Raw genomic sequence first — 41,796 nt, 5'->3', positions numbered from 1 at the left:
CTTGCTGCGCACCATCGGCACCGGGTTCGAAACCAGATGCTCGCCAGCCTGCAACGGCGCCACCGGCACCGCCTTGACCGGCGTCGCCGCACTGCCCAGCAGCAACGGCTTTGCCGTCTCCACATGCGGCCCCAACCCAGGCCCAGGCACCTGCCTGGCCAGCAACTCCAGTAACGCCCGCGCCCGGCCGGATTTAATAGAACTCAACACCTGAGCCCCCAACCGAAGCTGCACCCCCATCCCCCGCGTAGCCCATAGCAGCAGCAGGTTGATCAAGACTTCGCCGGTGATCTCACCCAACAGTTCGTACATCTCGGGCGGCGGCAGCAGGCGTATCCAGCTGACCATCGCCGACAAATAGATAAACAACAGCGGCTCATCACTGAGCACCAGCAAGCCCTGGGCGAGTGTGTCCTTGCCCAGTTTCAGCAGTTCATCGAGTTCGGCTTGGGAGAGGTACTGCAGCAGCTTCTCGCTGTTGGACTTGAGGTTCGCCAACAGGTCGTACAGCTCGGTGATGTTGTCCCACAGGTTGTAAAACGCCTGGCCAATCCCGCTTGCAAAGGCCGCGCCCTGTTTCGCGCTGCGCTTGAAGGGTAGGGCTTTGGCAAAGTCTGCCCATTGAGGCTCGAAGCGCTCGTGCCATTGCTTGCGCAGGTCCGCTTCCAGCCCGGCAATCACCGACTGGTAGGACGCATACAGCGCCTTGACGTGATCTTTGGAGACATTGGGGTAGAAAGTGACTCGGTACTGCTGGTCGCGAGTACATTCGGGCACTTCAAGCATGCCGCTGGGGCCGATGGTGCGGTGCAGCGGCGCGCCAATGGGCGTGCCGTCCTGGGCGATGGCTTGCAGCGTCACCGGCGTGTTGCCGATGGGGACGAAGCGGGTGCTCTCGAACAGGTGCACCAGGGTCAGCCCACCCTGGGCCTTGCATTGAGCGACTGTGCGACTGGGCGTGTCGGAAGAGATCGGCGCCACCAGTGCGACGTCATCCCCGACCTTGAACACCTGCTCGACTTCCAGAGCCGAGCCACTGAAAAAGCTGTCGGCCCACGCGTCGAAGGTGTTCAGGCAATTGCGCAAATCCCCAAGCACACGTTCAACGTCCGGCGCTGTGGGGTCCATGGGCGCCAGGACGAAGCTGGCTATCACCGGAATCAAAAGACGGCCCCGACAACCGGAGCCCTAACGAAAAAAACCATCTGCACTCCTTCGCACTGACTAATCAGGCGAGGGACTTTGCAGCGGTTTGCGGGGCGGGGGAGTAGAGCTTATCTGGCAGTTACGTAGGAAGTTTCGTTTTGACCTCAAGTACTCTGAAACATGGCTGTAGGAGTCGGATTACGGGCTGATCGGTCCTACAGCTTCAACTGCCCAATCGCCTTACTCAGCTCTCCCGCCAGTGTCGCCAGTTCGTTGCTGGTGGTCGCTGAGTCGACGGTCTGCTGCACGGTATTCTCGGTCACATCACGAATGCTCACCACGGCGCGGTTCATCTCTTCGGCGACATGGCTCTGCTGTTCGGCGGCCACCGCAATCTGGGTGTTGCTCTCGCGCATCTGCGCCACGGCGCCGGTGATTTCGGCGAGCGCGGCGCCGGCTTCCTGGGCCTGCTGCACGCAGTCATCGGCCTTGAACGAGCTTTCCTGCATGAAGTCCACCGCGTCGCGGGTGCCGGCTTGCAGCGCCGAGACCATGCGGGTGATTTCGTCGGTGGAGCTCTGCACGCGTTTGGCCAGGTTGCGCACTTCGTCGGCGACTACCGCAAAGCCACGGCCCATTTCGCCAGCGCGGGCAGCTTCGATGGCGGCGTTGAGGGCGAGCAAATTGGTCTGTTCGGCGATGCTGTGGATCACCCCGACCACACCGTTGATTTTCTGGCTGTCTTCGGCGAGTTTCTGGATCATCTCAGCGGTCTGTTGCACACCGCTGGACAGCCCGGCGATTGAACGTTGCACGCGTGTGACCACTTCCTGGCCGCTGCCGGCGAGGGTATCGGCGGTTTGCGAGAGGTCGCGGGTGGCCCCGGCGTGCTGGGCAATATGGTGGACGGTGGCGGTCATTTCGTTGATCGCCGTGGCGGCCTGGTCGGTCTCGCTCTGCTGGCCGAGCATGCCGTGCTGCACCTCGTTCATGCTGCTGGCCAGGCGTGCGGCGCCCTCGTCCAATTGCCTGGCGGTCCGCGCCACGGTGTTGACCACCCGTTGGTAGCCGGCTTGCATGGCATTGAAGGCGCTGGCCATCTGCCCGACTTCATCCTTGCAAGCCAGGGGCACGCGGGCGGACAGGTCGCCGCTCTTTTCTACATGCAGCATCACGTCCTTGAGGGTGTTGAGCTGGCTGAGCAGGAAGCGGATCAGCAGTTGCGAGGCGCCGAGCATCGCGAGCATCAGGATCGCAACCGCCACCGCATAGTTGACGAAGCGTTCGCCGAACACTTGGCGCAGGCTTGGCGCGTAAGCAAGTACGGCGACCTGTTGTCCGTCGGCACGGCGGATGACCTCTGCGCCTATCAGCGGGTTTACGCCGAACAACGGCAGGTGACTGAGTTCGACCCAGCCGCTGGCGCCTTGCAAGATGGACAGATCCTGGCCTGCCCGTTGTGGCGCTTGGTCGCCGGTAAAGGTCAGCCAGTTCTCGCCAGTGGGGAGTGTCTTGTCGGTCGGCCAGGCGTTGAGCACCTGCGCCTGGGCCCTGGCCGAAACCTGGGACGCCTGGCTGCGGGCCTGTTGTTCGAGCTGCACGGCATACAGCACCAGCAGCAGGGTGGTGATGAAAGCCACCGCGTTGACGGCCCAGAATTTGTACTTCAGCGAGATATTGCTAAGCCAGGCACCCATGGAGGTTTTCTCTGATAGCGGAAACAGCATTGGCAAGGTGCCATTATTGTGCCGCTGCTCAGGAAAGGCTTTTTGACATGGGTCAATGCGCCGCATCACTCCACGGCAGGTAAGCCGAAGAAAGCGCGGGCACAGGCGGTACTGTGCGTCGCCAGGTCTTCCAGCGTTTCATGGCGATGCAGGGCAACTTCGCGCAGTACTTCGGTGAGGAAGGCGGGCTCATTGCGGCCGTTCTTCGGCTTGGGGCGCAGCGTGCGTGGCAGCAGGTAGGGCGCATCACTTTCCAGCATCAGACGGCCGCGGGGAATCTCTCTGACTAATGGGTGCAGATGCGTCCCACGCCGCTCATCGCAGATCCAGCCGGTGATACCAATGTGCAGATCAAGGTCGAGGTAGCTGAAAAGCGCCTGTTGTTCGCCAGTAAAGCAATGCACCACGGCGGCGGGCACGTGGTCACGGTAATCCTTGAGGATCTCCAACAGGCGCTGGTTGGCGTCGCGCTCGTGAAGGAATACCGGCAGTTTCAGTTCGACAGCCAGGGCCAGGTGTTCCTCGAGGACTTTTTCTTGCTGCGGACGCGGCGAAAAGTCCCGGTTGAAATCCAGTCCGCACTCGCCGACGGCACGCACACGCGCTTGGTTGAGCAAGTCGCGTAGACGCTGGGCGCTGTCGCTGCTCCAGGTGCTGGCGGAGTGGGGGTGGATGCCGGCGGTGCTGAACAGGCGTTGCCCACTTCCATCGAGGCTTGTGCACAGCGCCATGGCCTGCTCGCTGCCTTCGACACTGGTGCCGGTGAGCACCAATTGTTGCACGCCGGCGGCGTAGGCCCGCTCGAGAACGGCCGAGTGCCTCTCGTCGAAACTGGGGTTGGTCAGGTTGACGCCGATATCAATGAGTTGCATGGTGCTACCTCCGCCTGCGGCCGGAAAGCATATCAGAGCTGTAGATTTATAAGAAAAACGAAGAACTACAACGCGTTATAGCTGTCTTTGAACGTCGCCAGCGACATTGTGGCGGGCCCTTTGCCTCTCACCCTGTCGCCGTTGCACGCCTTGCCAGCGCATAAAGCGCTCTGTTTCTGACGCCCAACACCTGGTTTTTGACGAAGGCGTTGGCCAGTATTCTTTCCGGAGAGCGGATGATCCGACCCTCGGCGTTGCTTATGATGTGCGTGACGTTACTGCTGCCCATGGCGGCGGTCGCGCGTCTGGATGGGCCGCTGGAAGTGACCAAGCCCGGCAAGGTCCGTGACCTGGCAGAAATTCGCTCCAGTCGTACCCTGCGTGTGTTGGTCAACCAGAGCCGTAACAGCTCAGGTGAAGTGCAGGGCCAGGCCATCGGTGTCGAATACCATCGCCTGCGTGCTTTCGAGCAATACCTCAATGGCCGTGCCCGCGATGGGCAGGCGATCAACCTCAAGATCATTCCCAGGGCCAAGGACCAGTTGCTTGGCGCGCTGGCTCGTGGCGAAGGCGACCTGGTGGCCCCCGGCGAACTGCTGGACGTGAAGGCCGCGCACAAGATCAGCAGCAGTGACCCGATCGCCAGCGACGTGCCGTTGTGGCTGGTCGGCGTCAAGGGTGAGCGGCGGTTTACCAGGTTGGAGCAGTTGTCGGGCCGTACCCTGGCATTGACCACCGGCAGTGCGGCGGCCGATGCGATCAGCCAGGTCAACCAGAAACTGGCCCTGCACAAGCGCCCGCCGATCAAGGTGGAATGGGTCGACCCGAGCCTGGCGGTGGAAGACGTGCTGGAGATGGTGCAGGCCGGGATCTTTCACCTGACCATCGTTGAAAAACCGATTGCCGAGCGCTGGTCGAAAATCCTGCCCAAGTTGCGTTTTGACAAGCAGGTGGTCATCAGCGAGCCGGGCGACGAGTACTGGTTCGTGCGCCAGGATGCTTCGATGCTGCGAGCGAGCATCGATCGTTTCCTCAAGACTTACCACACCCCTTCCGATCAGGATGTGGCGTTCCAGCGTATCTATCGACGTCTTTACCAGGTGCGCAACCCGTTGGCCCGCGCCGACCGTCAACGCCTGGAAAAACTGCGCCCGGTCCTGCAAAAGCATGCGCGCGAGCAGGGCATGGACTGGTTGAACCTGGCCGCGCTGGCCTTCAAGGAGTCTGCGCTGGACCCTGGCGCACGCAACAGCGGTGGCCCTACCGGTTTGATGCAGATCACGCCCTCGGCGGCGCAACGGGTGGGCGTGAACAATATCGAGAATCTGGACAGTAATGTGCAGGCAGGCGCGCGCTACCTGGCCATGATCCGTCGCAAGTTCTTCGCCAGCCCCAAGCTCAATGAGCGTGAACGCATGGCCTTTGTGCTGGCGGCGTATAACATGGGCCCGGAGCGGGTGCAGGGCATGCGCACCGAAGCCAGGCGCCGGGGGCTCAACCCCAATCAGTGGTTCTTTCAGGTTGAACGCATTGCCATGGAGCAGGTAGGGATGGGCGGCGTCAGCTATGTTAATAGCGTCAACAAGTACTATCTGGCGTTCGACCGGGAGCGAGAGTCCCTGGAGCCGTCTGTGCCGAAAGTCGCGTCGCGTAAATAATCGAATTTACCGATGTTGATAACGCATTTTTTCGGCTTTTATCATTGTTTAAACTGATTAATATGGCGGCCAACCAACCCCTACCTGAAAAAGGATTTACCCTCATGAGCCCATTGATTACTCGTGTCCTGTCCACTCGCGCAGGTTTCGGCCTGACTGTTCTGCGCATCTTCGTCGGTATCATCTTTGCTGCCCACGGCTCGCAAAAACTCTTCGGCTGGTTCGGCGGTGGTGGTCTGGCTGGCACTGCCCAATGGATGGAAAGCATCGGTCTGGCGCCGGGCACCCTGATGGCAGTGTTGTCCGGCGGCACCGAGTTCTTTGCCGGCCTGGCGCTGATCATTGGCCTGCTCGCACGTCCTGCGGCACTGGGCCTGACCTTCCTGTCGCTGGTGGCGATCTTTTCGGTGCACATTCATAACGGGCTGTTCATGGCCAACAATGGCTATGAGTTTGCACTGGCGCTGCTTGGCGGCTCGCTGGCGGTACTGTTCGAAGGTGCCGGCAGACTGTCGGCTGACCGCGCCATCGCCAACTGACCGTTTCGCCAGGCACCAGGGCCCGCCACGTGCGGGCCTTTTCGTTGCTCGGGATTCTTGACACTGCCCCGCCAGCTTCTCTAGGATGCTGCTCATGCGCCGATTTAAACAGCTAATTGCGGGGCGCCACTGGGCTCGATGCAGTCCGACAGAACCATGCACTGATCAGCAGGCACGGGTCGAAATACCGCTAAAGCGCTGGTTCGGTGTTGCCTCTCACCTGCCCGCAGACTTTTGAGGCAGAGACACGACACGATGAATGCACTACGCCCCCTGATACGCCTGGCCCCGATCACTGCGGACCTGACTCAGCGCAACCCGAAAATCCTCTTGGGCGGCAAGCACCAGCCGACGCTGCTGCGCTACCTCGATGGCTGGCCGCGTCGCACCGGGCGGCCTTCGGCGTTTCTGATCCAGTTCGTGGAAGACGGCGACTCCCTGACGCGTTTCGCCAGTAACAGCTTTGATCTCGCGGTGATCCAGGCACCGAGTGCAGGCAATGCCGAAGAGGTGATTCGCCAACTGACCCGGATTGCCCGGCAAGGGTTGATTGCCCGTCGCTGATTCCCGCCGCAAAGTGATCAGCTATAGGCCACTGGCGAACATCGGCGTCGACGCAGGCAGCGATACCGTAGCCAGGCTATCAGGCACAGCATCAGTGGTACCGTCGCGATCATCAGCAGCTTTATGTTGCGTTCGAAGCGGTTCAACGGCGCATACGCCTGCGCCTTGAGGGCGTGCAGTTCCATGGGCAGGCGCAGGCGCTCCTTGTTGAGCGCCTGCAATTGGGTATTGGTGTCCACAACCTGGGTGGCCAGGCCTGTGGCCTTTGGATTCAACCGTTGCCACGCTTGTTCGGTACGCTCAAGGCGACGTTCCAGTTCCGCTGCCTTTTCCCGATAGGCCTGTGCAGCAGCTTCGCGCATGGGTTCCAGGGTGGTGAACGAACGCGACGTGATGTGCGGGCGTATATTGGCAAGTGATGCGGGAGCCGCCAGGTTATCCAGCGTATTCAGTACGAACTGTATGTTGTTGTTGGCCGTTGCCTGGCTGACAGCGTCGGCGAGTAAATCGGTATCGGCAACCACCACGACTTCGATCCGGGCAGCTTTTTGCAGGCCCGGCGGCTGTCCGCTGAAACCGTCAGGAAATGTCGAATAGGCCGGCCCCTCGAGACGCGCGGCGATCACCTGGCGCTGGCCTGAAGTGGAGGCTTCGTCAATCAGCGCATCGAACTGCGTCGCTGAAGCGAAACGCTCGGCGTCCAGCAGCGCAGACTGCCGAGAGCTTTGCAGCAGCGGGGTGAACGTCGTCCGGTTTTTTCGGGTACGCAAGAGCGCGCCACTGCTTGATACGCTCAGGCTATTGAGTTTCCAGGTGCTGATATCGTGAGCATTCATCGCTTGTCGTGGCAGTTTCAACCTGGCTGGGTGCAATACGGTGGGCATGCCTGGGCCGAGCGTTGCCGACGAGGCGTACAGGCTGTCAACCAGCAGCTTGTTGGCGGGTATGCGTATGCCCCAGGCGGTCAACATGTCATCGAGCTTGGAATCGACCGATACGGCTTCAGACCCCATCTCGCTGACCGGGTCGATGAAGATCATCAGCTTGCCGCCCCTGAAGACAAACTGTTCGATGGCGTAAAGCGCTTGTTCGGCCAGCGCCCTTGGTTGCACGACCATCAAGCTACCTATCGAGGCAGGCACCCGGGAGATGTTGGAGGCCAACTCTGTCAGGTTGAAATGCCCGCGCATCTGCTCCATCAGTTGGCTGGCGGACTCATTCAACGGCAGCCCGGACAGCAGGGCGACGCTGGACGGTTGAGGGTGCATCAACCTATAGATCAGTTGGCTGATTTGATACTCAAGCAGCGGTTCGTCGACAGGGTTGAACGCATCGATGCGTTGCATACCTTGGCCGGCACGCGTGCCTATAAGGCCAAGGAATCCGTGTGTGTCATCCAGGCCGAACAAGCTGGCTTTGTAGGCATCTTCGGAAAAGGGGGCCGGATCAATAATGTGCAGATTGATCATGCCGTTGGCGGCTGCTTCGAACTCCTGGAGCAAATCCTCTACGCGTTGGCCGAAGCGTTTGACGCTTCGGCTTTTTTTCGGGGCTGTGAGCGAGTTGAAGTAATACAAGTCCAGTGGGCTTTCAAGCGTCGCGAGCAGCTGCTGCGTCGAAGGTGACAACGTATGAATTTTCTGTTGTGAAAAGTCCCAGCGGATATCGGGTAGTTTGTTTAGCCAGACCAGATTGAATGCCAGGAACAGTAATGATATGACGGTCAACGTCATACCCATACGAAGAGCGGATCGCATCAGCGACTTTCCTTAGCTGTTTTTATAGTTGAGTGTCACGATGGTTGCAGAAAGGAAGGCAACGATCATGCTGACAAAATATAAACCGTCATGCAGTGTTATTTTGCCGTTGTCCATTGAACCGAAGCGGGAGATCGGGTCAAGTTTCATGAGGCTGTCAACTATCCAGATCGGCGCTTGATGTTCAAGTGCATCCAGGATTGAAGAAAGCCCGCTGATGGTCAGCAGCAAACCCATCGTGAGTAGGAAAATAATAATCCGCTGGTGCGTGAGTGCACATATAAAGCAACCGACAGACAGGTAACTTCCCGCCAGTAGCCAACTTGCCAGAAATTGTGATGCGATCACCCCGTTGTCGGGTGTTCCAAGATAATGGGCGGCCACCACGATAGGAAAATTCAACAACAGAGCCACACTGCATACAACCCAGGCTGCGAGGAATTTTCCGATCACGCGTTCTGCCGAGGTGAGGGGCAGGGTTTTCATCATGTCGGAAAAGCCGATGTTGCGTTCATCACACCACAGTTGCATCGATAAGCTGGGTATCAACAGCAGGTAGAGCCAGGGGTGCAGTTCGAAAAAAGCCTGCAAGTCATTGCTGTCGCGCTCCATCCAGCGATGGGTATGCAACCCCAGCGCCGTACATAGCACCAGGAAAAACGCCACGCTCAGGTAGGTGTGGGGGGTACAGGCATAGCTGGCGAGTTGGCGTTTGAATATCAGGGGCAGCAGTTTCAAGAGGATACCTCGTGGCTCAGATGGTGAACGACATCGTTCAGGCGACCAGGCTCCAGATGCAGTGACGTGATGTTCCAGCCGCGATGGGTGATGAGTGAATTGATGGCGGGGAAGATGGCGTGCCCGGGCATGGCCAGAACCGTCACTTTTCCTGGGCTTTGACGGTCTTCTTCGATGCCGGCAACTCCGGGCAATACGGCAAGGGCGAGTAAATCCAGGGGCGGATCCGCTGCGAGCGTCACCGCTTGGAAGTGCCGGGAGCTGCGCTGCAAGTCCGCCAGCGAAGAGTCGGCAATCAGCCGCCCGCCTGCGATTACCAAGGCACGGGTGCAAATCTCGGACAGCGCGTCGTAATGGCGGGAGGCGATGATGATGCTCATTTCTTCGGCCAGGGACTGAACAAGCACCCTGAATTTGAGCCGTTGCTCGGCGTTCAGCCCTTCGGTGGGCTCGTCCAGCAGGAGGACGCTGGGGGAGTGCAAAATGGCTTGTGCAATTGCGACTCTGCGCTTCAAGTCAAGGCTGAGCCTATCGATAGGGCAGTTGAGTACGGGGTGTAGCTCCAGTCGCGTGGCGACCCGGTCCACCTGCCGGCGTTTTTCGGCACCCCTGAACCCTCGAGCGGCGGCAACAAAGTTGAGGATATTTTTGACCGACAGCGTGTGATGGGTTATGCCCCCCTGGAGCTGGTAACCGACGGCTTGCCTGGCGAGAATTGAATGGGTTTGGGTACTCAGACTCTGAATGCTGATGTGCCCACTGGTGGGCCTGGTCATGCCGGAAATCAAATTCAGCAACATTGTTTTACCGGCGCCATGCTCTCCAAGCAATCCCACGCATTCATGGCGTTGGGCACAGAACGAAAAGTCGCTTATCACGCTTTTTTTGCCCAGGTACTTTGTCAGGTTGCTGACTTCTATCATAGGTTTACCGAATCAATTGGGCGGTGCCTGAAGAAGGTTTCGTTGGTGGTGTCGGTGCGTTAAAAAGATTACGTTCAATACCTGCTCTTGGGAACGCTGGGTTCACTTAATAAGTAAAGTCCTACGTTTGAATTGATAATGCGCTGAAACAATTGTGTTGTTCTGAGTACTTAATAATGGTCGGATATTTGTCTGATATTTATATAAGGTTTTCTTTTTGCAATGAGGCCTGACTGCCATGATGCTTCTACGTACCCTTGTTCTTGAGCGCAGCGGGGAGGATGCTCCCGTCAACGGCGCACTGTTGTGTGGCTTTGCGGTCGAACAGACATCCTCCAACTTCCTGGTGTATAGCCTGGATGAAGAAGCCGAACCTGGTCATTCCAGGGTGTATATCGCCGCCTTGCGCAAAAAGCTCGAACGGTACTTTCTTGGCGGGATTGAGTCCAAAGAGGACTTGCAAGTAGCGATGCAAGTCTTTAAGCAAATTCTGATGATGGCGGCGGCATCCGGCAATAAGGAAAATGCCGTCACCGAGTCTCAGATCCCGTTTCACTTCATTGATCTGAAAGGCTGCAGATTGCCGCCTGCCAGGCCCGAAGATCATCACTCAGTGATCGTCAAAAAAGCGCTGGTGATGAAGGTGATTACATTGGGTATGTCCGCCCCCGCTGCGCCTGCCATCGAAAGCAGCGCGGTCATCGTGCCGTCGATCCGCTTCTCATCGCAAATGGTTGCACCGCCGCGGGGCAAGAGTCAGCCGGAGCCCGTGCCGACGCCTGTGGATGAAGTGTTAGTTGAAGAGCCGCCTCATTTGCCGGTCACGGTACCCGAGGTGCCGCGCGAGCCCGTCGAATCCAGCGCGCCGATCGCTCAGGCAGAGCCCATCGAAATGCCGTCGCAACCCCACTCTCCAAAGGAGAAGACCTCCATTCTCGAGATAGACAGCACGCTGAGCAATCTGGCCAGGGTTGCCCAGGAACTCACACAGAAAAAACAGGCGGTCATTGAGCGCGAAGAGATGCTCGAACAGTGGCAGGCTCGACTGCAGCAACAGCAGAATCAGCAGGATGAAAGAAGCCGAGCGTTGGACCAGCACCATTCGCGCCTGCAGGAACAAGAGCTGGAGGTGAGCCAAAGGACCGAAAAAATGGTGCTGATGATGTCGCAGTTATCGCTGATGCGACAACGCCTGCAAGGCACGCTCGTTGAACTGGACCAGGTCCTCGACGGGCAGGGCTGAGTCACTGTCGGGCTGGCTACTTTGCGTCGTTGATTTATGATCGATCCCCGCCAGCCGACGCCAGGGTATGATGCCGTGGTCTGTCGACACTATTGGACATTGCCTGGGGATGTACGCGTTTGAGTACCAAGCTGATTACCAAAGAAGGCCATGAAGCGCTGAAAAAAGAGCTGGATTACCTTTGGCGTGAAAAGCGCCCGGACACCACGCGCAAGGTGACGTGGGCAGCCTCCCTGGGAGATCGCAGCGAAAACGCGGATTACCAGTACAACAAGAAGCTGTTGCGTGAGATCGATCGGCGGGTGCGCTACCTGCGCAAACGTCTGGAAGATATGCGCGTGGTGGAATACATGCCCGAGCAGGAGGGCAAGGTGTTTTTTGGTGCGTGGGTCGATGTCGAAAACGAGCAGGGCGAGACCAAGCGTTTTCGCATTGTGGGTTATGACGAGATCTACGACCGGATGGATTACATTTCTATCGACTCCCCCATGGCACGTGCACTGCTGCGCAAAGAGGTGGACGATGAAGCCATCGTACAGACCCCCGGCGGTGAGGTGTGCTGGTGGATTACCCGGATTGAATATGTGAAATAGCAACTGAGGGCCCTTGCTGGAGCAAGGGCCTTCAGCGTTTCAGCCCTCGCGCAGTACCGTCAGCGGGCTGGCGTTGAGCGCACGACGCGTGCCGAACACCCCGGCGGCACCGATCAGCGCCGCACCGATCACCGGCAACAGCAATAGCCAGGGGTGAGGGTGCCAGGTCAGGTCAAAGGCGTAGCGGTACAGCGCCCAGGTCACCAGTTCCGTGCCCAGTGCCGCCAGCAAACCACTGACCGCCCCCAGCAGGCCGAACTCGATGCGCCGGGCCTTGACCAGCAGCCTGCGCTCGGCGCCCAGCGCACGCAGCAGCGCACCTTGGCGGATCCGCTCATCCAACGTGGCCTGCAAGCCGGAAAACAGCACGGCCATGCCCGCAGCGAGCACGAACAGCAGCACGTATTCCACCGCCAGCGTCACCTGGGCAAGGATGCTGCGCAGCTGTTCCAGCAGCGCCTCGACCTGCAGGATAGTGACCGCCGGGAAGGCTCGGGACAGGTCGACGATCTGCTGGTCATGCCCGGGCGCCAGGTAGAAGCTGGTCAGGTAGGTGGTCGGCAAATCCTTCAAGGTGCCCGGTTGGAAGATCATGAAGAAGTTGGGCTGGAAGTTGTCCCAGTTGATGGTCCGAAGGCTGGTGACTCGTGCCTCGCGATTCTCCCCGCCGATTGTGAAGACCAGATGGTCGTTGAGCTTGAGTTTCAGGCTTTCAGCCACCTTGGCTTCCACCGAGACCCCAGGCATGCCATCGCCCGGTTGCGCCGTCCACCAGGTGCCCGCCGTCAGTACGTTACCCTGGGGTAAATCGGCGGCCCAGGTCAGGCTCAAGTCCCGTTGCACCGCGCGATCACCGCTGGAGTCCTTGCTGACGATCTCTTGTACGGGCTCGCCGTTGATGCTGATCAGCCGGCCGGGTACGACGGGATAAAGCGGTGCCGATTGCGCCTGAACTTCCAGAAGACGGGCGCCAAACGCCTCTTTGTCGGCCGGCAGGATATTCAGCGCGAAATAGTTGGGCGCATCCTTGGGCAACTGGTTCTGCCAGGTGTCGAGCAGCTCGCCGCGCAACAGGGCGATCAAGCCCATGGACAGCAGGATCAAGCCAAACGCCAGGGACTGGCCGGCTGCCGCCAATGGGTGGCGCAGCAACTGGCCCAGGCCCAGGCGCCACGGCAGGGAGGCCCGTGCGAGTAACCGGCGCAGGCTTTGCAGTAACAACAGCAGTAAGCCACCGAGGATCAATGCCGCCACCACGCCGCCGCCCAGTAATGCGAAGGTCAACACCAGATCAAGGCTCAGGCGCCACATGATCAGGCCCAGGGCAAAGAGCGCCGCGCCGTAAACCATCCAGGTGCTCGAAGGGATCGGCAGCAGGTCGCGACGCAATACCCGCAATGGCGGCACCCGGCCCAGCGCTGCCAGGGGCGGGAGCGCGAAGCCGGCGAGGGCGACGAGCCCGGTACCGATACCGGCAACGGCCGGCAACAGCCCGCCGGGTGGCACGTCCGCCGGCAACAGATCGTGCAGGAAGTAGAACAGCCCGAATTGTGCGAGCCAGCCGAGGAGGGCGCCGGTCAGGCTCGCCAACAGGCCCAGTACGCTCAGTTGCAGACTGAACAGCAACATGGCTTCGCGGCGTGACAGCCCCAGGCAGCGCAGCAGGGCGCTGGCATCGAAGCGACGACTGGCAAAGCGGTTGGCCGACAGCGCCACGGCCACACCGGCCAGCAATACCGCCACCAGGCTGGCCATATTCAGGTAACGCTCGGCCTTGCCCAGGGCGCCGCCAATCTGTTGGTTGCCATCGCGCGAGTCCTGCAGGCGCTGGTTGGCCGCCAGGCCCGGCTTGACCAGGTCGCGGTAGGTTTGCAGCGACGTACTGCCGGGTGGGGCGCGCCACAGTTCGCGATAGCTTACGCGGCTGCCAGGCTGGAGCACGCCGGTGGCGTCCAGGTCCGCCAGGTTGATCATCACCCTGGGCGTGAGGCTGTAGAAATTGCCGGCGCGGTCGGGTTCATAGGTCAGTATGCGAGCCAGGCGCAGGGTTTTCATGCCGACGTCGATGCTGTCGCCGACCTTCAGGTCCAGTGCTGTCAGCAGCCGTGCTTCCACCCAGGCTTCGCCGGGTTTGGGGCCACCGCCCGGGGTTTCGGCACCAAAGGGCTCCCCCGTACTTTTGAGCTCGCCCCGCAGCGGGTACTGCTCGTTGACCGCCTTGATACTGGAGAGCTGGATGCCGTTGTCGGCCGCAATAACACTGGAGAATTCCACGATGCGCGCATGATCCAGGCCCAGTTCGGTGCCGGATCGGATTTGCTCGGGACGGGCCGGCGAGCTGCCTTCGAGTACCAGGTCCGCGCCCAGGAACTCGGTGGCGCGCAATAGCATGGCGCCGTTGAGGCGTGCGCCGAAATACCCGATAGCAGTGCTGGCGGCCACCGCCACCAGCAGAGCGAAGAACAACACGCGCAATTCGCCAGCGCGGGCATCGCGCAGTAATTGGCGCATGGCAAGACTGAACAGACGTAACAGCGGCAGGCGTGCCATCAAGGCTCCAGGGGCGCGACCATCAGGCCGGCTTCAAGGCGGATCAGGCGTCGGCAGCGATGGGCCAGGCGCTCGTCGTGGGTGACCAATACCAGGGTCGTGCCGCTCTCTTTATTGAGTTCGAACAGCAGGTCGCTGATGCGCTCGCCGGTATGGCTGTCGAGGTTGCCGGTGGGTTCGTCGGCAAACAGCACGTCCGGCTCGGCGGCAAACGCGCGGGCAATCGCCACGCGTTGCTGCTCGCCGCCGGAAAGCTGGCGTGGCGAATGGGTCAGGCGCTTGCCGAGGCCGACGCGCTCGAGCAGGTGCGTGGCGCGCTCGCGGGCATCTTTGCGGCCGTCGAGCTCCAGCGGCAGCATGACGTTTTCCAGCGCATTGAGGCTGTCGAGCAACTGAAAGGACTGGAATACGAAACCCACGTGTTCAGCACGGATACGCGCGCGTTGGTCCTCGTCGAGACTGCTCAGGGCTTGACCTGCCAGGGTGACTTCACCGCTGCTGGGCAGGTCAAGCCCGGCCAGCAGGCCGAGGAGGGTGGATTTGCCGGAACCGGAACTGCCGACGATAGCCAGGCTGTCGCCCTTGTTCAGTTCCAGGCTCAGTTCGTGCAGGATAGTCAGTTCACCTTCCGCGCTGGGAACCACTTTGCTGAGGTTCCGCGCGGTGAGAATACTTGCGCCCATGGAGAATCCGATGCGAATGTGGTTTTTGAGTGCTGGCCTGGCCTTGATGTGCATGGCCCAGAACGCAGCGGCGGGTACAGTCCTGATCGTTGGCGATAGTATCAGTGCCGGTTTCGGCCTGGATACCCGCAAAGGGTGGGTTGCCCTGTTGGAGCAACGGCTCAAGCAGGAGGGTTTTGACGATAAAGTGGTCAATGCGTCGATCAGTGGCGACACCAGTGCCGGGGGCCTGGCGCGGCTGCCGGCGGTACTTGCAGCGCATAAGCCGGAAGTGGTGGTGATCGAGCTGGGCGGCAACGACGGGCTGCGGGGTCAGCCGCCGGCGCAATTGAAACAAAATCTTGCCTCGATGATTCAGGCGTCCCAGGACAGCGGTGCCAAGGTGTTGTTGCTGGGCATGCAGATTCCACCCAACTATGGCAAGCGTTACGTCGACGCGTTCGCCAAGGTGTTCGGCGAGGTGGCAGAGGAAAAAAAGGTGCCTTTGGTGCCGTTTTTCCTGGAGGGAGTGGGTGGGCATCCTGACTTGATGCAAGCGGACGGCCTGCACCCGGCAGTCGCCGCCCAGGGCAAGTTGCTGGAAAATGTCTGGCCGACGCTCAAACCGCTGTTATGACGCTTTTCTACCGGCAGGCTTTCGGCTAAGGTGGCGCCCCCCCGATTTGGAGCCCCTGATGTCGCGTCCTGCCTGGTCCCTGTTTAACTACCAACTGATCGAGCCGGACGAGCAGCTGGATCTGTTCGCCTGCCAGGAAGTGCGAGTGCATCTGGTAGCGCGTCAACTGGAGTTGGGCGGCTCGATTGATCGCACGCTCTGCGGCACGTTATTGCCGGCGCAACCGCTCTGGTCGTCGGTGGACCGTTCGATCTTCCAGGATCAGCGGCTGTGCCCGTTATGCAGGGCAATTCTGGAGTCGCAAAAGCGCGGCACACCGCCGATCTGGCCGGAGCTGCGCTTCGAGCTCTAGCGCGGCCGGCTTGATGCCAGGCACTCGCTTCACGTATACAATCAGTTTTTTCCTACCGTCGTTCTGCGAAGGATTTTCCGGATGTTGTCGCGCCTTTCCGTCGTTACCTGCTGCCTGTCTTTCGCTGCGCTCTGTGCGGCCGGTCCGGCGTTAGCCTTGCAGTTGCCCTTGCCGCCGCCCGGTGAGGACATCGTCGGTCAGGTCCAGGTGATCAAGGCCAAATACGAAGACACGTTTGCCGACCTGGGCACCACGTATGACCTGGGCTATTCGGAAATGGTCGCCGCCAACCCGGGCGTCGATGCCTGGTTGCCAGGGGCGGGCACGGATATTGTGCTGCCGACACGGTTCATCCTGCCGCCGGGCCCGCGCGAAGGCATTGTGATCAACCTTGCCGAATATCGGCTCTACTATTACCCCAAGGGGCAGAATGTGGTTTACACCTTCCCGTTGGGGATTGGTCGTGAAGGCTGGGGGTCGCCCATTGCCCATACCAGCATCATCGCGAAGACGCCGAACCCCACCTGGACACCCCCGGCCTCGATCAAGGCCGAACATGCCGCCAATGGTGACCCGCTGCCCAACGTGGTACCTGCCGGCCCCGACAACCCGTTGGGCCCGTTCAAGTTCACTCTGGGCACGCCGGGTTATCTGATTCATGGCTCCAACATGAAATTCGGTATCGGTACGCGCACCAGCCACGGTTGCTTCCGCATGTTCAACAACAACGTGTTGGAAATGGCCAGCATGGTGCCGGTCGGCACGTCGGTGCGTATCATCAACGATGCCTATAAGTTCGGCAGCGCCGGCGGCAAGGTCTACCTCGAAGCCCATACACCGTTGAACGACGATGGCACGCCGTCGGTGGTCGACAAGCACACGGCGGTGATCAATGCCCTGCTCAAGCGTGAAGACCTGGCCAACAGCCTGCGGGTGAACTGGGATCAGGTGCGTGACGTGGTGGCGGCGGAGGATGGTCTGCCGACTGAAATCGGTGTGCCGGGTGGCGCGCCAGTGGCGGTGAGCACCCCCATCGATTTGCAGCAATAAACCCGATGTGAGTCCAGAAGCTTGCACGGGAGTTTCAGGCAAAAAAAAGCCGACCCATAAATGGATCGGCTTGATAACAACCCCGAAGGATTATTACTTGCGGCTTGCTTTTTCAAGCATGCGCAGAGCGCGCTCGTTAGCTTCGTCAGCAGTCTGTTGTGCTTTTTGAGCAGCAGCCAGCGCTTCATCAGCTTTACGGTAGGCTTCGTCTGCACGAGCCTGGGAGCGAGCTGCTGCATCTTCCGTTGCAGTCAGACGAGCTTCGGTTTCTTTGGAGACGCTGCTGCAACCGGTAGCCAGAACTGCGGCCAGAGCCAGAGCAGAGAATTTCAGAACGTTGTTCATCGTGTTCCCCTTCAAGGACTTTCTATTAGATGGCTACTGCCTCAGAGTGAGCAAATAGCCGGCGTACATACTACCCATTACTTGTAGTAAGTAAACTGACGTTGCGCAAGAAGCAAAAAAAATTCTTGTACCGAATCTGTTTTGGCTAATCTTTGGGAGGTTTGTATAAAAAGCAGCCGGCTTTTTTCATCCTGCTGAAGATTGGATCCAGGCTGAAAGGGCCGGCCCGCATGCCTCGAGCTTTGTAGATAGATGAAATTTTATATATCCAAGCGGGCACTTGCGTTGCGTCTGCGCGAGCCGCACCGGGTATCTTTTGCTCATCTAGAGGTGACTTTAACAGCGCCAGTTCGTCTCAAGCTGCAACTGCCGGCAATGTTCAGGCGTTCGGTCATCGGTTGATCGAGGCCCTTTCTAATAATCCACCCGTGGCAGGGGATGACGAGTGTGCCTTGAGCAATTGCTGAATGGGTGCCTACTATTCCCTACGTGCAGGTGTGAGCGCTCAGGGTTTTCTCGTTGTCGAAACCGGCACGGGGTGGCGTAGATGTTCCTTCGCCGGAAAAACAGCGGTAAGGTAGGGTCAATATTCAAGACCCGCGAGGAGTAGTGATGAGCGAGGCGTTGTCCATCCACCATGACCAGGCTGGTCATCAGTTCGAGACCAATGTGGACGGTCATCGTGCTTATCTGACCTATATGGACCTCGGGAAGCAGACCCTGGATATCTATCGCACGTTCGTGCCCAACGCGTTGCGTGGGCGTGGCATTGCGGCCGCGTTGACCGAAGAGGCGTTGAAGTTCGCCGAAGAGTCAGGCTATACGGTCATTCCGTCCTGCTCCTATGTGGAACGCTACATGGAGCGCCACCAGCGCCATGCCGCCAAGCTGTGAACGAACAGCCATAAAAAAACGCCGGGTTTAGCCCGGCGTTTTTGTGTGTGCCTGATTCAAAGACACGTGCGGCTTCAGGTGCGTTTGCGTTTGGGCAATACGTCCTTGAGCTTGGCGTGCATGCTGCGCAGGGTATTCTCGGTAGCGGCCCAGTCGATGCACGCGTCGGTGATTGACACACCGTACTGCAAGTCGGCCAGGTCTTTTGGAATGGCCTGGCAACCCCAGTTCAGGTGGCTCTCGACCATCAAGCCGATGATCGACTGATTACCTTCGAGGATCTGGTTGGCGACGTTTTCCATCACCAACGGCTGCAAGGCCGGGTCCTTGTTGGAGTTGGCATGGCTGCAGTCGACCATGATATTTGGCTTGATGCCGGCCTTGTTCAACGCCTGTTCGCAGAGTGCGACGCTGACCGAATCATAGTTGGGCTTGCCATTGCCGCCGCGCAGCACGACGTGACCGTAGGCGTTGCCCTTGGTGGTGACGATGGACACGCCGCCTTCCTGGTTGATGCCCAGGAAGCGGTGAGGGCTGGAGACCGATTGCAATGCGTTGATCGCCACGGTCAAGCCGCCGTCGGTGCCGTTCTTGAAGCCCACGGCCGAGGACAGGCCGGAGGCCATCTCGCGGTGCGTCTGGGATTCGGTGGTACGCGCGCCGATGGCCGACCAACTGATCAGGTCCTGCAGGTACTGCGGGGAGATCGGGTCCAGCGCTTCGGTCGCGGTGGGCAGGCCCATTTCCGCCAGGTCCAGCAGCAGTTGACGACCGATATGCAAGCCGTCCTGGATCTTGAACGAGTCATCCAGGTACGGGTCGTTGATCAAGCCTTTCCAGCCGACGGTTGTACGCGGCTTCTCGAAATAGACGCGCATCACCAGGTACAAGCTGTCGGACACTTCTGCGGCCAGCACCTTCAGGCGCTCGGCGTATTCGTGAGCAGCCTTGAGGTCGTGGATCGAGCAAGGCCCGATAACAACGAAGAGGCGGTGGTCGGTGCCGTCGAGAATGTCACGGATGACTTCGCGGCCCTTGGTGACGGTCTGCAGGGCAGCGTCGCTCAGGGGAATTTCGCGCTTGAGCTGATCGGGCGTGATCAGGGTCTCGTTGGATTCAACGTTAAGGTCATTGATCGGTAAATCAGCCATCGTGTTACTCGTCAGGGTCACGGGTGCCGGCCGCCAGCCATCCCCGTGCGGCGGAGCACAGCATGATTTGGATGCAGGGGGGAGGAACCTTAGCGCGTAATACGGGCTCGCGACAATGGGCAAAGGCCGCTTTAATCCAGCACTGGCTGCACAACTGCCTCGTGGGAGAACTCGCCGGCGTGGCGCGACACCCAATCGCGGGCCAGGGCTTCGAGTTGCTGGGGCGTGGGCTCGGCGGTTTCGTGCAGGCGGCAGTAGCGTTCGATCTGGCACACTTGCTCACCCATGCGCGCGCCGAACGGGGCATGTTCATCGGTAAAACTGATGCCGATGCGATAGCCCGCTTCTCCTTTGCGGCACCACGCGACATAGCCCGGATAGCGGGCGCTGGCGCCCAGGGAGGGGATAGACAGGTCGACCGCCGTGCCAGGACGCCAGGCACGCGGACAGTTGCAGGCGATGCCGCCGCGGCCGATAGTGCGCAGGCGTTGGCGAGGCAAGGGAGGAGACGGACGTTGGATCAATTCGACAGCGACATCATCAGGGTGAGGTAAAAAACGACCCATGTACACGGACTCCGAACACCGTCCCATGGACGGCAGTGGCAGCAGTATAGTGAAGGAACTGGAGCTGACCGACCTGGATATCGACCAGCAATTGCTGGGATTGCCCGGGTGTTCGCTGGTAGTGTTTACCAGTGTCGGTTGTTCCAGTTGCCGCTGGGCGCGCCAGCAGTTGCCGAGCTGGCGCTTGCCGGTGGACCGACTGTGCTGGGTGGATGCCGGGCACAACGGCGGCGCGGTCGAACGTTACCAGATCTTTCATTTGCCCGCGCTGTTCCTCGTGTGCGAGGGTCAATTCTACGGGCAATTACAGACACGTCTTACGCAACCAGACCTGACCGACGCGGTAAACCACGCACTGACCCGTACCCCAGAGGATTTGCCATGACCGCCACTGCACACCCTTCGCCACGTATCGGCATCATTGGCACCGGCGCCATTGGCGGGTTTTATGGCCTGATGCTGGCGCGTGCCGGGTTCGATGTGCATTTTCTGTTGCGCAGCGAGTACGCGGTGGTCAGCAAACAGGGTCTGCGCCTCAACAGTAATGTGCATGGCAACCTGCACCTGCATCCGGTGCAGGCATATGCCCAGGCTGCGGATATGCCGCCGTGCGATTGGCTGCTGGTGGGTACCAAATCCACCGGCAATGCCGATCTGGCCCCGACCATCGCCCAGGTTGCGGCGCCGGATGCCAAGGTGGTGCTGTTGCAAAACGGACTGGATGTCGAGGACAGCCTGCGTGAACACCTGCCGGCGTCGCTGCACTTGCTGGGCGGCCTTTGCTACATCGGCGTGCATCGCGCCGCGCCGGGCGTCGTCGAGCATCAGGCGCTGGGACGGGTCAACCTGGGCTATCACAGTGGTAGCGCGGCCAACGATGAAGCGCGGCAGCAGGCGATTGTCGAAGAAGGGGCCGGGCTGTTTCATCAAGCGGGTATCGAGTCTCAGGCCATGGCCAGCGTGCATCAGGCCCGTTGGCATAAACTGGTGTGGAATGTGCCGTTTAACGGCCTCTCGGTTTTGCTCGGCACCGGGACCCGCGCGCTGATGGCGGATGAATCCAGCCGTGCGCTGATTCAGGCGCTGATGGCCGAAGTGGTGCAGGGCGCTCACGCCTGTGGTCATGACATTGCTGCGAGTTACGCCGGACAGATGTTTGCCATGACCGAAACCATGGACGACTACCTGCCCAGCATGTATCACGACCACGTGCACAAGCGTGCGTTGGAACTGGCGGCCATCTATGCGCGACCGTTGGCCGCCGCCAAAGCGGCCGGCTGCGAATTGCCGCGCATGCAGGCGCTTTACCAGGCCTTGTGTTTTATTGATCGGCACAATCGCTGATTCGGAGGCACTGACATGGTGAAGGGATTGAGCGACAAACTGGTGCTGGCGATTTCATCGCGAGCCTTGTTCGATTTGAGCGAGAGCCACAAGGTCTACCTCGCCGAAGGGGTGGAGCCGTATCGCCAATACCAGATCGAGCACGAGGAGGAAATCCTTGAACCCGGCGACGCCTTCCCGCTGGTCAAGAAACTGCTGAGCCTCAACGCCAGCCTCGGGCGGGCCCGTGTCGAGGTGGTATTGGTGTCGCGCAACAGCGCCGATACCGGTCTGCGAGTGTTCAACTCGATCCAGCATTACGGCCTGGACATTTCCCGCGCCGCTTTCGTTGGAGGGCGTAGTCCCTATCCGTATTTGGCCGCCTTTGGTTGCCATCTGTTTCTGTCGACCCATGCAGAAGATGTGCGCAGTGCGCTCGATGCCGGTTTTGCCGCGGCGACGATCCTCTCGGGTGGGGCGCGCCGGGCGTCGAGCGAGGAACTGCGGATCGCGTTCGACGGCGATGCAGTGCTGTTCTCCGACGAGTCAGAGCGCGTCTATCAGGCCGGCGGGTTGGAAGCGTTCCAGGCCAGCGAACGAGAGTCGGCGCGCCAGCCGTTGCACGGTGGCCCGTTCAAGGGCTTCCTGGCGGCGCTCAACCTGTTGCAGCGTGAGTTCACCGACGAGGCATGCCCGATTCGCACGGCACTGGTCACCGCGCGCTCGGCGCCGTCCCACGAGCGGGTCATCCGCACCTTGCGCGAATGGGATATCCGCCTGGATGAATCGCTGTTCCTGGGTGGCCTGGATAAATCCGCGTTCCTGGAAGCATTCGCCGCCGATGTGTTCTTCGATGACCAGGCCGGCCATTGTGAGAGAGCCAGGGAGGTGGTGGCCACCGGGCATGTGCCCCATGGCATCAGTAATGAGTTGAAAATCCACAGCCAGAGCTGAGCCGAACTGCTCGAGGCGCTGCTAAGCTCATCTAATCTCCGCCAGCCTGGCAACCCAGGGGGTTCTATGATTCGTTCGATGCTGTACGCCACGGATCTTGGCCTGTATGCACCGTATGTCATGCAACATGCCCTGGCGTTGGCGCGAACGTTCAAGGCGGATTTATATGTGATTCATGTGGTGGAGCCCATCGGGCTGTTCGCTGAATCGGTGTTGCAGAGCTACCTTGATGAAAAGGCCCTCAGCGAATGGCAGCGCCAGGGGTTGACCACGGTCATGGCGACGATCGAGCAGCGAGTGCTCGACAGCTTTCGCGAGGAACTGGGGGAAGGGGAGCAGGACCTGAAGTTGATTCGTTCGGTACGGGTGATCCAGGGGGACCCCTGCGAGGTGATTCTCGACCAACTGCATAAACTTTCCGTCGACCTGTTGATCGTAGGCAGTCATAGCCATGCAAGCGCAGCGGCTACACCGCTGGGGCGTACCGCCGCGCGCTTGTTACAGCTGGCGAGCGTGCCGGTTTACCTGGTGCCATCGCTGCAACGTCGGCGCAGTGATGATATTGAGCGGTAAAAACGATAAAAAGTTCTAGATTTCTATATCTTACCTTTAATATAGTTATATACCGTCGCTGATACCCGTGGCGTCTATCTGCTTTGAGGGATTCATATGAAGCTTCAACAACTGCGCTACATCTGGGAAGTGGCGCACCACGACCTCAACGTTTCCGCTACCGCTCAAAGCCTCTACACGTCGCAACCCGGTATCAGCAAGCAGATCCGCCTGCTCGAAGACGAGCTGGGCGTGGAAGTATTCGCGCGCAGCGGCAAGCACTTGACCCGCGTCACTCCGGCGGGCGAGCGCATCATCACCACGGCCGGCGAGATCCTGCGCAAGGTCGAGAGCATCAAGCAGATCGCCCAGGAATTCTCCAACGAGAAGAAGGGCACCCTGTCGATCGCCACCACTCACACCCAGGCACGCTATGCCTTGCCGCCGGTGATCCGCGATTTTATCAAGCAGTACCCCGACGTGGCGTTGCACATGCACCAGGGCTCGCCGATGCAGATCGCCGAGATGGCCGCTGATGGCACCGTCGATTTCGCTATCGCCACCGAAGCCCTGGAGCTGTTCGGTGATCTGGTCATGATGCCGTGCTACCGCTGGAACCGTTGCGTGGTGGTGCCGCAGGGACACCCCTTGGCCAAGTTGCCGAAGCTGACCCTGGAAGCCTTGGCCGAATACCCGATCGTGACCTACGTCTTCGGTTTCACCGGCCGTTCCAAGCTTGACGAAGCCTTCAGCCACCGCGGCCTTACGCCGAAAGTGGTGTTTACCGCAGCCGATGCCGATGTGATCAAGACTTACGTGCGCCTGGGCCTGGGCGTGGGCATCGTCGCCAAGATGGCAGTCGACACTCAGCTCGATAAAGACCTGGTGGTGCTCGATGCCAGCGAGCTGTTCGAATCCAGCGTGACCAAGATCGGTTTCCGGCGTGGCACGTTCCTGCGCGGCTTCATGTGCGATTTCATCGAGAAATTTGCACCGCACCTCACCCGCGAAGTGATGGCCAAGGCGATCCAGTGCCATAACAAGCAGGAACTGGAAGAATTGTTCGACGGCGTTGAGTTGCCTGTTCACTAAACTGGCTCAGCGGGCCTCGGTCACGGTGAAATGCTGCCGGGTGCCCGCCACCAGAATCTCCACCTCGTCATCGACACGCTTGCCCAGCAGGCTTTTGCCCAGGGGCGAGCGCGGGGTGATGACGGTGACCGGTTGTCCGACCACATCGACCTTCAATCCCGCCGCATCCGGCGCCAGGAACAGCCATTGCTGGCGATCGTTCTCGTCTTGCAGGCCTAGCAGCGTACCGACTTCGATCCCGCGCTGATCATCGTAGGCGCGCAACGCCACGTTCTGGCACAGCGTCAGCGACAGCTTGATCTCTTCGACCCGCCTGGCCTGGCCGGCCGCCAGATAAGAAGCCTCCAACCCCAAGGTGTCGTACTTGTTTTCCGCGATGTTCTCTTCGTGTGTCGCGGTCTCGTAGGCGGTCTGCGCGGCGCGTTGAGCGATGTCGAGGTCGGCGCTGAGTTTTTCCAGGACCAACTGGAGGACGGCGTGTTTATTCATGATCTTCAATCACAGAATTGCAGGACATTGGCTTTGGACTTTTCATTCGGGGCGTTCTGGTCCTGTTGCAGCCAGAACTGGCATTTGGGGTTGGACAGGTTGCGCGCATTGTTTCGCGCCTGCTCCAGGGCTTGTTGCTGCTCCTGCTTCTGCAGGTTCTGCTGGTACTGCTCAAACATACGGTTAGGCGGCTCCGGTGCAGCAACCGGCGGTTTGCCCAACTGTTGAACCGCTTGGGCCACCGGCGCCAGGCTCTGCGGGAACAGGTAGCGCGAGGCCAGCCAGGTGGTCAGCGCGATGGCGATAAACCCCAGCCACACGCCTGCGGCAATGGCGATGCACAGTTTGAACAGCGACATCGGACGGTCAGACATGGGGGCCTCCTGGCTAGCATTGATGGCAAGTTGGCGATTGTCGCACAGCCACTGTGCAGAATAATCGTGATCAAGCCTTCTGCATCGGTGCATTTATGCGGACAATCGAGCCTTTGAGCACTGGAGCCCGGAATGAAAGCCCGCTGGGATATTTTTTGCAGCGTCGTCGACAACTACGGCGACATTGGCGTGACCTGGCGACTGGCCCGGCAATTGGTAGCCGAGCATGCGTGCGATGTGCGCCTGTGGGTCGATGACCTGCGCGCTTTCGAGCGCATGTGCCCGCAGATCGATGTCAGCCTGGAGCAGCAGTGGCAAGAGGGCGTCGATGTGCGCCACTGGCCGTGCGAATGGGCGCCAACCCCTGCGGCCGATGTGGTGGTTGCCGCGTTCGCTTGCCAACTGCCGGCTGACTATATGGAAGCCATGGCCGCGCGCGCGCGCACGCCGTTGTGGATGAACCTGGATTACCTCAGTGCCGAGGACTGGGTGGTGGGCTGCCACCGCCTGCCGTCGGTGAAGTTCAAGGGGGTGCAGAAGTACTTCTTTTTTCCTGGCTTTCGCCCGGGTACTGGAGGGCTGTTGCGTGAAGCAGGGTTACTGCAGCAGCGCCAGGCGTTTGAGCAGGATGCTAATGCGCAGCGCCAATTCCTGCAGACCCTGGGCGTGTTTCCGGTAGCCGATGCGCGGCTGATCTCGCTGTTCGCCTACGAAAACGCCGGGCTGGGCAGTTGGCTGGACGTGTTGTCGACAGACGCCCGTGCCACTCATCTGTTGGTGCCGGAAGGGCGCATCCTGGGCGATGTGCAACGCTGGCTGGGCGAGGAGGGGCTGACGGCGGGGGCGATTCATCAACGCGGGGCCTTGACCGTGCAGGTGCTGCCGTTCATGCGCCAGACTCAATACGACCTATTGCTGTGGTGCTGTGACCTGAATGCCGTGCGTGGCGAGGATTCGTTCGTGCGCGCCCAGTGGGCCGGGCGCCCGTTGCTGTGGCACATCTATCGTCAGGACGAAGACATTCACCTGGACAAGCTCGATGCCTTCCTCGAGCTGTACACCGCAGCCTTGTCGCCGGCGGCCAAGACCGCACTGGTTACACTCTGGCAAGCCTGGAACACCGAGGGCGATATGGCCCAGCCGTGGAAAATGCTGCTGGAACACTGGCCGGAACTCAACAGGCATGCGCAAACCTGGTGTCTGGAACAGGCCTTGCAGGCCGATCTTGCGACGGCGCTGGTACAGTTTTATGAAAGTTGGATATGATACGCCACCTTGATTTTTGTAAATCCCATCCAAATTTCGGATATATGCAATGAAAACTGGTAAAGAACTGAAACCCGGTACAGTGATCCGTCTCGAAAACGACCCTTGGCTGGTTCAGAAAGCTGAGTTCACCAAGTCCGGTCGTAACAGCGCCATCATGAAGACCAAGCTGAAAAACCTGCTGACCGGTTACAAGACCGAGATCGTCTACAGCGCCGATGACAAACTGGACGACGTGATCCTCGACCGCAAGGAAGCGACCCTGTCCTTCATCAGCGGCGACACCTACACGTTCATGGACACCACCGACTACACCATGTACGAGCTGAACGCTGAAGATATCGAAGCCGTTCTGCCGTTCATCGAAGAAGGCATGGAAGACGTCTGCGAAGCTATTTTCTTCGAAGAGCGCCTGGTTTCCGTAGAGCTGCCGACCACGATCGTGCGTAAAGTTGCCTACACCGAAGGTTCCGCTCGCGGTGACACTTCCGGCAAGGTAATGAAGCCTGCCAAGCTGAGCAATGGTACCGAGCTGCAAGTGGCCGACTTCATCGAAATCGACGACATGATCGAGATCGACACCCGTGAAGGTGGTTCGTACAAAGGTCGCGCCAAGAAGTAATTCCTGCGCCGCGATACGAACGGAAAAGCCCGACCCTGTGTCGGGCTTTTTTATGCGTGCAGTGTTTACTTCAGGTGTTGCTTGAGTTCATCCGACGCTTGCAGCAAGGCAGAACGTACAGCGGGCACCTGGCTGACCACGTTGAGCAAACCGTAGTCGTGGATCATGCCGTTGTAGCGCACGGCAGTGACCGGCACACCGGCCTGATCCAGTTTGCGGGCGTAGGCTTCACCTTCGTCACGCAGTACATCGGCACCGGCGGTTTGCACCATCGCAGGGGGCAAGCCCTTGAGTTGATCGGTGGTGGCCCGCAGTGGCGAGGCATAGATCTCGGCGCGCTGGTTGGCATCAGTGGTGTAATTGTCCCAGAACCATTTCATCATGTTCCTGGTGAGGAAGTGCCCTTCGGCGTACTGGTTGTAGGAACCCGTATCGAAGTTGGCATCGGTCACCGGCCACAGCAGCAACTGGAACTTGATCGCCGGCGTGCCCTTGTCCTTGGCCATCAGGCTGACCACTGCGGCCATGTTGCCGCCGACACTGTTGCCTGCGACTGCCAGGCGCTTGCCATCGACGTTGATGTCCTTGCCGTGCTCTGCCACCCACTTTGTTGCGCCGTACGCTTGGTTGATCGCCACCGGGTAATGCGCTTGTGGTGATGGGGTGTAGTTGACGAAGACCGCCACCGCCCCCGAACCCACCACCAGGTCCCGCACCAGGCGTTCATGGGTCGGGTAATCCCCCAGCACCCAGCCACCGCCGTGGAAGAACATGAACACTGGCAACGTACCCTTGACCCCGGCCGGACGCACAATGGTCAGGTCCAGCGGCTGGCCGTCGACCTGAATGGTCTTCTGGCTCACATCCGCCTTTGGCAGGCTCAGCTTCACTGCGGCCTGGGCACCGGTCAGCACCGCGCGGGCCTGCTGGGGCGTCAACTGCTCCATCGGCTTGCCGGTGCCGGCGTTCAGTGCATCCAGGAACCCCTGGGTGGTGTGCTCCACGTCACCGGTGGCGGCGAAGGCCGTGCTGATGGACAGGGCGAGCAGGCTGCCGGTGAGCGCTTTGGCAAATGTGTTCATGTTCTTCTCCGATCAGGGCGGCAGTGGTTAGACGGTTACGTGCAGACGCACATCGACGTTGCCGCGAGTGGCGTTGGAGTACGGGCAGACTTGGTGAGCGGCGTCGACCAGCGTTTGCGCATCATCCTGGGCCAGGCCTGGCAGGCTGATGTGCAGGTCGATGTCCAGGCCGAAGCCGCCAGGGATCTGGCCGATGCCTACGTGGGCGGTGATCGCAGCGTCATCCGGGATTTTGCGTTTGGTCTGGCCGGCGACGAATTTCAGGGCACCGATAAAGCAGGCCGAGTAGCCGGCGGCGAACAGTTGCTCAGGATTGGTGGCCTGGCCGCCAGCACCGCCCAATTCCTTGGGCGTGGAGAGCTTGACGTCGAGGATGTTGTCACTGGAAACAGCGCGACCATCACGGCCGCCGGTGGCGGTGGCTACTGCGGTATAGAGCGTTTGCATGGTGTCGTCCTCTGGTTTTAGCGCTAAAGGTTTGCGCGCCAAGTAGTTGGTGAGGCGAATGTATAGCGCTAATGTTTAGTGCGCAAGCTAAATTCACAAATATTTTCAGGCGATTGAAAATAATGTGGGAGGGGCGGTCGCACCGCCCCTCCCACATTTTTAGCGCGTTGCTGTGTTCAGAGTGTGTTCTGCAGGTTGCTGCGCAAAGTAATCAAATCCGCCTGCAGCTTGCGCAACTGCTCCAGGTCCAGCCCGCTGGCCCCCAGGATGCATTGCGGAATCCCCATGGCCTTGTCCTGCAGGGCCCGACCGGCAGCGGTAAGCTCCACCACCACCACCCGCTCATCTTCGCGGCTGCGGGTGCGGCTCAACCGGCCTTCGGCTTCCAGGCGCTTGAGCAGGGGCGTCAGGGAGCCGGGATCGGTGAGCAGGCGGTTGCTGATTTCACCCACGGTCAAACCGTCTTCTTCCCACAACACCATCATGGCCAGGTACTGCGGATAGGTCAGGCCGAGGGCCTGAAGGAGCGGTTTGTATACCTTGGTCATCAACAGCGAGGTGGAATGCAAGGCGAAACACAGCTGGTTATCCAGCATCAAGGATTCACAGGGAGTTGGATTTTTGCTCATGGCGGTGCCTCGAAAGCCGGTATAACGGGAATCTAGCGGGCAAATCTTTAATGCGCCAGATAATTCTCCGCGGACGGTCAGACCAGTCCGCTTTGCAGTGCCAGATCCCAAGGTGGTATCGGGCTGAAACGGGACTTCAAGTATTCCAGCAGCAACCGGCTGCGTGCATTGGGTTGCTGTTCCAGGCGTAGTGCGTAGATGCCGGTGGTTTCCGGGCTGGGCAAGCCGTTTTCACAAAACAGTGGCAAGAGTTCACCGCGCACCAGGTATTCGCTGGCCAGCCACGTAGGCAGATGCGCAATGCCCAGCCCTGCCAGGGCGCCGGAGAGCAGGGCCTCGGCATTGTTGGCACTCATGCGGATACGACGAGGCCGATAGATGGCGCGGCGCCCGTCCAGTTCAAAGCGCCAGGCGAACATCGGCGCCAACCCGTCCCAGTCCAGGCCGTCGTGTTCGCTCAATTCCCGCGGGTGCGCTGGCATACCTCGGCTTTTCAGGTAAGCCGGGCTGGCGCAGGCAATGCGCACAATACTGGCCAGCGGCGTGGCGATCAGACGAGTGTCGGCAATATGCCCGGCGCGCAGCACCAGGTCGACCTTGCCCAGGTGCGCGCCCTGCATATCGACAAAGCTGTCGATCAAATGCAGCTGTACATCCAGCCCTGGGTACACCTGCAGGAAATCTGCAATCACTGGCGCCAAGTGCCGTCGCCCGAACGCCGCCGGTGCATCTACGCGGATCAGGCCTTCCGGCGCATGGCTCAGGGACACGGCTTCGGCGCGCGCCAGCTGCAATTCACCGACAATTCGTCGCGCCCGCTCGGCGAAGGCCAGGCCGGCCGGGGTGGGGACCACGGCATGGGTGCTGCGCTGGAACAGGCGGCTGCCGACTGAGTTTTCCAGGCTGTCGATACGCCGCGCCACTGCCGAGGGGGTCAGCGGACGGCGGCGCGCAGCGGCGGAAAAGCTGCCGCTTTCCAGCACATCGAGAAACAGGCTCAGTTGGTCGGTCAACGTATTGGGATTCATGGGGCCGTGCTTGTGCGAGTTTGGCACAGCCATTGTGCGTTGCTGTGCCTTTGCGCGCCATAGCCGACTGCGTAGCATGCAAGACTCAGGGTTTGTGGAGTAACGAGCGGTGTTGGATTTAGCGATGTACCTGGTATTGGGCGCGGCCCTTGGCACAGTAGGCGGCTTGTTTGGCATTGGCGGTGGGCTGATCGCCATCCCCGTGCTGGGTGTGCTGTTCGGGCTCGATCAGCAGATCGCTCAAGGCACCGCGCTGGTGATGGTGGTCCCCAACGTGATGCTGGCCCTGTGGCGGTATCACCAGCGCAACCGCATTGAGCTGCGCCATGCCTTGCCGCTGGGTGTGATGGGGTTCAGTTTTGCCTGGCTGGGTTCGATCTGGGCGGTAGGCCTGGATGCCGGCGCGATGCGGATCGGGTTTATCGTCTTTTTGGTGGTACTGGCAGCCTATAATCTGTTGCGCATGTTCACCCGTAATGCACCGCCGACGGCGCAAATGCGCTATTCCTGGCCGTGGCTGGGCGTACTCGGCGCAGCCTCAGGCGCCATGGGCGGATTGTTCGGTGTCGGGGGCGCGGTGGTAGCCACGCCGGTGCTTACCAGTGTTTTCGGCACCAGCCAGGTGGTCGCCCAAGGCTTGTCCCTTGCGCTGGCGCTGCCCAGCACCGGCGTGACCCTGGTCACTTACGCCTGGCATCACGAAGTGGACTGGCTGATCGGCGTGCCTTTGGCGGTGGGCGGCCTGCTCAGTATCAGTTGGGGCGTGAAAGTCGCTCATGCGCTGCCCGAGCGGGTGTTGCGTGGCCTGTTCTGCGGTTTTCTGGCGGTGTGCGCGGTGATGCTGACATTTAAAGTCTGAACCCTTCGAGAATGTACTCGGCCAGGCATTCGGTGATGGGCGACGTCATTTGCGGGTTGCGCAACAAGCGCAGATTCATCGACGGCAAGGGCGGGAAGCCTTCGTCGCTGCCCAGCACGCGCAGGTCTTGGGACACCAGGCTTTCCATGCTGACCATCGCGGCCAGGCCGGCACTGACCACCGCCAGGATCGCCGCGCCATTGGAGCTGTGATAAGCCAGGCGATAATCCCGTCCAGCCATATCCAGCGCGGTCTGGGCCCACTGCGTGTAGAGGCAGTCGCCGCCGGAAACCGCCAGCGGCAGGGCCTCGTGCTCGTCTACGCAAAAACACGGCGCTGCGGCCCACACCATGCGTTCAGTGCGCAGGAATTCACCGAGATCGTTGCCGGGCTCGCGGCTGATGACGGTCAATGCCAGGTCCCGTCGCTGCATCAGCACCGATGACGACTCGCAGTGCAACTCGATCTGGATCAGCGGGTAGGCCTTGGAGAACTGCTTGAGAATGCCCGGCAGAAAGCGCATCACGTAATCGTCCGGCGTGCCGATGCGCACCAACCCCACCATATGCGGCTCGCGCAGGGTGTTGAAGACCTCGCTGTGCAGTTTCAGGATACGCCGCGCATACCCCAGCAACACCTGGCCCTCAGGCGTCAGCCGCACCTGACGGCCGTCGCGCTCGAACAGCTTGCGTTGCAGCACGTCCTCTTCCAGGCGTTTGATCTGCATGCTCACCGCCGATTGAGTGCGGTTGACCAGCTCCCCGGCTCGGGTAAAGCCGCCCTGATCGGCGATGGCGACGAAGGTGCGCAGCACTTCCGTGTCGATGCTCGGGTAAGTCGACAATTGATCAATCTCCGAGATGTGTTACATAAGAAACATTCGTTGGATTGATCATAGGCCCAGGCACACACTCGCGTCATCCCCACTGGAGGGCGAGAAGATGAAAGGTCAAAAAGATCATGGGGCGATGGCACGGTCGCCGTTGTCAGGGCTTCTTCACATTATTTCGCGTTGGCCGGCGTTGCATCGCGAACGCCGGATGCTGGCGGGCATGAGTGATGATGCGCTCAAGGATATCGGGCTCAACCGTATCGACGTGGAGCAGGAGATCCACCGGCATTTCTGGGATGACCCGCTGCGCAAGTGACCGGGGATGCAGTAGGGTAGGTGCGAGCATTCAAGGAGCTATCCATGCCCGCCATCCTCTCCTTTTCCCTCAAGCAGGCACGCCGCATGGCGCTGGCGGCCCAGGGGTTTTCCGGGCGCCAGCCGCCGGTGCAGATAAAAGCCGCACACCTCAACCGCCTGATCGAACGTCTCGGCGTGCTGCAGATCGACTCGGTGAATGCGCTGGTGCGTTCCCATTACCTGCCGCTGTTTTCTCGACTGGGCAATTATTCCCCCTTGATGCTCGAACAGGCCGCCTGGAGCCAGGGGCGGCGACGTACGATGTTTGAATACTGGGGGCATGAGGCCTCGTTGCTGCCCATGGCGATGTACCCCTTGATGCGCTGGCGCATGGAGCGGGCCAGACAGGGGCAGGGTATTTACGCGCAAATGGCGCGGTTCGGGCGTGAGCGGCAGGACACTGTCCAGCGCGTTCTGCAGGCCGTCGAACAGCGCGGCGCATTAGGTGCGGGCAGTCTGTCGACCCGTGAGGAGCGCGCCGGGCCCTGGTGGGATTGGAGTGATGAGAAACATGCGCTGGAATGGCTGTTCGCGGCCGGTCTGGTGACCGTGGCGGGGCGGCGAGGGTTTGAACGCCTATACGATTTGCCGGAGCGGGTGATCCCCGGCGATATCCTTCAAACCTTCGTGAGCGACGACGAGGCCCTGCGCGGCTTGTTGTTGCACAGCGCCAGCGCACTGGGCGTGGCCACTGAAAAAGACCTGCGCGATTACTTCCGCCTCGATCCCGTCGACAGCCGCCAGCGCCTGGCCGAGTTGGTCGAGGAAGGCCAATTGCTGAGTTGCCAGGTACAGGGCTGGAAGCAGTCGGCGTATTGCCTGCCCGAGCCGAAAGTGCCACGCAACGTGCCGACCAGCGCATTGCTGTCGCCCTTTGATTCGTTGATCTGGGAGCGTGCCCGTACCGAGCGCCTGTTCGATTTCCGTTACCGGCTGGAAATTTATACCCCACAACACAAGCGGGTGTACGGCTACTACGTCCTGCCGTTTTTGCACAACGAGCGGATCGCTGCGCGCATTGATTTGCGCGCCGAACGGGCCAACGGCTGCCTGGCGGTGCATGCGGTGCACGAGCAAGAGCAGGGCCTGGATGAGCCGGGCATGTTGGCGTTGGCGCTGAACCTGCGGCAGATGGCCGATTGGCTGGGGCTACAGCAGGTCAAGCTCAATTGCCAGCGGGCCAGTGCTGCGCGATTACGCTTGGCAATGCTCAAGATGGATGCTGGGCTTTAGGGCGCCATCGGGGGCAGGCCCCCTCCCACAGGGGAATACGCTCCACATGTGGGAGGGGGCTTGCCCCCGATTGGCGTCAGTCCAGTCGACAACAATCTAGCGCTTGACCTGTTTCAAGGTTTCGGCAATCAGGAACGCCAGTTCCAGCGACTGATCGGCGTTCATCCGCGGGTCGCAGTGGGTGTGATAACGGTCCGACAAACCGTCCTCGGTGATCGGCCGCGCGCCACCGATGCATTCGGTGACGTTCTGCCCGGTCATCTCGATATGAATGCCGCCGGCATAGCTGCCTTCAGCCTGGTGTACCTGGAAGAACTCCTTCACTTCGCCAAGGATCTGCGCGAAGTCGCGGGTCTTGTAACCGCTGCTGGCCTTGATGGTGTTGCCATGCATCGGGTCGGAGCTCCACAGCACTTGCTTGCCTTCGCGCTGCACGGCGCGAATCAGCCCTGGCAGGTGGTCGCCAACTTTATTGGCACCCATGCGCGCGATCAGGTTCAAGCGGCCAGGGTCGTTGTCCGGGTTGAGAATGTCGATCAGACGGATCAGGTCGTCCGGGTTCATGCTCGGGCCGACCTTGACCCCGATCGGGTTGTTCACCCCGCGCAGAAACTCGACATGGGCGCCATCCAACTGACGGGTACGGTCGCCAATCCAGAGCATATGGGCCGAGCAAGCGTAGTAGTCGTTGGTCAGGCTGTCACGACGTACGAAGGCTTCCTCATAGTTGAGCAGCAACGCTTCATGAGCGGTGAAGAAGCTGGTCTCGCGCAGTTGCGGCGAATCGTCCATGCCGCAGGCGCGCATGAAGGCCAGGGTTTCGTCGATGCGGTCGGCCAGTTGGCTGTACTTCTCGGCCAACGCGGAGTTGGCAATAAAGTCCAGGTTCCACTGGTGCACCTGGTGCAGATCGGCGAAGCCACCCTGGGCAAAAGCGCGCAGCAGGTTGAAGGTGGCGGTGGACTGGTGGTAGCTCTGCAGCAGGCGGTCCGGGTCCGGTACGCGGCTCTTTTCGTCGAAGCCGATGCCATTGACGATATCGCCGCGGTAGGCGGGCAGGGTGATGCCGTCAATGGTTTCATCGTTGGACGAGCGCGGCTTGGCGAACTGGCCGGCCATGCGCCCGACTTTGACCACCGGGCAGCCAGCGGCGAAGGTCATGACAATCGCCATCTGCAGCAGCACTTTGAAGGTGTCACGGATTTTCGCGGCGGAGAACTCGGCAAAGCTCTCGGCGCAGTCCCCGCCTTGCAGCAGGAAGGCGCGACCCTGGGTCACTTCGGCAAACTGACGCCGCAATTCGCGGGCTTCCCCGGCAAACACCAGCGGCGGGTAACTGGCCAGGCTCTGCTCCACTTGCAGCAGGTGTGCGGCATCCGGATAACGGGGTTGTTGCTGGATCGGCAGGGCACGCCAGCTGTCGGGGCTCCAGGGTTGGCTCATCATGCACTCGTTGGGTAGGTTGAGGTTCGGACGTCAATGTTAGCAGCAATTAGTGCGTGACCTGCTGGCTTCACTGGCTGACAATCGCGCACTTTGCTGTACAGCAACCCGTTAGGAGTAGTGATGAGCGAGGAGCGTGTCGAGCGCCTGCTGGCCGAAGTCCATGATGATTTCGGCATGATCCGTGTGCTGGAAGTGGCCGATTACCGTTTTCTCGAATTTGGCGACGCCATTGAGCAAAGTTGCGTGTTTACCGCCGACCCGAGCTGGCTGGAGTACGACTACACCCGCGCCATGTTGATCGGGGCGTTGTGCCATCAGCAGCCGGAAAGTGCGCTGTTCCTCGGCCTGGGCGCCGGCACGCTGACCCAGGCATGCCTCAAGTTCCTGACGCTTGACGATGTTGAAGCCATCGAGCTGCGCCCCGACGTACCGCGCCTGGCGATGGAGTATTTGGGACTGGACGATGATCCGCGCCTGTATATTCGCATCGGCGATGCCCTGCAATTGCTCGATAGCGCCGAACTGGCCGATCTGATCTTCGTCGACCTGTACACCGATGTGGGGCCGGGCGTCGGCCACCTGGCCTGGACGTTCCTCGAAAACTGCCAGAAGAAGCTCAACCCCGGCGGCTGGCTGGTGATCAACCAGTGGGCCACCGATGACGGCAAGCCGCTGGGCGCGGCATTGTTGCGCGGGTTGTATCACCGGCATTACTGGGAACTGCCGGTGAAGGAGGGCAACGTGATTCTGCTGGTGCCTTCGGAGCTGGATCAGGAACTGGACCTGGATGCGCTGGTGGTTCGTGCCGAAGCCTTGGCGCCGCGTCTGGGTTATTCGTTGCAGGCGTTGATCAAGGCGATTCGGCCGGCGACTTAAGTCGTCTGCTCTGGCGCCGTCGGGGGCAAGCCCCCTCCCACATTTTTTGGTTTGTGAATACATTCAAGTGTGGGAGGGGGCTTGCCCCCGATGAGGTCATCACTGTCTACATTCAAATACCTTTGAACACCCCCGGCCGCTTCTCGATCATCGCCCGCACGCCTTCCTTGGCATCCTCACTGTTGAGCAATTTATCCACCATCGGCGGCAGTGCGGCCGCCGCCACGGTCTCACCTTCCTTGCGTGCCAATCGCGCCGACATCAGCGTTGCCTGCACCCCAAGCGGAGCCTGGCGTGCGATGCGATTGGCCAACTCGATGGCGCGCGGCAGCAAGTCTTCGCTGGCCATCACTTCCTGCACCAGGCCCAGGCGCAGGGCTTCATGGGCGTCAAATTCATCGCCGGTCAGCAACCAGCGCATCGCGTTGCCCCAGCCGGCGATCTGATGAAAGCGTAACGTCGCGCCGCCGAACGGAAAGATCCCACGCTGCACTTCCATCTGCGCGAAGCGAGTGTTGCTGGCGCAAAGGTTGATATCCGCTGCCAGCATCAGTTCGATGCCGATGGTCAGGCAGTAGCCGTGGACGGCAACGATCACCGGCTTATTGACCCTGGGGCCTGCGAACACGCCCCAGGGATCGCAGCCGCCCAGGGGCGGTTGCCAGCCCCCGGCCATTACGCCGCTGACATTGGCCAGGTCGAGCCCGGCGGTGAAGTGGTCGCCATGGGCAAACACCACGGCAACCCGCGCGTCATCGTTTCGATCAAAATCGCCATAGGCCATGCTCAGTTCATTAAGCAGGTCCAGGTCGAAAGCATTGCGCTTGGCCACTCGATCCAGCCCCAACAGCAGGACATGACCCTGGAGTTCACGGCTGACGCGGCTGGTGCTGGCTTGATTCATCGGGTGTGCCCTCGGGCGCGGGTAAGGTTTCAGACCAAAGGACCGGTCTGGGCAGGTGAACCGTTTAAGCGTGATGACCAACAGGGCCGGGCTTTTGAAAAATAGACCCTGGCGCACTTATCTGCAAAGGCTGTGACACAGCACGGTTTCTCAGTGCTTTGCGATAAAAAAAGCTCCCTTTTTCAGCTATTTCCGGTATAGTGCGCGCCGGCCTTTAACCGGGCCGCGTTTAGGTAGCGCAATTCCCCGAAGTCAGCTTCGGCTGCACGTCCGCACAGCGGACTCTCCCTTGACGAATCTTTTTCATTCATTCGTTTTCGCAAATCCCCGCCGACAAAGCAGCCAGGGCGACTCTTGAGTCTCAACACGGCATGCGCAGCTTTGGAGCATGGGTCTTTGCGGATGCACTTAGAGGCAGACCCATGACCCAGGAAACCGGCGGCTTCGCCGCTTTTAATCTTAATCCGAACATTCTCGCCGCTGTCATCGCGACTGGCTACGAAGAACCTTCGGCTATTCAGCAGCAATCGATCCCGATCATCATGGCCGGCCAGGACATGATTGGCCAGGCGCAAACCGGTACCGGTAAAACCGCCGCGTTCGCCCTGCCTATCCTGCACTGCATCGATCCTGCCAAGCGCGAGCCGCAAGCCCTGATCCTGGCGCCAACCCGTGAGTTGGCGCTGCAAGTAGCAACCGCTTTCGAAACCTACGCCAAGCAAATGCCAGGTGTAACCGTTGTGGCCGTTTACGGCGGCGCGCCCATGGGCCCACAACTGAAAGCCATCCGTAACGGCGCACAGATCGTTGTCGCCACCCCGGGCCGTCTGTGCGACCACCTGCGTCGTGACGAGAAAGTCCTGTCGACCGTGAACCACCTGGTTCTGGACGAAGCCGACGAAATGTTGAAACTGGGCTTCATGGACGACCTGGAAGTCATCTTCAAGGCACTGCCACCGACCCGTCAGACCGTGCTGTTCTCGGCCACCCTGCCGCAGTCGATCCGTGCCATTGCCGAACGCCATCTGCGCGATCCGCAACACGTCAAGATCCAGACCAAGACCCAGACCGTTACCGCGATCGAACAGGCTCACCTGTTGGTTCACGCTGACCAGAAGACCTCGGCTGTATTGAGCCTGCTGGAAGTCGAAGACTTCGACGCCCTGATCATGTTCGTGCGCACCAAGCAAGCGACCCTGGACCTGGCCAGCGCCCTGGAAGCCAAAGGCTACAAGGCCGCTGCGCTGAACGGTGACATCGCCCAGAACCAGCGTGAGCGCGTCATCGACTCCCTCAAGGATGGCCGCCTGGACATCGTTGTGGCGACCGACGTTGCTGCCCGTGGTCTCGACGTTCCACGTATCACCCACGTGTTCAACGTTGACATGCCGTACGATCCTGAATCCTACGTTCACCGTATCGGCCGTACCGGCCGTGCCGGTCGCGAAGGTCGTGCACTGCTGCTGGTGACGCCACGTGAGCGCCGCATGCTGCAAGTGATCGAGCGTGTGACCGGGCAGAAAGTTGCCGAAGTGCGCCTGCCGGATGCCCAGGCTGTTCTCGATGCTCGCATCAAGAAATTGACCAACAGCCTGGCACCCTTGGTGGCTGACGCTGAATCGACCCACGGCGACCTGCTTGACCGCCTGACCGCCGATATCGGTTGCACCCCGCGTGCCCTGGCTGCGGCGTTGCTGCGCAAAGCCACCAACGGTCAAGCCCTGACCCTGGCGGCCATCGAGAAGGAACGCCCACTGGTGCCGAACAACGCGCCACGCGGTGATCGTCCAGAGCGTACCGGCGACCGTCCGGACCGTGGCGATCGTGAGCGTCGTGCTCCGGTTCCATTGGCCGAAGGTCGTGCTCGTTGCCGTACCGCGCTGGGCGCGCGTGACGGTATCGCGGCTAAGAACCTGCTGGGCGCTATCCTCAACGAGGGTGGCCTGGCACGTGAAGCCATCGGTCGCATCCAGGTGCGTGACAGCTTCTCCCTGGTGGAGCTGCCGGAAGACGGTCTGGAAAAACTGCTGGCCAAGTTGAAAGACACTCGTGTTGCCGGTAAGCAGTTGAAGCTGCGTCGCTATCGCGAAGATTGATCCGCCTCCAGGCTGATTGATCGCACATAAAAAATCCCCGACTGGTTCGGGGATTTTTTTTGCCTGGGATTTATGGCCGGCACTCGGTTCTGGTGAGAGGGACTGCGTCAGCCAAAACGATAGATATCCATTCCAAGGGCACCCAGCGTGAAGCCCTGATGCGCCACGCTGAAATCTCCGCCCACCCCCCGCGCGAAGTACAGCGGCAGCAAGTGCTCATCGCTGGGATGGCTGCGCACGGCGTGTGGTGCCTGGCGGCGATAGTCATGCAAGGCTGCGTCGTCATTGGCCGCCAGCTTGTCGACGACCCAGTTGCGAAACTCCAGCGCCCATGGCGTGATGGTCTCAGGCCCTGCGCGCCAATCCAACTCTCCCAGGTTATGGGTGATACTGCCGGAGCCGATCAACAACACACCTTGCTCGCGCAGGCCGGCGAGCGCCTGCCCGACCCGGCTCTGCAGGGCCGGGCCCATGCGGCTGGGCAGCGACACTTGCACCACCGGGATATCCGCCGCCGGGTACATCAGTGACAGGGGCACCCAGGTGCCATGGTCGAATGGGCGGCGCTCATCGATGTGCGCACTTAGGCCATCGGCATGCAGCAGTTCGACGATTTCAGCGGCCAGCCGTGGCTCGCCCGGCGCGGGATACTGCACGGCAAACAGCTCGCGAGGGAAACCCCCAAAGTCATGCCAGGTCTGGGGTGCGCTGCCGCCGCTGACCAGCAACTCCTGGCTTTCCCAATGCGCCGATACCACCACGATCGCCTGTGGGCGGGGCAGCTCGGCCGCCAGGCGTTGCAACGCCGGGCCGCTCGCGCCGGGTTGCAGGGCGAGCATGGGTGAACCGTGGGAGATAAACAGGCTGGGGAGCATAAGGAGGGTCCTGGGCGTTAACATAGGCCCATCTTCAATCAGTTCATCGATCAAAATCCAATATAAGTTTTAACGCTTTTTGATCGAATTTTCGGAGTGATTCATGGAACCCAAGTTTTGGCAGGAGCGTTGGGCACGCAACCAGATCGGCTTTCATTTGCCCGAGGTTAACCCCTATCTGCAGCGGCATTGGCCGCAGTTAGGGTTGGCGGACGGGGCCAAGGTGCTGGTTCCGTTGTGTGGCAAAAGCCTTGATCTGGTATGGCTGGCCAGTCAGGGCTACCACGTGATGGGGGTGGAACTGTCCGAGCAGGCGGTTGAGACGTTTTTCAACGAGCAGGGGTTGGCGCCGCAGATCAGCAGACGGGGCGATTTCAAGGTGTACCAGACGCGCCTGATCGAAGTGTGGTGTGGCGATATCTTCGACCTCGATGCGCAGGCAGTCGCTGATTGCAGCGGCCTGTATGACCGCGCAGCGTTGATCGCGTTGCCGCCGTTGATGCGAGCTCAATACGCCGAGCGCCTCAATGCCTTGCTGGACCGTGGCGCCAAGGGCCTGTTGGTTACGCTCGATTACGACCAGGTGCAAAAGGCCGGCCCGCCCTTTGCGGTCAGCGATGAAGAAGTGCGCGTGTTGCTGGGTGGGCATTGGGCATTGGACAGGCTCGAAGAAAAGGACATTCTCGGCGAAAGCTGGAAGTTTGTTCAGGAAGGTGTCACCCGCCTTGACGAGCGAGTTTACCGGTTGACCAAGGCCTGAATCGCGCCCACAAAAAAGGGGCGATTCAATCGCCCCTTTTGTCTTGCCCGATGCTGTCAGCCGCGACGACGCAAGGCGTCAATCCGCTCTTCCAGCGGTGGGTGGCTCATGAACATGCGCGCCAGGCCTTGCTTGATGCCGCCGTTGATACCGAAGGCGGTCAGGCTGTCCGGCATATGCACCGGCAGACCTTGTTCGGAGCGCAGGCGCTGCAGTGCGCCGATCATCGCGCTGGTGCCCGCCAGGCGTGCGCCGGCTTCGTCTGCGCGGAACTCACGTTTACGCGAGAACCACATCACGATGGCGCTTGCCAGGAAGCCCAGCACCAGCTCGGCGAAGATGGTTGCCACGAAGTAGGCGATACCGCGACCTTCTTCGTTCTTGAAGATCACCTTGTCGACGAAGTTGCCGATGATCCGTGCAAAGAACATCACGAAGGTGTTCACCACGCCCTGTACCAGTGCGAGGGTGACCATGTCGCCGTTGGCCACGTGGCCGATCTCGTGTGCAAGCACCGCTTTGACTTCGTCCGGCGAGAAACGCTCCAGCAGGCCCTGGCTGACGGCGACCAGTGCGTCGTTCTTGTTCCAGCCGGTGGCGAAGGCGTTGGCCTCATAGGCAGGGAAAATCCCCACCTCGGGCATTTTGATGCCTGCTTCTTGAGACAACTGCTCCACGGTTTGCATCAGCCATTGTTCATGGCGGGTGCGTGGTTGAGTGATGATCTGGGTACTGGTGCTCATTTTCGCCATCCACTTGGAGATGAACAGCGAGAACAGCGAACCGGCAAAACCAAAGACCGCACAGAAAATCAGCAGCTGATTGAGGTTCAGATCAACCCCGTTGGCCGCCATGAACCCATTGAAGCCAAAAAGGCTCAGGGTGACGCTGGCAATCAGTACGACTGCCAGGTTAGTGGCCAAGAACAGCAGGATGCGCATCATGGTTGTAGAATTCTCCTCATGCTTAATATGTCGCTTACTGCGGGGTATATAAGGTGCGGCCTGGGGTGATTCAACCGAGCGACTATTTCAAACTGTGTCCTACAGCGAAAATGTAGCGCCTTGAAGGGATTTTCCCACAACGAATCCCCTGTCGATTAGCCGCCAAGCGGGTCGTACAGCCCGTTAACACTGGGGCAGGGCGGCTGGCGCGACGCCATCGTTCGGTCCGAGCCCCGCCTTGCCAAAGAAGTGTTGCCAGATAATCGCTGTACGACCAAATGAAGGTCGTACTGCCGCATTTCCCTTACTGGCGATAGGACTTCAGGAAGTTGCCGATGCGACCGATGGCCATATCCAGTTCATCCACGCGCGGTAACGTCACCACGCGGAAGTGGTCTGGCCACGGCCAGTTGAACGCGGTGCCTTGGACTACCAGCAGCTTTTCCGACAGCAGCAGGTCGAGCACGAATTTTTCGTCGTTGAGGATCGGGCAGACTTTCGGGTCAATCCGCGGGAAAGCGTACAACGCCCCCATGGGCTTCACGCAACTGACGCCCGGGATTGCGTTGAGCAGCTCCCAGGTACGGTTACGTTGCTCCAGCAGGCGACCCTGCGGCAGGACCAGGTCGTTGATGCTCTGGTAGCCGCCGAGGGCGGTCTGGATCGCGTGCTGGCTCGGCACGTTGGCGCACAGGCGCATGTTGGCCAGCATATCGATGCCTTCGATATAGCTCTGGGCGTTGTGCTTGGGCCCGGAAATGGCGATCCAGCCGGAGCGGAAGCCCGCCA

At 60.3% G+C, this 41,796-nt stretch carries 44 protein-coding genes and 1 pseudogene (1 of these 45 cut by a window edge); 22 read left to right on the top strand and 23 right to left on the bottom strand.

Annotation, left to right across the window (positions count from 1 at the left end; all coding sequences use genetic code 11):
* The 3 genes and pseudogenes from BFQ04_RS01225 to BFQ04_RS01215 all read right to left on the bottom strand — a co-directional run.
* Nucleotides 1–1,164, bottom strand: a pseudogene (locus BFQ04_RS01225) (type IV secretion protein Rhs); the annotation flags it as partial.
* Nucleotides 1,165–1,361: 197 nt separating this feature from the next.
* The gene (locus BFQ04_RS01220) at nucleotides 1,362–2,843 is read right to left on the bottom strand and encodes a methyl-accepting chemotaxis protein (RefSeq protein WP_065949218.1); all 1,482 of its coding nucleotides are present in this window, start codon (nucleotides 2,841–2,843) and stop codon (nucleotides 1,362–1,364) included.
* 95 nt (nucleotides 2,844–2,938) lie between these two features.
* Nucleotides 2,939–3,745, bottom strand: a complete 807-nt coding sequence (locus tag BFQ04_RS01215) for a TatD family hydrolase (protein ID WP_065949206.1) — start codon at nucleotides 3,743–3,745, stop codon at nucleotides 2,939–2,941.
* 236 nt (nucleotides 3,746–3,981) lie between these two features.
* Between BFQ04_RS01215 and BFQ04_RS01210 the strand changes: the two genes are divergently transcribed.
* The 3 genes from BFQ04_RS01210 to BFQ04_RS01200 all read left to right on the top strand — a co-directional run bounded on the left by BFQ04_RS01210 (nucleotide 3,982) and on the right by BFQ04_RS01200 (nucleotide 6,506).
* Complete coding sequence (locus BFQ04_RS01210; RefSeq protein WP_065949205.1) at nucleotides 3,982–5,403, top strand: transglycosylase SLT domain-containing protein; 1,422 nt, start codon at nucleotides 3,982–3,984, stop codon at nucleotides 5,401–5,403.
* Between the two features lie 104 nt (nucleotides 5,404–5,507).
* Complete coding sequence (locus BFQ04_RS01205) at nucleotides 5,508–5,942, top strand: DoxX family protein (RefSeq protein WP_065949204.1); 435 nt, start codon at nucleotides 5,508–5,510, stop codon at nucleotides 5,940–5,942.
* 255 nt (nucleotides 5,943–6,197) lie between these two features.
* Nucleotides 6,198–6,506: a hypothetical protein gene (locus BFQ04_RS01200; RefSeq protein WP_065949203.1), complete on the top strand. Its 309-nt coding sequence runs from the start codon at nucleotides 6,198–6,200 to the stop codon at nucleotides 6,504–6,506.
* A gap of 17 nt (nucleotides 6,507–6,523) precedes the next feature.
* Here BFQ04_RS01200 and BFQ04_RS01195 read toward each other — a convergent pair whose 3' ends face one another.
* The 3 genes from BFQ04_RS01195 to BFQ04_RS01185 are packed head-to-tail and all read right to left on the bottom strand — an operon-like array spanning nucleotide 6,524 to nucleotide 9,924.
* Nucleotides 6,524–8,263 (bottom strand): Gldg family protein, encoded by a 1,740-nt coding sequence (locus tag BFQ04_RS01195; RefSeq protein ID WP_065949202.1) that lies wholly within the window; start codon nucleotides 8,261–8,263, stop codon nucleotides 6,524–6,526.
* A 12-nt stretch (nucleotides 8,264–8,275) separates the two neighbouring features.
* On the bottom strand, nucleotides 8,276–9,001 hold the full coding sequence (locus BFQ04_RS01190; protein WP_065949201.1) for an ABC transporter permease: 726 nt from the start codon (nucleotides 8,999–9,001) through the stop codon (nucleotides 8,276–8,278).
* Nucleotides 8,998–9,924 (bottom strand): ABC transporter ATP-binding protein, encoded by a 927-nt coding sequence (locus BFQ04_RS01185; RefSeq protein WP_065949200.1) that lies wholly within the window; start codon nucleotides 9,922–9,924, stop codon nucleotides 8,998–9,000. Before BFQ04_RS01185 ends, BFQ04_RS01190 begins: the two co-directional genes overlap by 4 nt.
* 238 nt (nucleotides 9,925–10,162) lie before the next feature.
* Here BFQ04_RS01185 and BFQ04_RS01180 point away from each other — a divergent pair, with 238 nt between their 5' ends.
* Entirely contained in the window at nucleotides 10,163–11,167 is a 1,005-nt protein-coding gene (locus BFQ04_RS01180; RefSeq protein ID WP_065949199.1) for a hypothetical protein, read from the top strand.
* A 119-nt stretch (nucleotides 11,168–11,286) separates the two neighbouring features.
* Nucleotides 11,287–11,760, top strand: coding sequence for a transcription elongation factor GreB (gene greB / locus BFQ04_RS01175; protein WP_065892558.1), 474 nt, complete (start codon nucleotides 11,287–11,289; stop codon nucleotides 11,758–11,760).
* 39 nt (nucleotides 11,761–11,799) lie between these two features.
* Here greB and BFQ04_RS01170 read toward each other — a convergent pair whose 3' ends face one another.
* Both BFQ04_RS01170 and BFQ04_RS01165 read right to left on the bottom strand, forming a co-directional pair.
* Nucleotides 11,800–14,310, bottom strand: a complete 2,511-nt coding sequence (locus BFQ04_RS01170) for an ABC transporter permease (protein ID WP_065949198.1) — start codon at nucleotides 14,308–14,310, stop codon at nucleotides 11,800–11,802.
* A complete protein-coding gene (locus BFQ04_RS01165; RefSeq protein ID WP_065885127.1) occupies nucleotides 14,310–14,993 on the bottom strand; it encodes an ABC transporter ATP-binding protein in 684 nt (227 codons plus the stop codon). Before BFQ04_RS01165 ends, BFQ04_RS01170 begins: the two co-directional genes overlap by 1 nt.
* 10 nt (nucleotides 14,994–15,003) lie before the next feature.
* Between BFQ04_RS01165 and BFQ04_RS01160 the strand changes: the two genes are divergently transcribed.
* The 3 genes from BFQ04_RS01160 (at nucleotide 15,004) to BFQ04_RS01150 (ending at nucleotide 17,011) form a co-directional block, all read left to right on the top strand.
* Nucleotides 15,004–15,609, top strand: coding sequence for an arylesterase (locus tag BFQ04_RS01160; protein ID WP_065949197.1), 606 nt, complete (start codon nucleotides 15,004–15,006; stop codon nucleotides 15,607–15,609).
* Nucleotides 15,610–15,667: 58 nt separating this feature from the next.
* Nucleotides 15,668–15,961 carry a hypothetical protein gene (locus BFQ04_RS01155; RefSeq protein ID WP_057722836.1) on the top strand — a complete coding sequence of 98 codons (294 nt, stop codon included), beginning with the start codon at nucleotides 15,668–15,670 and terminating at the stop codon, nucleotides 15,959–15,961.
* Between the two features lie 81 nt (nucleotides 15,962–16,042).
* Nucleotides 16,043–17,011: a L,D-transpeptidase family protein gene (locus tag BFQ04_RS01150; protein ID WP_065949196.1), complete on the top strand. Its 969-nt coding sequence runs from the start codon at nucleotides 16,043–16,045 to the stop codon at nucleotides 17,009–17,011.
* 93 nt (nucleotides 17,012–17,104) lie between these two features.
* Here the strand turns inward: BFQ04_RS01150 and oprI are convergent, their stop codons facing one another.
* Nucleotides 17,105–17,356: an outer membrane lipoprotei OprI gene (oprI, locus tag BFQ04_RS01145; protein ID WP_003172710.1), complete on the bottom strand. Its 252-nt coding sequence runs from the start codon at nucleotides 17,354–17,356 to the stop codon at nucleotides 17,105–17,107.
* Between the two features lie 612 nt (nucleotides 17,357–17,968).
* On the opposite strand from oprI, the gene BFQ04_RS01140 reads away from it, so the two are divergent.
* Nucleotides 17,969–18,250, top strand: coding sequence for a GNAT family N-acetyltransferase (locus BFQ04_RS01140; RefSeq protein ID WP_003233387.1), 282 nt, complete (start codon nucleotides 17,969–17,971; stop codon nucleotides 18,248–18,250).
* A 74-nt stretch (nucleotides 18,251–18,324) separates the two neighbouring features.
* On the opposite strand, the gene BFQ04_RS01135 is transcribed toward BFQ04_RS01140, so the two are convergent.
* Nucleotides 18,325–19,401 (bottom strand): 3-deoxy-7-phosphoheptulonate synthase, encoded by a 1,077-nt coding sequence (locus BFQ04_RS01135; RefSeq protein WP_065949195.1) that lies wholly within the window; start codon nucleotides 19,399–19,401, stop codon nucleotides 18,325–18,327.
* A 131-nt stretch (nucleotides 19,402–19,532) separates the two neighbouring features.
* Complete coding sequence (locus tag BFQ04_RS01130) at nucleotides 19,533–19,967, bottom strand: PilZ domain-containing protein (protein ID WP_065949194.1); 435 nt, start codon at nucleotides 19,965–19,967, stop codon at nucleotides 19,533–19,535.
* Between BFQ04_RS01130 and BFQ04_RS01125 the strand changes: the two genes are divergently transcribed.
* The 5 genes from BFQ04_RS01125 to cysB all read left to right on the top strand — a co-directional run bounded on the left by BFQ04_RS01125 (nucleotide 19,966) and on the right by cysB (nucleotide 23,888).
* Nucleotides 19,966–20,352 (top strand): thioredoxin, encoded by a 387-nt coding sequence (locus BFQ04_RS01125; protein WP_065949193.1) that lies wholly within the window; start codon nucleotides 19,966–19,968, stop codon nucleotides 20,350–20,352. The two genes, BFQ04_RS01130 and BFQ04_RS01125, sit on opposite strands and share 2 nt — an antisense overlap.
* Entirely contained in the window at nucleotides 20,349–21,311 is a 963-nt protein-coding gene (locus BFQ04_RS01120; protein WP_065949192.1) for a putative 2-dehydropantoate 2-reductase, read from the top strand. Before BFQ04_RS01125 ends, BFQ04_RS01120 begins: the two co-directional genes overlap by 4 nt.
* A gap of 15 nt (nucleotides 21,312–21,326) precedes the next feature.
* Complete coding sequence (locus BFQ04_RS01115) at nucleotides 21,327–22,244, top strand: 5'-nucleotidase (RefSeq protein WP_065949191.1); 918 nt, start codon at nucleotides 21,327–21,329, stop codon at nucleotides 22,242–22,244.
* Between the two features lie 66 nt (nucleotides 22,245–22,310).
* Nucleotides 22,311–22,817 carry a universal stress protein gene (locus tag BFQ04_RS01110; protein ID WP_065949190.1) on the top strand — a complete coding sequence of 169 codons (507 nt, stop codon included), beginning with the start codon at nucleotides 22,311–22,313 and terminating at the stop codon, nucleotides 22,815–22,817.
* 96 nt (nucleotides 22,818–22,913) lie between these two features.
* Nucleotides 22,914–23,888 carry an HTH-type transcriptional regulator CysB gene (gene cysB / locus BFQ04_RS01105; protein WP_017849520.1) on the top strand — a complete coding sequence of 325 codons (975 nt, stop codon included), beginning with the start codon at nucleotides 22,914–22,916 and terminating at the stop codon, nucleotides 23,886–23,888.
* A gap of 6 nt (nucleotides 23,889–23,894) precedes the next feature.
* Here the strand turns inward: cysB and BFQ04_RS01100 are convergent, their stop codons facing one another.
* Both BFQ04_RS01100 and BFQ04_RS01095 read right to left on the bottom strand, forming a co-directional pair.
* Complete coding sequence (locus BFQ04_RS01100; protein ID WP_065949217.1) at nucleotides 23,895–24,377, bottom strand: GreA/GreB family elongation factor; 483 nt, start codon at nucleotides 24,375–24,377, stop codon at nucleotides 23,895–23,897.
* A 5-nt stretch (nucleotides 24,378–24,382) separates the two neighbouring features.
* The gene (locus BFQ04_RS01095) at nucleotides 24,383–24,751 is read right to left on the bottom strand and encodes a hypothetical protein (RefSeq protein WP_065949189.1); all 369 of its coding nucleotides are present in this window, start codon (nucleotides 24,749–24,751) and stop codon (nucleotides 24,383–24,385) included.
* Between the two features lie 132 nt (nucleotides 24,752–24,883).
* On the opposite strand from BFQ04_RS01095, the gene earP reads away from it, so the two are divergent.
* Nucleotides 24,884–26,017: an elongation factor P maturation arginine rhamnosyltransferase EarP gene (gene earP, locus BFQ04_RS01090; RefSeq protein ID WP_065949188.1), complete on the top strand. Its 1,134-nt coding sequence runs from the start codon at nucleotides 24,884–24,886 to the stop codon at nucleotides 26,015–26,017.
* Between the two features lie 49 nt (nucleotides 26,018–26,066).
* A complete protein-coding gene (locus tag BFQ04_RS01085) occupies nucleotides 26,067–26,639 on the top strand; it encodes an elongation factor P (RefSeq protein ID WP_065872731.1) in 573 nt (190 codons plus the stop codon).
* Between the two features lie 65 nt (nucleotides 26,640–26,704).
* On the opposite strand, the gene BFQ04_RS01080 is transcribed toward BFQ04_RS01085, so the two are convergent.
* From BFQ04_RS01080 to BFQ04_RS01065, 4 genes are all read right to left on the bottom strand, one after another.
* A complete protein-coding gene (locus tag BFQ04_RS01080; RefSeq protein ID WP_065949187.1) occupies nucleotides 26,705–27,721 on the bottom strand; it encodes an alpha/beta hydrolase in 1,017 nt (338 codons plus the stop codon).
* A 27-nt stretch (nucleotides 27,722–27,748) separates the two neighbouring features.
* Entirely contained in the window at nucleotides 27,749–28,168 is a 420-nt protein-coding gene (locus BFQ04_RS01075) for an organic hydroperoxide resistance protein (protein WP_065949186.1), read from the bottom strand.
* Nucleotides 28,169–28,344: 176 nt separating this feature from the next.
* Entirely contained in the window at nucleotides 28,345–28,797 is a 453-nt protein-coding gene (locus tag BFQ04_RS01070; protein WP_065949185.1) for a MarR family winged helix-turn-helix transcriptional regulator, read from the bottom strand.
* Nucleotides 28,798–28,874: 77 nt separating this feature from the next.
* A complete protein-coding gene (locus BFQ04_RS01065) occupies nucleotides 28,875–29,825 on the bottom strand; it encodes a LysR family transcriptional regulator (protein ID WP_065949184.1) in 951 nt (316 codons plus the stop codon).
* Between the two features lie 109 nt (nucleotides 29,826–29,934).
* Between BFQ04_RS01065 and BFQ04_RS01060 the strand changes: the two genes are divergently transcribed.
* Entirely contained in the window at nucleotides 29,935–30,684 is a 750-nt protein-coding gene (locus BFQ04_RS01060) for a sulfite exporter TauE/SafE family protein (RefSeq protein WP_065949183.1), read from the top strand.
* On the opposite strand, the gene BFQ04_RS01055 is transcribed toward BFQ04_RS01060, so the two are convergent.
* A complete protein-coding gene (locus BFQ04_RS01055) occupies nucleotides 30,674–31,528 on the bottom strand; it encodes a LysR family transcriptional regulator (protein WP_065949182.1) in 855 nt (284 codons plus the stop codon). The two genes, BFQ04_RS01060 and BFQ04_RS01055, sit on opposite strands and share 11 nt — an antisense overlap.
* A gap of 97 nt (nucleotides 31,529–31,625) precedes the next feature.
* Here BFQ04_RS01055 and BFQ04_RS01050 point away from each other — a divergent pair, with 97 nt between their 5' ends.
* Both BFQ04_RS01050 and BFQ04_RS01045 read left to right on the top strand, forming a co-directional pair.
* Nucleotides 31,626–31,832, top strand: a complete 207-nt coding sequence (locus tag BFQ04_RS01050; protein ID WP_065949181.1) for a DUF1127 domain-containing protein — start codon at nucleotides 31,626–31,628, stop codon at nucleotides 31,830–31,832.
* 44 nt (nucleotides 31,833–31,876) lie between these two features.
* Nucleotides 31,877–33,106 (top strand): winged helix-turn-helix domain-containing protein, encoded by a 1,230-nt coding sequence (locus tag BFQ04_RS01045; RefSeq protein WP_065949180.1) that lies wholly within the window; start codon nucleotides 31,877–31,879, stop codon nucleotides 33,104–33,106.
* Nucleotides 33,107–33,202: 96 nt separating this feature from the next.
* On the opposite strand, the gene BFQ04_RS01040 is transcribed toward BFQ04_RS01045, so the two are convergent.
* Nucleotides 33,203–34,549, bottom strand: coding sequence for a class II 3-deoxy-7-phosphoheptulonate synthase (locus BFQ04_RS01040; RefSeq protein ID WP_065949179.1), 1,347 nt, complete (start codon nucleotides 34,547–34,549; stop codon nucleotides 33,203–33,205).
* A 123-nt stretch (nucleotides 34,550–34,672) separates the two neighbouring features.
* On the opposite strand from BFQ04_RS01040, the gene BFQ04_RS01035 reads away from it, so the two are divergent.
* Complete coding sequence (locus BFQ04_RS01035; protein WP_065949178.1) at nucleotides 34,673–35,428, top strand: spermidine synthase; 756 nt, start codon at nucleotides 34,673–34,675, stop codon at nucleotides 35,426–35,428.
* A gap of 112 nt (nucleotides 35,429–35,540) precedes the next feature.
* Here the strand turns inward: BFQ04_RS01035 and BFQ04_RS01030 are convergent, their stop codons facing one another.
* Complete coding sequence (locus tag BFQ04_RS01030; protein WP_065949177.1) at nucleotides 35,541–36,332, bottom strand: crotonase/enoyl-CoA hydratase family protein; 792 nt, start codon at nucleotides 36,330–36,332, stop codon at nucleotides 35,541–35,543.
* 422 nt (nucleotides 36,333–36,754) lie between these two features.
* Here BFQ04_RS01030 and BFQ04_RS01025 point away from each other — a divergent pair, with 422 nt between their 5' ends.
* Nucleotides 36,755–38,428: a DEAD/DEAH box helicase gene (locus BFQ04_RS01025; protein ID WP_065885148.1), complete on the top strand. Its 1,674-nt coding sequence runs from the start codon at nucleotides 36,755–36,757 to the stop codon at nucleotides 38,426–38,428.
* 107 nt (nucleotides 38,429–38,535) lie between these two features.
* On the opposite strand, the gene BFQ04_RS01020 is transcribed toward BFQ04_RS01025, so the two are convergent.
* On the bottom strand, nucleotides 38,536–39,303 hold the full coding sequence (locus tag BFQ04_RS01020; RefSeq protein ID WP_065949176.1) for a DODA-type extradiol aromatic ring-opening family dioxygenase: 768 nt from the start codon (nucleotides 39,301–39,303) through the stop codon (nucleotides 38,536–38,538).
* A 103-nt stretch (nucleotides 39,304–39,406) separates the two neighbouring features.
* On the opposite strand from BFQ04_RS01020, the gene BFQ04_RS01015 reads away from it, so the two are divergent.
* Nucleotides 39,407–40,063 (top strand): thiopurine S-methyltransferase, encoded by a 657-nt coding sequence (locus BFQ04_RS01015; RefSeq protein WP_065949175.1) that lies wholly within the window; start codon nucleotides 39,407–39,409, stop codon nucleotides 40,061–40,063.
* Nucleotides 40,064–40,119: 56 nt separating this feature from the next.
* On the opposite strand, the gene htpX is transcribed toward BFQ04_RS01015, so the two are convergent.
* Nucleotides 40,120–41,007: a protease HtpX gene (gene htpX / locus BFQ04_RS01010; protein ID WP_065885152.1), complete on the bottom strand. Its 888-nt coding sequence runs from the start codon at nucleotides 41,005–41,007 to the stop codon at nucleotides 40,120–40,122.
* Nucleotides 41,008–41,311: 304 nt separating this feature from the next.
* A protein-coding gene (locus tag BFQ04_RS01005; RefSeq protein WP_065949174.1) for a pyridoxal phosphate-dependent aminotransferase crosses the window boundary here: on the bottom strand, nucleotides 41,312–41,796 show its 3' end. 727 nt of this gene lie beyond the right edge of the window; the window shows 485 of its 1,212 coding nt (coding positions 728–1,212); the start codon falls outside the window, past its right edge; its stop codon occupies nucleotides 41,312–41,314.

Origin of the sequence: Pseudomonas sp. 37 R 15, from assembly GCF_900004865.1 — a bacterium.
GTDB classification, from domain to species: Bacteria; Pseudomonadota; Gammaproteobacteria; order Pseudomonadales; family Pseudomonadaceae; genus Aquipseudomonas; species Aquipseudomonas fluorescens_AM.
Note: the sequence above shows the minus strand (reverse complement) of the source record. Positions and strands in the feature narration are given on the sequence as shown.

Coding starts and splice junctions, on each gene's coding strand:
- BFQ04_RS01100 (WP_065949217.1), bottom strand. CDS start 24,377: ATGAATAAACACGCCGTCCTCCAGTTGGTCCTGGAAAAACTCAGCGCC.
- BFQ04_RS01075 (WP_065949186.1), bottom strand. CDS start 28,168: ATGCAAACGCTCTATACCGCAGTAGCCACCGCCACCGGCGGCCGTGAT.
- BFQ04_RS01040 (WP_065949179.1), bottom strand. CDS start 34,549: ATGAGCCAACCCTGGAGCCCCGACAGCTGGCGTGCCCTGCCGATCCAG.
- BFQ04_RS01025 (WP_065885148.1), top strand. CDS start 36,755: ATGACCCAGGAAACCGGCGGCTTCGCCGCTTTTAATCTTAATCCGAAC.
- BFQ04_RS01155 (WP_057722836.1), top strand. CDS start 15,668: ATGTCGCGTCCTGCCTGGTCCCTGTTTAACTACCAACTGATCGAGCCG.
- oprI (WP_003172710.1), bottom strand. CDS start 17,356: ATGAACAACGTTCTGAAATTCTCTGCTCTGGCTCTGGCCGCAGTTCTG.
- BFQ04_RS01095 (WP_065949189.1), bottom strand. CDS start 24,751: ATGTCTGACCGTCCGATGTCGCTGTTCAAACTGTGCATCGCCATTGCC.
- BFQ04_RS01200 (WP_065949203.1), top strand. CDS start 6,198: ATGAATGCACTACGCCCCCTGATACGCCTGGCCCCGATCACTGCGGAC.
- BFQ04_RS01160 (WP_065949197.1), top strand. CDS start 15,004: ATGCGAATGTGGTTTTTGAGTGCTGGCCTGGCCTTGATGTGCATGGCC.
- BFQ04_RS01150 (WP_065949196.1), top strand. CDS start 16,043: ATGTTGTCGCGCCTTTCCGTCGTTACCTGCTGCCTGTCTTTCGCTGCG.
- cysB (WP_017849520.1), top strand. CDS start 22,914: ATGAAGCTTCAACAACTGCGCTACATCTGGGAAGTGGCGCACCACGAC.
- BFQ04_RS01050 (WP_065949181.1), top strand. CDS start 31,626: ATGAAAGGTCAAAAAGATCATGGGGCGATGGCACGGTCGCCGTTGTCA.
- BFQ04_RS01080 (WP_065949187.1), bottom strand. CDS start 27,721: ATGAACACATTTGCCAAAGCGCTCACCGGCAGCCTGCTCGCCCTGTCC.
- BFQ04_RS01045 (WP_065949180.1), top strand. CDS start 31,877: ATGCCCGCCATCCTCTCCTTTTCCCTCAAGCAGGCACGCCGCATGGCG.
- BFQ04_RS01170 (WP_065949198.1), bottom strand. CDS start 14,310: ATGGCACGCCTGCCGCTGTTACGTCTGTTCAGTCTTGCCATGCGCCAA.
- BFQ04_RS01130 (WP_065949194.1), bottom strand. CDS start 19,967: ATGGGTCGTTTTTTACCTCACCCTGATGATGTCGCTGTCGAATTGATC.
- BFQ04_RS01195 (WP_065949202.1), bottom strand. CDS start 8,263: ATGCGATCCGCTCTTCGTATGGGTATGACGTTGACCGTCATATCATTA.
- htpX (WP_065885152.1), bottom strand. CDS start 41,007: ATGATGCGCATCCTGCTGTTCTTGGCCACTAACCTGGCAGTCGTACTG.
- BFQ04_RS01220 (WP_065949218.1), bottom strand. CDS start 2,843: ATGGGTGCCTGGCTTAGCAATATCTCGCTGAAGTACAAATTCTGGGCC.
- BFQ04_RS01125 (WP_065949193.1), top strand. CDS start 19,966: ATGTACACGGACTCCGAACACCGTCCCATGGACGGCAGTGGCAGCAGT.
- BFQ04_RS01180 (WP_065949199.1), top strand. CDS start 10,163: ATGATGCTTCTACGTACCCTTGTTCTTGAGCGCAGCGGGGAGGATGCT.
- BFQ04_RS01135 (WP_065949195.1), bottom strand. CDS start 19,401: ATGGCTGATTTACCGATCAATGACCTTAACGTTGAATCCAACGAGACC.
- BFQ04_RS01020 (WP_065949176.1), bottom strand. CDS start 39,303: ATGCTCCCCAGCCTGTTTATCTCCCACGGTTCACCCATGCTCGCCCTG.
- BFQ04_RS01070 (WP_065949185.1), bottom strand. CDS start 28,797: ATGAGCAAAAATCCAACTCCCTGTGAATCCTTGATGCTGGATAACCAG.
- BFQ04_RS01165 (WP_065885127.1), bottom strand. CDS start 14,993: ATGGGCGCAAGTATTCTCACCGCGCGGAACCTCAGCAAAGTGGTTCCC.
- BFQ04_RS01030 (WP_065949177.1), bottom strand. CDS start 36,332: ATGAATCAAGCCAGCACCAGCCGCGTCAGCCGTGAACTCCAGGGTCAT.
- BFQ04_RS01120 (WP_065949192.1), top strand. CDS start 20,349: ATGACCGCCACTGCACACCCTTCGCCACGTATCGGCATCATTGGCACC.
- earP (WP_065949188.1), top strand. CDS start 24,884: ATGAAAGCCCGCTGGGATATTTTTTGCAGCGTCGTCGACAACTACGGC.
- BFQ04_RS01015 (WP_065949175.1), top strand. CDS start 39,407: ATGGAACCCAAGTTTTGGCAGGAGCGTTGGGCACGCAACCAGATCGGC.
- BFQ04_RS01115 (WP_065949191.1), top strand. CDS start 21,327: ATGGTGAAGGGATTGAGCGACAAACTGGTGCTGGCGATTTCATCGCGA.
- BFQ04_RS01205 (WP_065949204.1), top strand. CDS start 5,508: ATGAGCCCATTGATTACTCGTGTCCTGTCCACTCGCGCAGGTTTCGGC.
- BFQ04_RS01085 (WP_065872731.1), top strand. CDS start 26,067: ATGAAAACTGGTAAAGAACTGAAACCCGGTACAGTGATCCGTCTCGAA.
- BFQ04_RS01065 (WP_065949184.1), bottom strand. CDS start 29,825: ATGAATCCCAATACGTTGACCGACCAACTGAGCCTGTTTCTCGATGTG.
- BFQ04_RS01210 (WP_065949205.1), top strand. CDS start 3,982: ATGATCCGACCCTCGGCGTTGCTTATGATGTGCGTGACGTTACTGCTG.
- BFQ04_RS01035 (WP_065949178.1), top strand. CDS start 34,673: ATGAGCGAGGAGCGTGTCGAGCGCCTGCTGGCCGAAGTCCATGATGAT.
- BFQ04_RS01185 (WP_065949200.1), bottom strand. CDS start 9,924: ATGATAGAAGTCAGCAACCTGACAAAGTACCTGGGCAAAAAAAGCGTG.
- BFQ04_RS01110 (WP_065949190.1), top strand. CDS start 22,311: ATGATTCGTTCGATGCTGTACGCCACGGATCTTGGCCTGTATGCACCG.
- BFQ04_RS01215 (WP_065949206.1), bottom strand. CDS start 3,745: ATGCAACTCATTGATATCGGCGTCAACCTGACCAACCCCAGTTTCGAC.
- BFQ04_RS01140 (WP_003233387.1), top strand. CDS start 17,969: ATGAGCGAGGCGTTGTCCATCCACCATGACCAGGCTGGTCATCAGTTC.